Origin of the sequence: Acinetobacter corruptisaponis, from assembly GCF_030053775.1 — a bacterium.
Lineage (GTDB): Bacteria > Pseudomonadota > Gammaproteobacteria > Pseudomonadales > Moraxellaceae > Acinetobacter > Acinetobacter corruptisaponis.
The window spans coordinates 2,593,699-2,651,369 of sequence record NZ_CP125669.1 but is presented as its reverse complement, the minus strand read 5'-3'; the positions used below and the strand labels follow the sequence as shown (position 1 = coordinate 2,651,369).

At 39.1% G+C, this 57,671-nt stretch carries 48 protein-coding genes and 3 pseudogenes (2 of these 51 only partly in view); 13 read left to right on the top strand and 38 right to left on the bottom strand.

Annotated features, from left to right (window positions below; genetic code table 11):
* From QLH32_RS12610 to ispH, 6 genes are all read right to left on the bottom strand, one after another.
* Positions 1–1,843, bottom strand: the beginning of a protein-coding gene (locus tag QLH32_RS12610; protein WP_283266497.1) for a PilC/PilY family type IV pilus protein. The gene continues 2,198 nt to the left of window position 1, outside the view; 1,843 of the gene's 4,041 nt are visible here — the first part of the coding sequence; the start codon lies at positions 1,841–1,843; its stop codon lies beyond the left edge, outside the window.
* Positions 1,844–1,857: 14 nt separating this feature from the next.
* Positions 1,858–2,658, bottom strand: a complete 801-nt coding sequence (locus tag QLH32_RS12605) for a pilus assembly protein (protein WP_283266496.1) — start codon at positions 2,656–2,658, stop codon at positions 1,858–1,860.
* Entirely contained in the window at positions 2,658–3,644 is a 987-nt protein-coding gene (locus QLH32_RS12600; protein WP_283266495.1) for a PilW family protein, read from the bottom strand. The genes QLH32_RS12605 and QLH32_RS12600 overlap by 1 nt, the downstream gene beginning before the upstream one ends.
* Positions 3,645–3,646: 2 nt before the next feature.
* Positions 3,647–4,213, bottom strand: a complete 567-nt coding sequence (gene pilV, locus QLH32_RS12595; protein WP_283266494.1) for a type IV pilus modification protein PilV — start codon at positions 4,211–4,213, stop codon at positions 3,647–3,649.
* Positions 4,214–4,747, bottom strand: a complete 534-nt coding sequence (locus QLH32_RS12590; RefSeq protein ID WP_283266493.1) for a pilus assembly FimT family protein — start codon at positions 4,745–4,747, stop codon at positions 4,214–4,216.
* Between the two features lie 140 nt (positions 4,748–4,887).
* Positions 4,888–5,838: a 4-hydroxy-3-methylbut-2-enyl diphosphate reductase gene (gene ispH / locus QLH32_RS12585; RefSeq protein WP_283266492.1), complete on the bottom strand. Its 951-nt coding sequence runs from the start codon at positions 5,836–5,838 to the stop codon at positions 4,888–4,890.
* Positions 5,839–5,940: 102 nt separating this feature from the next.
* On the opposite strand from ispH, the gene gmk reads away from it, so the two are divergent.
* From gmk to bfr, 6 genes are all read left to right on the top strand, one after another.
* Entirely contained in the window at positions 5,941–6,564 is a 624-nt protein-coding gene (gene gmk / locus QLH32_RS12580) for a guanylate kinase (protein WP_283266491.1), read from the top strand.
* Positions 6,565–6,649: 85 nt separating this feature from the next.
* Positions 6,650–6,928, top strand: coding sequence for a DNA-directed RNA polymerase subunit omega (gene rpoZ, locus QLH32_RS12575; RefSeq protein WP_004678747.1), 279 nt, complete (start codon positions 6,650–6,652; stop codon positions 6,926–6,928).
* Between the two features lie 206 nt (positions 6,929–7,134).
* Positions 7,135–9,243, top strand: coding sequence for a RelA/SpoT family protein (locus QLH32_RS12570; RefSeq protein ID WP_283266490.1), 2,109 nt, complete (start codon positions 7,135–7,137; stop codon positions 9,241–9,243).
* 164 nt (positions 9,244–9,407) lie between these two features.
* Complete coding sequence (locus tag QLH32_RS12565) at positions 9,408–9,791, top strand: RidA family protein (protein ID WP_283266489.1); 384 nt, start codon at positions 9,408–9,410, stop codon at positions 9,789–9,791.
* 219 nt (positions 9,792–10,010) lie between these two features.
* The gene (locus QLH32_RS12560; protein WP_004678751.1) at positions 10,011–10,205 is read left to right on the top strand and encodes a bacterioferritin-associated ferredoxin; all 195 of its coding nucleotides are present in this window, start codon (positions 10,011–10,013) and stop codon (positions 10,203–10,205) included.
* Positions 10,206–10,444: 239 nt separating this feature from the next.
* A complete protein-coding gene (gene bfr / locus QLH32_RS12555) occupies positions 10,445–10,909 on the top strand; it encodes a heteropolymeric bacterioferritin subunit Bfr (protein WP_004683390.1) in 465 nt (154 codons plus the stop codon).
* Positions 10,910–10,978: 69 nt separating this feature from the next.
* On the opposite strand, the gene QLH32_RS12550 is transcribed toward bfr, so the two are convergent.
* Positions 10,979–12,619, bottom strand: coding sequence for a PglL family O-oligosaccharyltransferase (locus tag QLH32_RS12550; protein ID WP_283266488.1), 1,641 nt, complete (start codon positions 12,617–12,619; stop codon positions 10,979–10,981).
* 352 nt (positions 12,620–12,971) lie between these two features.
* Between QLH32_RS12550 and tviB the strand changes: the two genes are divergently transcribed.
* Together tviB and QLH32_RS12540 are read left to right on the top strand one after the other, a co-directional pair.
* The gene (gene tviB, locus QLH32_RS12545) at positions 12,972–14,243 is read left to right on the top strand and encodes a Vi polysaccharide biosynthesis UDP-N-acetylglucosamine C-6 dehydrogenase TviB (RefSeq protein WP_283269337.1); all 1,272 of its coding nucleotides are present in this window, start codon (positions 12,972–12,974) and stop codon (positions 14,241–14,243) included.
* A gap of 8 nt (positions 14,244–14,251) precedes the next feature.
* Entirely contained in the window at positions 14,252–15,391 is a 1,140-nt protein-coding gene (locus QLH32_RS12540; protein WP_283266487.1) for a glycosyltransferase family 4 protein, read from the top strand.
* A 176-nt stretch (positions 15,392–15,567) separates the two neighbouring features.
* Here the strand turns inward: QLH32_RS12540 and QLH32_RS12535 are convergent.
* Positions 15,568–15,915 (bottom strand): annotated as a pseudogene (locus QLH32_RS12535) (helix-turn-helix domain-containing protein); the annotation flags it as partial.
* A gap of 205 nt (positions 15,916–16,120) precedes the next feature.
* On the opposite strand from QLH32_RS12535, the pseudogene QLH32_RS12530 reads away from it, so the two are divergent.
* The 3 genes and pseudogenes from QLH32_RS12530 to QLH32_RS12520 all read left to right on the top strand — a co-directional run.
* Positions 16,121–17,241: pseudogene (locus QLH32_RS12530) on the top strand (IS3 family transposase); the annotation flags it as partial.
* A gap of 21 nt (positions 17,242–17,262) precedes the next feature.
* A pseudogene (locus tag QLH32_RS12525) lies at positions 17,263–17,909 on the top strand (transposase).
* Positions 17,910–18,080 carry a dTDP-4-dehydrorhamnose 3,5-epimerase family protein gene (locus QLH32_RS12520; protein WP_283269336.1) on the top strand — a complete coding sequence of 57 codons (171 nt, stop codon included), beginning with the start codon at positions 17,910–17,912 and terminating at the stop codon, positions 18,078–18,080.
* On the opposite strand, the gene QLH32_RS12515 is transcribed toward QLH32_RS12520, so the two are convergent.
* The 15 genes from QLH32_RS12515 to QLH32_RS12445 all read right to left on the bottom strand — a co-directional run bounded on the left by QLH32_RS12515 (position 18,077) and on the right by QLH32_RS12445 (position 33,208).
* The gene (locus QLH32_RS12515; RefSeq protein ID WP_283266486.1) at positions 18,077–19,054 is read right to left on the bottom strand and encodes a glycosyltransferase family 2 protein; all 978 of its coding nucleotides are present in this window, start codon (positions 19,052–19,054) and stop codon (positions 18,077–18,079) included. The two genes, QLH32_RS12520 and QLH32_RS12515, sit on opposite strands and share 4 nt — an antisense overlap.
* Positions 19,051–20,166: a DegT/DnrJ/EryC1/StrS family aminotransferase gene (locus QLH32_RS12510; RefSeq protein WP_283266485.1), complete on the bottom strand. Its 1,116-nt coding sequence runs from the start codon at positions 20,164–20,166 to the stop codon at positions 19,051–19,053. The genes QLH32_RS12515 and QLH32_RS12510 overlap by 4 nt, the downstream gene beginning before the upstream one ends.
* Position 20,167: 1 nt before the next feature.
* Entirely contained in the window at positions 20,168–21,340 is a 1,173-nt protein-coding gene (locus QLH32_RS12505) for a formyltransferase family protein (RefSeq protein ID WP_283266484.1), read from the bottom strand.
* Positions 21,315–21,749 (bottom strand): sugar 3,4-ketoisomerase, encoded by a 435-nt coding sequence (locus QLH32_RS12500; RefSeq protein WP_283266483.1) that lies wholly within the window; start codon positions 21,747–21,749, stop codon positions 21,315–21,317. Before QLH32_RS12500 ends, QLH32_RS12505 begins: the two co-directional genes overlap by 26 nt.
* 703 nt (positions 21,750–22,452) lie before the next feature.
* Positions 22,453–23,493, bottom strand: coding sequence for a glycosyltransferase (locus QLH32_RS12495; RefSeq protein ID WP_283266482.1), 1,041 nt, complete (start codon positions 23,491–23,493; stop codon positions 22,453–22,455).
* Positions 23,494–23,569: 76 nt separating this feature from the next.
* The gene (locus QLH32_RS12490; protein WP_283266481.1) at positions 23,570–24,469 is read right to left on the bottom strand and encodes a rhamnosyltransferase; all 900 of its coding nucleotides are present in this window, start codon (positions 24,467–24,469) and stop codon (positions 23,570–23,572) included.
* A 25-nt stretch (positions 24,470–24,494) separates the two neighbouring features.
* Positions 24,495–26,213, bottom strand: a complete 1,719-nt coding sequence (locus tag QLH32_RS12485) for an ABC transporter ATP-binding protein (protein ID WP_349307077.1) — start codon at positions 26,211–26,213, stop codon at positions 24,495–24,497.
* Positions 26,214–26,215: 2 nt separating this feature from the next.
* Positions 26,216–26,938, bottom strand: a complete 723-nt coding sequence (locus QLH32_RS12480; protein ID WP_283266480.1) for a class I SAM-dependent methyltransferase — start codon at positions 26,936–26,938, stop codon at positions 26,216–26,218.
* A gap of 1 nt (position 26,939) precedes the next feature.
* Complete coding sequence (locus tag QLH32_RS12475) at positions 26,940–27,791, bottom strand: glycosyltransferase family 2 protein (RefSeq protein WP_283266479.1); 852 nt, start codon at positions 27,789–27,791, stop codon at positions 26,940–26,942.
* A gap of 10 nt (positions 27,792–27,801) precedes the next feature.
* Positions 27,802–28,149: a pilin gene (locus QLH32_RS12470; RefSeq protein WP_349307076.1), complete on the bottom strand. Its 348-nt coding sequence runs from the start codon at positions 28,147–28,149 to the stop codon at positions 27,802–27,804.
* Positions 28,150–28,247: 98 nt separating this feature from the next.
* The gene (locus QLH32_RS12465) at positions 28,248–30,086 is read right to left on the bottom strand and encodes a hypothetical protein (protein ID WP_283266477.1); all 1,839 of its coding nucleotides are present in this window, start codon (positions 30,084–30,086) and stop codon (positions 28,248–28,250) included.
* A gap of 128 nt (positions 30,087–30,214) precedes the next feature.
* Complete coding sequence (locus tag QLH32_RS12460; RefSeq protein ID WP_432442317.1) at positions 30,215–30,574, bottom strand: pilin; 360 nt, start codon at positions 30,572–30,574, stop codon at positions 30,215–30,217.
* 409 nt (positions 30,575–30,983) lie between these two features.
* Entirely contained in the window at positions 30,984–31,544 is a 561-nt protein-coding gene (locus QLH32_RS12455) for a TPM domain-containing protein (protein WP_283266475.1), read from the bottom strand.
* Positions 31,538–32,530 carry a TPM domain-containing protein gene (locus tag QLH32_RS12450; protein ID WP_432442316.1) on the bottom strand — a complete coding sequence of 331 codons (993 nt, stop codon included), beginning with the start codon at positions 32,528–32,530 and terminating at the stop codon, positions 31,538–31,540. Before QLH32_RS12450 ends, QLH32_RS12455 begins: the two co-directional genes overlap by 7 nt.
* Positions 32,531–32,617: 87 nt before the next feature.
* Positions 32,618–33,208, bottom strand: a complete 591-nt coding sequence (locus QLH32_RS12445) for a LemA family protein (protein ID WP_279958691.1) — start codon at positions 33,206–33,208, stop codon at positions 32,618–32,620.
* A gap of 184 nt (positions 33,209–33,392) precedes the next feature.
* Here QLH32_RS12445 and QLH32_RS12440 point away from each other — a divergent pair, with 184 nt between their 5' ends.
* Positions 33,393–33,866 (top strand): BLUF domain-containing protein, encoded by a 474-nt coding sequence (locus tag QLH32_RS12440; RefSeq protein WP_283266473.1) that lies wholly within the window; start codon positions 33,393–33,395, stop codon positions 33,864–33,866.
* Between the two features lie 951 nt (positions 33,867–34,817).
* Here the strand turns inward: QLH32_RS12440 and QLH32_RS12435 are convergent.
* The 11 genes from QLH32_RS12435 to QLH32_RS12385 all read right to left on the bottom strand — a co-directional run bounded on the left by QLH32_RS12435 (position 34,818) and on the right by QLH32_RS12385 (position 50,055).
* The gene (locus QLH32_RS12435) at positions 34,818–35,708 is read right to left on the bottom strand and encodes a metal-dependent hydrolase (protein WP_283266472.1); all 891 of its coding nucleotides are present in this window, start codon (positions 35,706–35,708) and stop codon (positions 34,818–34,820) included.
* 171 nt (positions 35,709–35,879) lie between these two features.
* Positions 35,880–37,301: an FAD-dependent oxidoreductase gene (locus tag QLH32_RS12430; RefSeq protein WP_267980785.1), complete on the bottom strand. Its 1,422-nt coding sequence runs from the start codon at positions 37,299–37,301 to the stop codon at positions 35,880–35,882.
* Between the two features lie 71 nt (positions 37,302–37,372).
* Complete coding sequence (gene gltB, locus QLH32_RS12425) at positions 37,373–41,851, bottom strand: glutamate synthase large subunit (RefSeq protein WP_283266471.1); 4,479 nt, start codon at positions 41,849–41,851, stop codon at positions 37,373–37,375.
* A 464-nt stretch (positions 41,852–42,315) separates the two neighbouring features.
* Positions 42,316–43,194 (bottom strand): hypothetical protein, encoded by an 879-nt coding sequence (locus QLH32_RS12420; protein WP_283266470.1) that lies wholly within the window; start codon positions 43,192–43,194, stop codon positions 42,316–42,318.
* A gap of 19 nt (positions 43,195–43,213) precedes the next feature.
* On the bottom strand, positions 43,214–44,296 hold the full coding sequence (aroB, locus tag QLH32_RS12415) for a 3-dehydroquinate synthase (protein WP_283266469.1): 1,083 nt from the start codon (positions 44,294–44,296) through the stop codon (positions 43,214–43,216).
* 21 nt (positions 44,297–44,317) lie between these two features.
* Positions 44,318–44,878, bottom strand: a complete 561-nt coding sequence (gene aroK / locus QLH32_RS12410) for a shikimate kinase AroK (protein WP_283266468.1) — start codon at positions 44,876–44,878, stop codon at positions 44,318–44,320.
* Positions 44,879–44,897: 19 nt separating this feature from the next.
* A complete protein-coding gene (locus QLH32_RS12405; RefSeq protein ID WP_283269333.1) occupies positions 44,898–47,036 on the bottom strand; it encodes a type IV pilus secretin PilQ in 2,139 nt (712 codons plus the stop codon).
* 61 nt (positions 47,037–47,097) lie between these two features.
* On the bottom strand, positions 47,098–47,625 hold the full coding sequence (locus QLH32_RS12400; RefSeq protein WP_283266467.1) for a pilus assembly protein PilP: 528 nt from the start codon (positions 47,623–47,625) through the stop codon (positions 47,098–47,100).
* Positions 47,625–48,368 carry a type IV pilus inner membrane component PilO gene (locus QLH32_RS12395; RefSeq protein ID WP_283266466.1) on the bottom strand — a complete coding sequence of 248 codons (744 nt, stop codon included), beginning with the start codon at positions 48,366–48,368 and terminating at the stop codon, positions 47,625–47,627. The genes QLH32_RS12400 and QLH32_RS12395 overlap by 1 nt, the downstream gene beginning before the upstream one ends.
* Entirely contained in the window at positions 48,365–48,997 is a 633-nt protein-coding gene (locus QLH32_RS12390) for a PilN domain-containing protein (RefSeq protein ID WP_283266465.1), read from the bottom strand. The genes QLH32_RS12395 and QLH32_RS12390 overlap by 4 nt, the downstream gene beginning before the upstream one ends.
* Positions 48,997–50,055: a pilus assembly protein PilM gene (locus tag QLH32_RS12385; protein ID WP_283266464.1), complete on the bottom strand. Its 1,059-nt coding sequence runs from the start codon at positions 50,053–50,055 to the stop codon at positions 48,997–48,999. Before QLH32_RS12385 ends, QLH32_RS12390 begins: the two co-directional genes overlap by 1 nt.
* A gap of 162 nt (positions 50,056–50,217) precedes the next feature.
* On the opposite strand from QLH32_RS12385, the gene ponA reads away from it, so the two are divergent.
* Positions 50,218–52,809: a penicillin-binding protein PBP1a gene (gene ponA, locus QLH32_RS12380; RefSeq protein ID WP_283266463.1), complete on the top strand. Its 2,592-nt coding sequence runs from the start codon at positions 50,218–50,220 to the stop codon at positions 52,807–52,809.
* 13 nt (positions 52,810–52,822) lie between these two features.
* On the opposite strand, the gene QLH32_RS12375 is transcribed toward ponA, so the two are convergent.
* The 4 genes in view from QLH32_RS12375 to QLH32_RS12360 are tightly spaced (at most 59 nt apart) and all read right to left on the bottom strand, a layout consistent with a single transcriptional unit that may run on beyond the window.
* A complete protein-coding gene (locus QLH32_RS12375) occupies positions 52,823–53,641 on the bottom strand; it encodes a putative RNA methyltransferase (RefSeq protein WP_283266462.1) in 819 nt (272 codons plus the stop codon).
* Between the two features lie 59 nt (positions 53,642–53,700).
* Positions 53,701–54,819 (bottom strand): phospho-N-acetylmuramoyl-pentapeptide-transferase, encoded by a 1,119-nt coding sequence (gene mraY / locus QLH32_RS12370; RefSeq protein WP_283266461.1) that lies wholly within the window; start codon positions 54,817–54,819, stop codon positions 53,701–53,703.
* Positions 54,820–56,229, bottom strand: coding sequence for a UDP-N-acetylmuramoyl-tripeptide--D-alanyl-D-alanine ligase (locus tag QLH32_RS12365; protein ID WP_283266460.1), 1,410 nt, complete (start codon positions 56,227–56,229; stop codon positions 54,820–54,822).
* A 22-nt stretch (positions 56,230–56,251) separates the two neighbouring features.
* Positions 56,252–57,671: the 3' portion of a UDP-N-acetylmuramoyl-L-alanyl-D-glutamate--2,6-diaminopimelate ligase gene (locus QLH32_RS12360; protein ID WP_283266459.1), read on the bottom strand. 80 nt of this gene lie beyond the right edge of the window; 1,420 of the gene's 1,500 nt are visible here — the last part of the coding sequence; the start codon falls outside the window, past its right edge — the gene reads right to left on this strand; it ends in the stop codon at positions 56,252–56,254.

The window sequence follows — 57,671 nt, the reverse complement described above, 5'->3', positions numbered from 1 at the left end:
TGACTTTTAAATCTGGACGTGGATCAAATTGTGGGAAATAACCCCAAGGCTGAATATTTTGCGTATCTAAATTATCTACGGGAATTGTCACAGAACCTGTTGTTACTGGAGGAATATATTTCTGTAACTTTTTCAAAAATCTTTTTACACTATCAACAACATCTGCTGAACTTTGTCCAGGATACCAACCACCCTGCCCAACATCTCCCCATTTTTTTGCATTCAAAATATCAGAATCTGTACTGGTATCATTACCAAAATCTTTACCGAAGCCCACAACTGCTGTTTTTATTAAAACTCCTGCTGGATTTTTAGTTGTGTCCAGTAAAGCTTTAGCATAGTTGCCAATACAATCCCAAGAATTAGTTTTATCATATAAATAATTCGTGGAACAATTAAAACTAGTTCCTTTTGTACCTAATGTGCTTTTCATAAAATCCGTGTAATTACCAGAGTTACCCGAATAATTTGGTTCCCCATCAGTTAAAAAGTAAATCCCTTGAGTATTACATTGTTTCGTACTCGTCACTCGACTTGGTGCTAAATATTTATTTCCATCCTGAATTGCTGTTTTGCCATTTGAATCAGCAAAACCAGTACTTACTAGATTTTTAGTGGTTGACCCCATCATATAAGCAGCCGCTTCAGCATAAGCGAAAGCCGTAGGTGTATTATTATTCGCCTGTAGACTAATCACAGCATCAATCATTCTTTGTCGATGCGTACGATAAACAGTGCCGAGATATAGAGTTGTTCGGGTATAAGAAGCATCTCTTTGTTGTGCTGTTATGCCTGTTTGTTTTACCGTTGCCGTACGTTGAAGATTTCTAGTACAATTTTGTGAACTCGTTGTACAACTTCCTGTAGTTGGTGATCTGTCTAGATATGTAATTTCATAATTATTTGTATTTTCGGCATCTGAATTTACTGCCCCATATTGTGTTGCCGTATCACTTGGTGGGGCAGCAGACGCTCCTGTTGGAGCTGTATCTGTAGTACGTTCCCACGTAGAACAATTATTACTCGTATCCCATACTTTACAGATTTCACGAACTGTTGTGGTTGTTTGCACACTGGAGTTCCAACTACTATCCGTATAACCTGACCACCCACTTGTTCCACTCGGGTTTACTGGGTCAGGTGTCCAATTTCCATTATTTGTCCAATTTGTTACAGTAGAAACACTACACCATTTTGATCCACCAGTCTTTGTGCCATCTGTAGACGTACAGTTTTGAGTTCTTGTTCCTTTTTGGGCTAAGGTCTGAGCAGTATCCTTTGTTCTTGTTCTTGTTCTTGTTCTATCATCTACCCATTGGATAGTCTCTACCGTTCTATATAACTGCCCACTTCCAATATCAACATTATCACTTAAAGGGCGAGCCTCTAGTTTAATGCGGCCATTTGTACCACCGAACTCAGACAATCCCACTGCCAAATTATCAGGCAATCTTGTTGTATCTGTATCACCTTGTAATAATTTTAACATTCCATCCTTTAAACGTGTAATACGATCAGGATATTTTATTGACCCACTACTATCTCCCTTACACCACTGGCGACGATAAGGAGTGACACCTGCTATAGCAGATTCAACGGCGAAATCTCGTCCAAAATCTGTGGCGCCACTTGGTAAATCACAACCATATCCAGATTGAGTATTAAAATAACGACTCATACTCCCAGATACATCCAACATAAACATAATTGTAGTTTCTGAAGTTTGTGGGGCTTTATACAGTTCTGTATCACTTGCCTGAGTGGATACTGCCACACTGGTTGCCATCGTCATTGCAGCCGCTTGACAGGCAACGACTAATTTTTTTAGCTTCATATTTTTCATTGCTTTATCCTCAATTAGCTTTTAGTCGCATAACTTACGACTGCATAATCCATGACTTGCTGACTATACGGCACACCCATTTTTTCAAAACAGTCAGTTACTGTCTCCGTATCTGAATATTGTGTAGATTTTTCATTAGTGTAATCTTTAAAGCATTTATTGATTTCTGTTGTATTTGAAGACCATGAACTGCCCCCTGTGGCCATACCAGGAATAATTGTTGTGACGACAACACGTATAGGTTGAATATCATCCAGTTGTACAGTTGTAGTATCTGTCCCTATTGGATAAAACTTAAAGGGAACATCACTGTTCACACTACTTTTCTTAACAGCTATTTGTGAAATCATGACATCTCGACCACTACTAAAATCATTTGATGTATATTGACAAAAGCCTGTAACACCCAACTCATCGCTCTTAATTTGAGCAATTTTTTTAGTATTATCATCAGGATCAGTAACTTCTTCCCAAGAAACAATACTGGCATTTCTTAAATCAAATATATTTTTTTGTGTTTTGGGACGATAACAAAAAACCAATTCTTTATTTAAAAAGTTATCAGACTTAACCATACCCAGCATTCCTAAAGAACTGAGGTTTTTTTGCAAAATAGCATTGTTTTTATTATCCTGTTCCATAGCAAAAAATACCGCATCTGCTGTTTGCTGCATAAGGTTTCGAGCTTGACTATTGGTTGCAATATTCAGCCCTACAATACTTTGTTTTACTGCAAATGTACCAATGATGGTCATCAACAATAATACAAAAAGTACAGTTACGAGTGTTGCACCTTGTTGTTTGGAAATATGCATTACAAACTCTCCATTAGCCCATAGCCATTACGCAATGCGACGGTTTGTGTGATCACTTCCCGGACATATCTATTCGCCTTAGCATCATCTTTTAATGACACTTTCTGATCCAAGATTTGAAATGCATCAGGAACATTTTGGTTATTTGGAACAGTTTCTACACCACGCATCAATATTCCTAGCTGCAAAGACATAATGCGGGCTCGGGGATTTGCATCTTTCACTAAAGTATTGGTCGCACCCATATAGTCTTTAATTGATACATATTTAAACTCATCTTTTATATTATCTTTTATACCCAACAAGATATGAAAATGGTCAACACGACGCATAATCACTTCACCATTACCACCATAATTACTTATTGCTGTTGGTAAATCAGCTGTTGCAAGTAAGGTTTCATAACGACCAGCATCACAAACCAATGCCAAATCATCCCCATCTTTTCTCAGGAAATAACGCTGTACAATAAAAACTCCTTTATCTATTTCATCCTGAGTAATACCTCGCCCCTCACAATCCAGTGCACCCTCTATAACCGCCTTATACTGAATTACCAATTGATCACTTTTATATTCTTTAATATTACTAAGACCTAGCCAACTGGTTTGACTATCCCCTTGAGTGAGTAAGGTAATCTTTGTTGTGTTTTCATCTGTTAAATGAAATGGCAGATTTGCTGATTGTGTTTTTTGATCATCTTCGGATAATGAAGAATAGCTTTTTAAGCCAGTTAAGACGATACCACTATATAAATTACGATCATTGATAATGGCTAAATTCGCGTCTAGATTTGCCATACGAATATCTTTCGTAATGTAATTCAATCCGAAATTTCCATTATCCTGTAATTCAGATAAAGTTTTCTGTAGATTATAATTAATAGACCCAGACACAAATAATTGGAAACCAGCAGCAATAATTATTAAACCCAAAACCAGTGTTACCATCAATTCAATCAGAGTCATACCAGCTTGTTTTTTCATTTTCAGTATGCCTCCATTACAATGCATTTCGAATCTGAACGATAATTTCCATTTTGACTACAATCGTTATCATTAGAACCATCTTTTGGATTAGTGTTATCCCATGCAACATAAACACAATAACGATTTCGCTGTATTCCTGTACCCGCGCACTGACTTAAACCAACTTTCATTCCCATTTGATAAGCTTTATAAAGTACTTGTTTTGCATCTTCTTTTGCAAAGTTTTCACTATTACATGCAACTGCTGTTCCAAAACAAGTGGAATAATTATATGTACTTAAGCTTTCATTCCCTGTAAAAGCCTCAACATATGCTTTATAAATTTTCTTATCTCCATTTGCATCAGGGGCACTTTCGATATCCTTAGTCAAACCCTCCTGATTCGCCCTAATGCGTTCCGCAATATCTTTAGCCAATCCCATTGCCTGAACACGCTTAGAAGCTTCAATAGATGAGTTCAATGCTCTCACCTGCAATAGAGCAAATCCCAGAATACCAATGGCCAATAATAAAAGTGCAACAAGCACCTCAACTAGCCCCATACCTTGTTGATGCTTAGCCTGCATTTATGAACACTCCTGCCCCTGCCTAGATTGTTTTTTTGCTGTTATTTTTCCTAAAGGTGTAATTTCCACATAGTTCGTTATATTTCCATTTGAAATTACAACTTCAATTGCTGAAAGTGTTACATCTTCTCGTTTATCATTACCATCATCATCTTTAAATCCACGAGAAAGCTGAGCAGTACCATCTACTGAGAAAACTAATTTATCAACACCAGCAACAGGGGTACCCTCCCATTTACTACTTGCACATGTAAATTTTATATACCCTAGCGTTTGCCCCTCTATAACTGACCAGTACAATGTTTGAGTTGTAGACTGCCCAATCTGCCCCAAATTCACAGTGATTCTCTGTCTATGTAAAACAGCATCATAACGAGCCTGAAGTAGGGTTTTTTCCAAATCTTTAGTCGTATAGTCTGTTTTCTGTTTTTCCCTTACAGACTGAATACGTGGTGTAGCAATGGAGGTAACAATTGCTAAAACAATCATTGTCACTATCAACTCGATTAAGGTGAATCCCCGATTTTTCCCCATCGCCCGCACCCAACTCTTTTAAAATTCCTTACTCTATATTAAATTTATTTTTTACAGAACCAATACAAAGCAGATAAGAATCATAAAAAAACGGATGGAGTGTCATCCATCCGTTTTAAGTTCACATTTTTCTATACAAATTAGGCTTGTATCACCTGTATTCGTAACTCTTTAGGTAGGCTAAAAGTAATATTTTCCTCTCGCCCTTGAAGCTCTTGCGGAGGAGTCGCACCCCAATCCTGTAAACGCTGAATGACCTGTTTAATTAAAATTTCAGGTGCGGATGCACCAGCTGTCACACCAATTTTACTGTCTGGCTTAAACCAATCTTTTTCAAGTTCATCTGCATTATCGACCAAATAAGCTGATTTACCCATACGTTCAGCCAGTTCACGCAAACGGTTGGAATTGGATGAGTTTGGTGAACCCACGACCAATACGACATCACATTTCTCCGCCAAGTCACGTACCGCGTCCTGACGATTCTGTGTTGCATAGCAGATATCATCTTTACGTGGTCCCTGAATCTTTGGAAACTTGGTTCTTAGGGCATCAATCACCTTTGCCGTGTCATCAATTGACAGTGTAGTCTGGGTTACGAATGCCACTTTGTCAGGGTGACTCACCATTAAGGCCTCAACATCCTGCTCATCCTCAACCAGATAGATCTCTCCACCTCTGGACTTATCGTATTGCCCCATCGTTCCTTCAACTTCAGGATGCCCTTCATGCCCGATCAGAATGGCTTCGGTGCCCTCACGCGCGTACTTGGTCACTTCAATATGAACCTTGGTGACAAGTGGGCAGGTTGCATCAAACACTTTTAAGCCACGGCGATCCGCCTCCTGCTGTACAGCCTTGGAAACACCATGTGCACTAAAGATGACAATGGAATCATCAGGAACCTGATCAAGCTCATCTACAAAAACAGCACCACGCTGACGTAGGTCATCCACCACAAACTTGTTGTGCACCACTTCATGGCGTACATAAATTGGTGGATTAAAACATTCCAATGCTCGATTGACGATGGCAATCGCACGGTCAACACCAGCACAAAAACCTCGTGGATTGGCGAGTACAATTTCCATAACATCCTCTCTCATCATCTGAATATTTATGCCAAACTATTTCGTTTCATGGCACGCTACACTACAATAGCCAAGATATTTTATCATATCAGGAAAAATATCATGTCGGGTCTATTGTTTGTCGTTTCTGCGGCCTCAGGAACAGGCAAAACCTCCTTGGTTAAAGCCCTACTCGATCGTGTCAGCAACTTGCATGTTTCTGTCTCACACACCACACGAAGCCAACGCCCTGGTGAACTTGATGGCGTTCACTATCATTTTACCAACAAAGACCATTTTTTAGCCCAGGTTGAACAGGGCGGTTTTATTGAGTTCGCCGAAGTATTCGGAAATTATTACGGTACATCTCAGGCTAAGGTAAAAGAACAATTACAACAAGGCCACGATGTATTACTCGAAATTGACTGGCAGGGCGCTGAACAGGTACGTCGACTTTTTCCTGAATCCAAGCAAATTTTTATCCTCCCTCCGACCCAGTATGATTTAAGACAACGTCTTTCCAATCGTGGAACAGACTCAGTTGAAGTAATTGAACACCGCCTGAGCTGTGCAGTGGAAGATATGCGTCATTTTGCAAATTTTGATTACGTGATTATCAATGACGATTTTAACAAGGCCGTTCATGATTTGGAGGCGATCATCACAGCCAACCGCTTAGTCACCTTGCAGCAAAGCGCTCGCCACCAACAACTCATCGCAAACTTGATTACACTTAATCGCGACTGACTTTAATCAGGAATGGCTTGAGTCTTGCATAAAAGCCTTTTATACTACTCAGTCTTTCAAATGTGATGTTCAGACGAGACAACTTATGGCACGTGTAACCGTTGAAGATTGTTTAGACCATGTAGATAACCGCTTTGAGTTGGTACTGGTGGCGAGTAAACGTGCACGTCAATTGGCACGTCAAGGTATCGAACCAACTGTAGAATGGGATAATGACAAACCAACCGTGGTTGCATTACGTGAAATTGCAGTGGGTCATGTCACTAAAGAGATTCTAAAACAACGCGACCAAGACTATCAGACTTCAAACCTTGATATGGTATTGTCTACAAATTCATTAAATTTAGAAGGCTTCACTTTCTAAAACGAATTTGCTTTGCATAAAGCCCACTGTGAATACACTGGGCTTTTTTGTTTTGGAAAAAAACTGCTTTATATATTGATAAAAGCAATATGCTTCATTGGAAAAATTTACGAGTTTTTATAATGAACAAATTGACAAGTTTAGTAATATGCTTTTCATTAGAGACTAGTGTCATTTTATTCTAATTCATATCAAAAAGGTGTTTTATGCCAGGCGAAGAGGTCAGCCAAGCCAAGCAACAACTTAAAGTGATTATTGATGCCTATCTTAAGGATAGTGATGTTCAACACGTGCTTGCTGCCTGTGATTTTGCCGATTTAGCGCATAGTGGCATCACCCGTAAAAGTGGAGAACCCTACGTTCTGCATCCGATTGCTGTCAGCTGTATTCTGGCACATATGCGTCTTGATGCGGATACACTCATGGCAGCCTTGTTACATGATGTGATTGAAGACACGGAGTTCTCCAAGGAAGAAATTAGCCAGAAGTTCGGCATTGTAGTTGCGGAACTAGTTGATGGTGTGACCAAGCTCAGCCATTCCAGTGACAAGGAATATAACAAGGCTGCCTCTTTCCGAAAAATTCTGCAGGCCACCTTACAGGATCCACGTGTCATTATTATTAAACTCGCTGACCGTTATCATAATATGACTACATTGGGTGCGTTGCGCCCAGACAAGCGTGCGCGGATTGCACAGGAAACCTTTGATATTTTTGTACCTATGGCCCGCCTTGTCGGTATGAATGAAATGGCGGACAACCTGGAACATCTGTGTTATCAAAATCTTGATCTGGATATGTTTAATAATGTGCAAACCGCATTGTTAGAAACCAAACCTAAACGCTGTGAATATCAGGCGGTATGGGAACAGAAACTGACTGACTTGTTAAAAAGCCATGACCTCAAAGGCCGTATTAAAAAGAAAAATAATAATATTGAACTGTTACGCCACTTTGTAAAAAATGAGATTGACCTAAACGAACTTAGTCATAGCCATGCGTTTGAAATTATTTTACAAAGCATTGCAGATTGTGATCGTCTGGTAGATGCGCTTAAAGACAACTTTCAGGTTCTACAATATAAAGACCATATTCGCCGCCCCCTACCTGGTGGCAACCAGTCATTAATGATCAAACTGAAAGGTGAAAAAACCACACTTTCATTGACCATCCAGACTGAACTGATGCGTAAGGCTGCCCGCTTTGGGGTGGTACTGGGGGAAAATGCACCCCAGGCCTGCCGTTCAGCCATTCAAGCCTCCATGCAGAATCTTAACACCCTGATTGATAGTGACTGCGCCAAAACCACATTTAGCGATTTGCTTGACTATCTGCATCAGGAAAAAATCTGGGTATACACGCCACATGGGCAATTGCATGAACTGCCTCAAGGTGCGACTGTGGTGGACTTTGCCTATTCCGCAAGCCTGTTCTTGGGTAACCATGCGGTAGGTGCTAAGGTTGATGGTGAAATTCGCCCCCTTTCCACCCCACTGCATAGTGGTCAGGTCATCGAAATTATTACAGATGTACTGGCAACCCCAAACCCTGACTGGCTGAGCTTCATTAATACCCAGAAAGCACGTCGTGCCTTGCAAAACATGCTAAGAGAACAGGATATTGACGAACAACGTCTGGTTGGTCAACAGGCGCTCAATCGTGCGTTAAAATTGTTTCATCGCTCAATTGATGACCTTTCGCAAACTGACTGGATTAACGTTTTAGAATGGCGGCATTTGGGCAGTAAAGACACCCTATTCGAACAAATTGCGGTGGGCGACCTATTGCCCCAACTCGTCGCAAACCATCTGTTTGCACAGGATTACCATTCCCAGCACCATGAGACATCTGATCGCCTGATCCTAGGTACAGAAGGGGTTGATGTCAAATACGCGCACTGCTGCAATCCCGTGTTGGGTGATCCCATTCAGGGACATTTATCTCGACGTGGCTTAATCGTGCATCGCTCGCGCTGTCGTAATTTACTGCATGAACAACATCTGCATCCAGAAAATATCATGCCACTACATTGGCAGGGTGAAGAAGTGGATGATGTACGTTTCAGTGCCTATCTCTGCATCCATATGATCATGAATGATGAACAGATTTCAGAGTTGATCTACCAATGTCGTAAAGCCAAAATCGGGGTGGAAACAGTCGATTCCCATGATCAAAAAACCTACGTGAATATCGTGGTCAGCAACCGTAAACAGATTGCTCAAATCATCCGTGATCTGCGTATGCACTTTGGCTTTCCACGCATTGAGCGCCTAAATATGCCAATTGTGCAGGCTGACGTTGCCAAAGTCGGCTAAGGTATTTTGAGGCAAACATATACTAGAAAAATATTAAAGCTGATTTGCCAAAAATAAAAATTTAAAAACAATAACGACTACACAGTATTCAGCAGTTTCGCACCTATACTTTTGTGTTAAAGTCACAGGGTTGCAAGATAGAAAAAATGACATAGGAGAGCTTAATGTCACGTCAAGTTATTCATACTGAACACGCCCCTGCTGCTATTGGAACATATTCTCAGGCAATTCTGGTTGGCAATACGCTCTACCTTTCAGGACAGATTGGTTTAGACCCGTACAGTATGGAACTTGTAGAAGGGATTGAAGCCCAGATTCGCCGAGTATTTGACAATCTTAAGGCAGTTTGTACTGCCGCTGGTGGGAGCTTGGCAGATATTGCCAAACTGAATATTTTCCTGACCGACCTTTCCCATTTTCAACTTGTAAACCAGATCATGGGTGAATATTTTGCTCAACCCTATCCAGCCCGCGCTGCACTTGGTGTGGCAAGCCTACCAAAAGGAGCATTGGTGGAAATGGATGGTATTGTTATTATTAATCAATAAATTAAAAAAAGTTTAATATCCAACTTAAAATATCTTAGTCCTAAATTATGCATCACTCTTGCGTGAAAATCCGAGCAGCACTCGGATTTCCGCTCAGGTGATATTTTTTTATTCAAATTCCCAATGATAATATTTCTCTTGTTAGAATGAAATTCATTGACAAACGATAATAATTATTAATAATATCAATTATCGCATTTATATTTGTGGATCACTCCCATGTATGTTTGTTTATGCCGTGGAATCACAGATCAGGATATCAAGGATGCCGTTGCAAATGGCGCTGAAAGTTATCGTGAAATTCGTGATTTACTCGACTTAGGCACCTGCTGTGGTCGCTGTGCTCCAGAAGCTCGCGCCATCATCAGTGATGAGCTTGCTGAAATTGCCGCACGTATTTCTGTTGCTGCATAACCTCTTTTTTTAACTATATTTAACCTATTATTTTACGACTCCACCGCTTCCTGTAGAACTTTAACCATTCTTCATCAAAGCGGTTTTTTTATAAAAATCATAATAATATCAGGATGTTTTTGATTGTGATTTTCATTTGCCGTTCCATAAACTACTCGCCAGATCATTATTTGTTGATTAAAATCATATAAATTGCCTTAGTTGCTAGGGCATCACTTGGTGTTTTTGGAGTAAGGGCAATGAAAGGCAATCGTGAGGTCATTAATCAACTAAATCAGGTGCTTTATCACCATTTGACTGCAATCAACCAATATTTTTTACATTCCCGCATGTTTAACGACTGGGGAATCTCACAACTGGGTTCAGCTGAATATAAAGAGTCCATTCGCCAAATGAAGCATGCGGACAAGATTATTGAACGTATCTTGTTTTTAGAGGGATTACCGAATTTACAGCACCTCGGCAAACTCTATATCGGCCAGCATACCGAGGAAGTCCTGAATTGTGATATTCGCAAGGTTAAGGAGAATATAGCTGCAATTAAACAGGCAGTTGAACTTGCAGAAGCTCAACAGGACTATGTAACCCGTGACTTGGTACAGGAAATCCTAGAGAAAGAAGAAGAATATTGGGATTGGCTTGATACTCAACTCGACCTCATTGAAAATGTGGGTATTGAAAACTATATCCAAAGCCAGATTTAAACAATCAATTTCAGGCTGAAACCAAGGTAATCTTTGGTTTCAGCCGAGCATAGAGCCAAGTAAAGGTTATTATTTTAAATTATGATTTAATTCAACAATGTCAACCAACCCTATATTCTCTCCATACAACTGTTGCAATATAAAAAGCTGTTGCTCTGCTTCAGCCATCTTTTGGTTGTAAACCAATAACTGGGCATATTTTTTTAGGTTATATGGCGTTGCCTTGTTCTTAACCATATCCCCCCACTGCATTAAATCCTGATCCGACATAGATACCGTTGGTTTTAATGCAATCCAAACTAGGCGTTGTTGGAATTGAGTCAGTAATAAAATACGTGAACTCCCCATAATTTCTGCTGTAGGTTGCTGTCCTTTGAATAGCAATTGGCTATTTTCCTGAAAAACCTTATAGTCCCTCCAGATTATGAATAGCAAAATAAGTGAAAGTACCCAGCAACTACGAATCACATTTTTATGAAGTGTGATAGCTTTTAAGTTAGGTGTTTGAGCCTGAATCAATCCCAACAGAAAGCCCATAGGTAATAAGAAATAGGCATAACGCTGTGGAAATTCAAGCATTGCATGGATCAGGATGGCACTCACCATCAGCATCGCGCTAATTGAAGTAGTGTCTTTCGTATTTTTATTAAGCCAAAGCAGCCATACTGCCATATAGCCAATAATCAAAAGTCCCAGTGGAATTCCATTCCAAATTAAGATGTCCAGTAACACATTATGTCCACTGGTTACCCATTCATGTGATGGATGTAGGTGGAAGATCGCCATTTGTGCAACACTGGTTTGATTCCAGCCATATCCCCACCCAGGCTGTTCTTTTAATGCCAAAAGCATTTGAGTCCAGATTTCGAAGCGCAGATAGCCCGAACTTGCTCGCTCTACAATGCTATCAGCCTCAATGACGGCCGTTCCAGTAGAACTTTCAATCGCATGGGTAAAGACAGGGATCCCCCACGCTGCAATGACGAAAAAAGTGCAACACCATAACGATAATTTTAAAATATTCAAACGTGGGGTCTGTCTAAACTGTTTGTAAATCCAATAGATAAAAATAAATAAACATACTACCCATGACGTTCGGGATTGACTCAATGCAATTGCAAACAGGATGACTAAACTTGCAGAAGCAAGCAACCATACGGAAGCCTTTTGTTTCTCATATAAATATAAAGCCCCCATTAACCCCATCACTAAAAAAGTCGCCATATTATTGGGTTGACCAAAATTGGCATAAGGACGATTGCCTTTAAGCTCCATAATGCCATATACACTTGATTCAAGTCCCAGCCATTGCACCATCGCCATCAGGCTAGTAACACTCGCAATAATAAGTAACAGCCAACAAGCCCTTTGCATCAACTGTTCACGAGCACTTGGTTGTAACGATAGGTTATACCCCATCACCACCATAGCCCCAAAACCCAATAGATATACTGTACTCAATAAGGCAACACTAAAATCAGAAACTAGACTACAACTCCATTGCAATAAGGGAACAAATGCAACTGGCAATATATAAAGTTGTAATTTGGGTATCTGAATATTTTGATTGAGAAAGAGTGAAAATAAAGCTAACACAGCTCCGAAAGTTGCCAACTCACTGGAAAATGTCACCCAAGGATAGGTATGGAAAGGAGATAGCCATGCAAAGCTAAGTAAGAGGCTAGCGAGAATGAGGTATAGAGATGGCATAGGGTATATGTAAAAGGTACTTTGACATATCATACAGTAAAGCGCTTTTATCATCTAAACAGAGATAGAGAAATTCTAATATGACTCCCAACTAAACTTCCCATTATAAATTTATTAGAACACACAATAAAATTATTAAGTAATTACAACGGGATACATCATTATGAACAAATAAAAATGTTAGGCTAATTTATTAATTCAGATAAAATAAATAATTTCTAAAATTTAAGTTCTTTTACATTGATAGACGTATTAGAATACAAAAATACAACCTTGACTCTTATCCAAGATGCAAAATAACCTTAACAATCAAACTATTTCTCATATTTACTCAGAAATTAATAAAAAGATAATGACCAATGATTTAAAGATTGGAATTATTGGATTAGGTTATGTAGGCTTACCTCTAGCTTTGGCTTTTAGTAAACAATTTCAAGTAATTGGGTATGATATAAATTTCAAACGGGTGGCTGAACTGGCTAACCAACAAGATTCCACACTCGAAATAGAACAAGATCAACTCAATGATTTAGCTAAAATTAAGATTAGCTCGAATGCTGATGACTTATCAGAGTGTCAATGTTTTATTGTTACTGTCCCAACACCGATCGATCATTTTAAACAACCAGACCTAAGTCCATTAATTGAAGCATCGAAAACTATTGCAAAGTATCTTAAACAAGGTGATATCGTCGTTTATGAGTCTACAGTCTATCCAGGAGCAACTGAAGAAATTTGCGTTCCAATATTAGAAGAAAATTCACACTGGCAATTTAATCAAGACTTCTTTGTTGGTTATAGTCCAGAACGTATCAATCCAGGCGATAAAACCAAGAATGTTACCACTATTCAAAAAGTCACCTCAGGATCAACGCCTGAAATAGCAGAACTGATTAACCAGATTTATTTAAAAATCATTACAGCAGGAACCTATAAAGCATCTTCTATAAAAGTTGCAGAAGCCGCAAAAGTTATTGAGAACACTCAACGTGATGTGAATATTGCCCTTATCAATGAACTTGCACTTATTTTTAACAAACTTGATATAGATACCGAAGAAGTTCTAAAGGCTGCTGCGACAAAATGGAATTTTTTACCATTTCGTCCAGGGCTGGTCGGTGGTCATTGTATTAGTGTTGATCCCTACTATCTCACTCATAAAGCACAGTCTATTGGTTTACATCCAGAAATAATCTTAGCTGCCCGAAGACTGAATGACCGTATGGGAGAGTATGTTGCAACCCAACTTATCAAGGAAATGGTCAAACAGAAAATTCAGGTTGTAGGAGCAAACATTCTTGTAATGGGGTTATCTTTTAAAGAGAATTGTACCGATATTCGTAACACCAAGATCATTGATCTTATCCAAGCACTCAAGGAATATAACTTAAATCTGGATGTATACGATCCCTGGGTAAATCCATTAGAAGTGATTAAGGAATATGGTTTAGAGCCAATTCAAACACCTAAGACCTCTCATTATGATGCTATTGTTCTTGCAATTGGACATCAACAATTTAAAGATATGGGATATGAAGAAATTAGTAAGTTAGGCAGAGATGAATTTGTTTTGTATGATTTAAAATATATTTTATCATCTCATCAGTCAGATTTAAGGCTGTAAAATGTATTATGAAACCTAAAATTTTAATTATTACACGCAATCTTCCCCCATTGATTGGTGGAATGGAACGTTTAAACTGGCATATTGTAGATGAACTTTCCAAAGATCATCAAGTACTCTTACTCAGTCATCATCAGGCCAGACAAGTAGTTCCTTCTAAAATTATATTCTATGGTGTTAATTTAAATCCTCTCCCCTTTTTTTTAATATTAGCATTTTTTAAGACTTTTTGGATATGTCTAAAACAACGCCCAGATATTCTATTTGCTGGTAGTGGCTTAACTGCACCAATCGCTGTTTTTTGGGCAAAATTTTTTCGTAAAAAAAGTATTGTTTATATTCATGGTCTAGATATAGGTACAGACCATTTATTCTATAATTGGTTATGGGTTCCTTTTATTAGTCATGCGAATAAAATTATTGCCAATAGTTCACCAACTTATGATATTTGTATAAAAAAAAGAATTAAAAAGGAAAAAATTTCTATTATCCATCCAGGTGTCAGTTATCCAGCTCCCCAAAGAAATGAGGATTTATTACAAAAATTAAAAGATCGCTATCAGTTACATGACAAAAAAATTCTTATTTCTGTTGGTCGTTTAACTCAAAGAAAAGGATTAAATGAATTTATAGACTTAAGCTTTACTGAAATTGTAAAAAAGATTTCCAATACCGTATTAGTTGTTATTGGCGACACTCCTAAACAATCATTAAATAAAAATCTACAATCTAAAGAACTCATATTATCTACAGCAAAAAATCATAAAGTTGAAAATAATATTATATTTATAGGCAATGTTAATGATGATGAAATTTTATCAAATTTTTATTATTTAGCCGACTTACATATTTTCCCTGTTAAATATATTCCTGATGACCCTGAAGGTTTTGGCATGGTTACTATTGAGGCTGCTGCTCACGGTACGCCTACGATTGCTTTCGCTACAGGTGGTATTATTGATGCTGTACAAAATGGGAAAACTGGTTATTTAATTGAAAATCAGGATTATAAATATTTAACGGATACTATAATTCAATTTTTACACGATCAAATTTCTATTGATAAGATACAGTGCAAAAATTTTGCAGAACAATTTTCATGGCATCATCTATTAGAGAAATTTAATAAAATTTTAGAGCAGATATGATATAAAATTTTCAAAGAAAAGACGTGTAGTTTTTATGAGAAAAATGAAAAACTTAATTATAGGCGGTGATGGGGTACTAACTCAAACCAGATCTGACAGTTACCGATATTTGATCTAGGCTGTCAGGTTAAATTTGAGCTAAATTCTTTTCAGCCCAAATGTGTTTTCCATCAAGTTAAGTTATGACGAAGCCAGATAGAACGCACACCACTGCCAGATACAAAGATACCAACCTGTTGTAGTTGATTGCTGGTGCGATGTTGACCATAAGCTGGATACGCTATTGCATAATCAATAACAGTTTGTTCTGTTTGCTCATCTACACGATTCTTGAGATTGGGAGTTCTACGACTCCGATTGATTAAGGCATCAACATTACCTGTGCTGGCGAGTTCTTGATAGCGGTAAAAGGTATTTCTGGAAACACCCATCACTTTGCAGGCTTTCGATACATTCTGAAGTTCTTCAGTCAGATTGAGCGGGCCGACTTTATGTTTAATAATTTGATTGTTGGTATGCAACATTAGAAGTTACCTTTATTGATTGAGATTCGACACCTTTAATCAAAATCGGTAACTTCTTCTTTTTCAAGACCTGTGTCAAATCAGGTCGGAACTAATACAATTCAATTGATCTACTTTTTAATTTATTTTTCCATGTTTGTATGAATAGTTACCAATTTTATAGACACCTTAAAGTTAGATAAAATGACTAATAAACGAGGTGCTTATGAGCAGTAAAAGATACCCAGAAGAATTCAAAATTGAAGCAGTCAAACAAGTGACAGAGAAAGGTCATAGCGTTGCTGATGTTACTACACGATTAGGAACCACCACCCATAGTTTGTATGCATGGATTAAACGCTATGATCCGCAACAGCCCAAAGCGATTACAGAAGCTAATGCTTCACTCGCTGAACTTGCCAAACTGCGTAAAGAATTACAACGTGTCACTGAAGAGCGAGATATCTTAAAAAAGGCCGCGGTATACTTCGCAAGCCAGTCTCAATGAGGTATGCCTTTATTCAGGACAATCAGCATATATGGCCTGTTCGTCGTTTATGTTCGACTTTGGCAGTTCATCATAGTGGGTATTATGCTTGGCTGAAGCAACCCATGAGTAAAACGGCTAAACAACGGCAACAGCTCACAGGGGTGATTAAACAATTTTGGCTAGAATCAGGTGGAATTTACGGTTATCGCAAGATTCACTGTGATTTAAAAGATATTGGTGAACACTGTGGAATTAATCGTGTCTATCGTCTGATGAAAGCCAATGGGCTTAAATCACAGCGAGGCTATCGTAGACCACGATCACCTGCTGGAACACCTGCTATTGTTGCTGCAAATACTTTGGATCGACAATTTAATCCAACTCAGCCTAATCAGCTGTGGGTGACTGACATTACCTATATCCGTACTCATAAAGGATGGATATATCTAGCAGTTGTGATTGACCTATTTTCACGTCTTGTTGTTAGCTGGCCGATGAAATCCAGAATCACAACAGATCTGGTGTTAGATGCATTACTGATGGCTTTGTGGCGAAGGAATCCAAAGAACAAGGTACTGATCCATTCTGACCAAGGCAGCCAATACACTAGTCATGAATGGCAGACCTTTCTGAAGCATCATAATCTTGAAAGCAGTATGAGCAGACGAGGCAACTGTTATGATAATGCTGTTGCAGAAAGCTTCTTTCAGTTGTTAAAGCGAGAACGTATTAAAAAGAAAATTTATACAACTAGGTCTGAAGCGAGAACTGATATCTTTGAATATATTGAGATGTTCTACAATTCAAAACGCAGACATGGTTCTAATGGTCAACGTTCTCCATTAGAGTATGAAAAGCCCATTTCAATCGGGCTATGCGTGTCTAAATTTTTGGTGGCTATTCACTTTAAAGCTTTTTTCCAACTTCTATGTCAATGTGAAAGCAGGTTGTTTAAAGAGTTACCTTGTTATAAAAATATACTTACTCTTATCAATCAACATCAGCTTGCGATTCATGCTTTGCATTATGCGTTAAATCAGCATAAGGAAGATTCATATCTATGGATTGATTCGACACCTTTACCTGTATGTAAAAATAAAAGAATTCCTAAAGAACATCATGCTTTAGATGATATTGCTTCTCGTGGTAAAAGTTCTATGGGGTGGTTTTATGGTTGTAAATTACACCTGTTGATGGATCATCAGCAAGAGTCTATGGTGATCGGGGATATATCAGCCAAGCACTAAAAGAGACTCTTAAAGAGCAAGGCATTGATTTAATTACCTATCCTAGAAAGAATATGAAAGTTATGCTATTACCATTTTCTGATGAATTTCACTTACGCCAACGAAAAAGAATTGAAACGTTAATAGGTTTACTGAAAGAAAAATACCATTTGGTCACAGGAAAACATCGTTCAATTGCGGGTTTCTTATCAGGTGTATTTTCTTCTTTATGTGCTTATCAACTTTGTCAGAAGAATAAGCCTCAAATTCATGTGGTTAATTCTTTGGCTTATCCGTAACTGAGGTTATATAAAACAACAAATTACTATAATAAAGAAAGTGAGCAGTCAATTGTTTGGAATGATCCAGAGTTGGGGATCGATTGGAAAACAGTCGAATTATCACTGAAGCAACTACTTATCAGTGATAAAAATCTACAGGCTCAATCATTAAATAATCTGTTAATTTAGCGTAGACCTTTTCTTACCCATCTAAACCAAACTCGAAGAAAGTAGATCATGAATGAAACCGATATAGCACAGTATAACTGCTGAAAGAAATTCCCCTCCTCTGTAAGCAGTTTTTTTTGTATTTCGCTACGATAAATTTCATCTTGTATTAGTGTAATAATATTTTGAGGTGCTTGGATATGCTTACTATCTATAAGGCGTTGTTTTAAGACAGGAATTTTTATTTTCAACTCACTCAAAAGTTTTCCTTTAAAAATTTGAGGGTCTTTATTATCTTGAGCTTCTTGTTTACCTGCACCAGAAATACCAACACCTAAACGGTAATTCACTAATGGTTTGTCGATATAAACCAAGCCATTGAGTAAGGCACTACGATACGCAAGCACTAAATCTTCATAAGCACCTAATTGTTGAATATCTCCAAATCGATCAAATAAACTTTTATGCCATGCATGTGTTGCACCAATTAATAATGAACTACTTAATGCATATACATCTAATTTCTTGGGTAAGTCGTGAATTGGTGGTATCCAAATGTCTAAAACCTCACCTTCTGGTGACATTTTATATACCGAAGAATGAATAGATGTGGGCTGTTGCTCTGCTTGACGATAGGCTTCCACAATCTCACTTACCCGATTAGCTAAGGAAATATCATCGCCAGCTGCAACAATCAGTAACTCTCCTGTAGCTAACTGATGAATTAAATTGATATGAGGGATTAGTCCCATATTGTGTGGATTGCGATTTAAGCGCAAGACATGTGTGCCCGTATAGTTTTTCGCAATTTTAGACATTATCTGGAATGTATTATCTCTAGAACAATCATCAGAAAAAATAATTTCCAGATGTCCTTGATAGTCCTGAGCTAAAACAGCCTCACAAGCTTTTTGTACATATTTTTCTTGATTATATGCAAATAGAAAAATCGTGATAGACGGAGCTTCTCTATGATATATAACAGTTTGATTCATTGAAATGCCTGTATCGTCTGAATAATATATTCAATATCTGTTTGTTTTAAATGCAATCCAATAGGCAAACTCAATACATTTTGATGCATTCTTTCTGTGATTGGATAACTATGTTGATTCCATTCTTTATAAGCTTGTTGCTGATGTGGTGGAATGGGATAATGAACTAATATCTGAATACCATGTTTGTTGAGATGATCTTGTAATAGTTCTCGATGTTCAGTTTGGATCACGAATAAATGCCAAACATGAGCATTATAGGCTTTAGCATTAATATTTTCTAATGGTAATTGAATTAAAGAATTTTTAATTCCACTTAAATACATCTGTGCAACTTTACGTCTGTATGCAATTTCTTTATTTAGATGTCGCAATTTAATAGTTAAGATCGCTGCCTGAATCTCATCTAAACGACTATTTACACCTTGATACAGATTTTCGTATTTTCGATATGAACCATAATTACGTAAAGCGATTAGAGTATGAGCTAACTCTTCATCGTTAGTCGTGATTGCACCTGCATCTCCTAAAGCCCCCAAGTTTTTCCCTGGGTAAAAACTAAAACCAGATGCATCTCCCCAATTTCCTGCTTTTCTGCCATTAAGCTCTGCTCCATGTGCTTGTGCAGAATCCTCAAGGACAAGTAAATTCTCTTGTTGAGCAATTTCTAAAATACTTGGCATATCGGCAAGTTGCCCATACAAATGTACTACTAAAATCACTCTAGTTTTATTTGTAATCACATTTTTAATTTTTTTCGGATCAATATTAAATGTTTGCGGATCTGGTTCAACCAATACAGGAATTAATTGATTGGCACTAATCGCAAGAATACTAGCAATATAGGTATTTGCAGGGACAATTACCTCATCACCATCTTTGAGTTTTCCAAGTTCTTTCCATGCCCTCAAAGTCAGTGTTAAGGCATCCAAACCATTTGCAACACCTACTGCAAACTGTGCTCCGCAGTAGGTTGCAAAATCTTGTTCAAATTGTTCAAGTTCTTTCCCATCAATATACCAACCTGAATCAATAACACGAGCGCAAGCCTCCATTAGTTCAGCTCGATATTTTTGATTTATCTTTTGTAAATTTAAAAATGATATAGTCATGTTAAATCCCTAAATATTTCATATTATTTTTACCAAGATATTCAATCACACTTTTACCATAAAAGTCTTGATGCGAAATTTCTGCACCTTGATCTAAAACAAATTTCAATACATCATAGTTTTTTGTTTTATCACATAAATAAGCTGCATACATTAATACTGATCGACCACAATAATCTATATCATTTATATTAGCATTCATTTCTAATAGCTTTTCTATATGACTAATTCTTCCAGACAATGTTGCTATGAGAATTGGAGAGATACCTTTTCCATTTCTATCATGCACACCACACATGCCTTTAATTAAATTTTCAATTTCATTTTTTTTACAAAATTTAATATTTTCTAAATTTCTATCAATATTATCAAAATACAACCTAATATCATAATCAATCGTTGCTATATCAAAATAAAAATCACTTTCTCTTAATATTGTTCCATATTTTTTATTACTTTTTTCATCTAAAATATCAACTTCAACAATTTTTTTATTAAATACTTTAGGTAATTGATAAACTCTAAAGCTATAAGCATAGATCTGTCTTTGTACCTCCCATGCTGTTGCATTAAGGTTGATCTTCAAGTTAATAAAATCAATAGAATCTTTAGAAAAATATGAAGACTCTTCTTTTTTTTGAACAATCTCATTAAAGTTATTATTAATAATATTATTAAAATTATGAGATAATAAGTTTTGGGACTCTCTTATATACTTAGCATATAAATCTTGTGAACGATCAGTTTTTTTTATATTAAATATAGTTTGATCTAAAATATTTCCTGTATCTATACCAGAATCAACTCTATGCAAAGTCACACCTCCACAATTTTCATTAAACAATATAGGAAAAATAGAAGTATACATTCCTTTATATTTAGGTAAATTTGAAAAATGTATATTATATATTTTATCAATATCAAGAAATTCATTTTTTATAATACTGTCATACTCTAAAGAAATTAAAACATCTAAATCTCTAGGATCTACATTACCTAAAGGAGATAACTCTACATTTAACTCTAATGCTCTTTTTACAAAAGATTTTTGCCATGAATCTATGCCATTATCAGTTTTATTTGGAATAGCAATAATTTCACTATGACCATAATATTTAGTAAAAATTTCTAATGCATAAATTGCAATATTATTTTTTCCAGCAATTGCTATCATTTTCTCTCACATTTTCTTTAAAATTTTCATAATCTCTAATGTAATCTGTTTCATTATAAACATCATCAGCAAGAACTAACAATACACAATCTATAGAAAAATTAAACATTTCACGCCAAACTAATCCTTCAATATACAACCCTTCTTGTGGTGTATTTAAAAATATAGTTTGTTTACTTTTACCATCATCCAACAAGATTTGACATGACCCACTAACACAGATCAAAACCTGCTTGAGTATTTTATGAGCATGAAATCCTCTTCTAACCTTTTTCTTTGTATCAAAAATATAATAAATCCTTTTGATTTCAAAAGGAATATTCTTTAGATTCTCTATTGCAACAAGAGAACCACGTTCATCACCTCTCACATCAAATGAGATAAGGTAAGGTTTTTGATAATTTTCCATGTTAGTTTATATTGTATCCGTTAACCGTATAGTAATATACATTATTTTTTTCAGAATAGGGAAATTCCATTAAAGTCAATTAAATAAATTTTCTCAACATCAGCCTCCAACAGAAAATTCTATAGGGGTATTCTAAAAAGCAAGTTGATAGTTTTTGCTCTAAACGTATAATCCTAATTGTATAATAAAAACCTAAGTTAAAGGTTTTTAGATGATAAAGAAAAATCATGTAAAAATAATAATTTTCCATTCTTCCATCTTATAATACTAATGACTACCCTCACCTACCATATAGAACTTTCCCAATAATTACTCACTAATTTTTCAAAGGGATAGATAAGTATTCCAATTGATCCTTTGAGCTATGGCTACCTCTTGTTTATCCCTAACAATCAAAACAACAATTTCTTTACTCGCTCATTCTAAACTATTGTAAACAATGTTTAATACTTATTTCTAATAAATATCTAAAATGTCATAGCATCAGCAGAAGTGTTAATTAATAGGTCAGTGGTAATCTAGATAGCTTAATTGGGGACACCAGTGAATATCGGGCATAGTTTTTATAGCGATTATTGTTCATCTTGGTATTAATTTCATTCTTCTTGATACTTACACTATGTCAATGAAAGAAATTCAACTGAATTTAGTTTCACTGCCTCCTTTTATAACATCAATTACTTTTTGAGACACTACCAACACCCTATTTACTAAACACTTTAAAATAGCCTAAATAGAAATACACTTTTTCTAAAAGTTTCATTTTAAAAATAAACCTAATTAAATTATAGAAATAATAACCAAGCAGTATAAATACATAGTACATTATAGAAATATTATTTAACTCGGCATTTTTTTTCTCCCTTATAAGCAAACTAAATCTCATAAACATAATTGACAATATTAAAAAATTAGCCTGAGAAAATCTATATAATACATAATACTTATATCTCAATTTCTCATTATTAAAACATGTAAAAAAATCCAATAAAAATTTATTTAACATTAAATTAGATTTTAAAACCAACTCTGGCTTACTATTATTTAATACACTTTTATAAATAACGCTTGTTTGATGTCTTCTGAAAAAATTCAATTCCTTATTTGAGAAGAAAATATTTCCTTTCGATAATAACTTAACCCAAAGATACCAATCTCCAGTATAACGCAATAATGGCAACCCACCACCTACTTCATTATAAGTTTTTTTTCTAAAAATCACAGCACTTGCATTAGGAATAACATTTCTATATAACATATAAGTCTCAATAAATTCCTCCCCATTCATAATAAAAGCCTCAGAGAAAATATTTTTCTCACCAAATACTTTAGTCCATTCATACCAGCTCCCATTAATCACCCTATGTTCATCTATCTGCAGAGACTGACAATATGCTAAGACTACATCTGGATTTTTATCTAGAACAAGAACTAAAGACTCAAGTAAGTTTTCCTTTGCAATATCATCAGACTCCGCTATCCAGATATATTTTCCTTTTGCTAAACTTACCCCATAATTCCATTGTGAAAATGTAGAACCTGTATTAGTCTTATTAATAATAAATTGTGAAACTTTAGGATGATACTTGTATTTTTCCAATACTTTAATACTTTGATCAGTGGAACAATCATCCATTATTATTAGTTCAAAATCTTGAAATGTTTGTGCTAATATACTTTCAATTCTTTCCTCTAAATATTTTTCATGATTATAATTTGGCAAAATCACACTAACACAAGTCATATAATCCTCCATTCAAATAAATATAATTTCTTAATTCAATAAATCATACACACAAAATTAAATGTACTACTAAAAACTACATTCCATCTTTAATACCTTTAAACATGCTCATCAATTGCTGTTTTCTATTACGATCAAATACTATATAAACCAAGATTGTAAAAATCAACTTTATAATTGACCAAAATTTCCATGTTACTGGTACATAACCATACCATAACATACTTATATTATTACGAAACAAATAATAATGCCTTAATGGAGATCTATAAGGTAAAAATTTCCAGCCAAGCAACCAGAAACTTAGGCTACGCTCTCCCATTCTATGCTCAAAAACAGCTTCTGGTACTCCAAAAAGTTTATAACCACAATTGATAACCCTAAAAGACCACTCTGTATCAATATGATCAATAAAAAAATCTCCTTTTAGACCACCAATCTTCTTAAATAAATCCAATCTCATAAAAGTTCCACTACCATTAATGCTAGAACATTCAAGAGGCGTAAGATTTAAATTTTCAGGAAAATACCTTTTCCACATTCCTCTATTTATAATATGAAAACCATATTGTAATCCTGTTTGAATATCTACTAGCTGTGGACCAACACAACCGACTGGCATACCTTCTTTTTCTAATTTACAGAATGCTTTTTTTAATAATTCAATAGAATTTCCCAATGGAATAGAATCTTGGTCTAATAACAAAATAAAATCAATATCAACATTCTGATGAGATATAAAATCTATAGCCATATTAATTGCAGCAGCTAACCCCACATTTTCACTATTTTTAATTAAATAAGTAAAAGGTCTACTTTCAATCATATCCTCTATCTTAGCTAATTCATCATAATTTGAATTATTATCAAAAATAATCCACATATAATCACGTAGCTCAGCTATCTGCTGATTTAATAACTGAAGATCAGGATGATACGTAACTGTTATAGCAGCAATCTTATTATTCCTAGCCATGTCCATAAGACCTAAATTTTGTATATCATTGCAAATAAACAATAAAATCACAGTTCTTCACTGCACTTTCCCTATGTGCAATAATGATCATTGTTTTTTTACCACTCAAGCTTTGGATTGCCTCATTCACTGCATGTTCAGTTTCTGTATCTAGTGCACTTGTTGCCTCATCCATAAATAGAACTTGTGGATTTCTATACAATGCACGAGCAATTCCAATCCTTTGTCTTTGTCCTCCTGAAAGCATAACGCCTCGCTCTCCCACTACTGTGCTATAACCTTGTGGTAATTGTTGCACAATAAAATCATGAATTTGCGCCTGTTTCGCTACATTCTCAATCTGTAGCATATCTATTTCTGATCTAGGTACACCAAAGGCAATATTTTCAGCAACTGTTTTATCTGCTAAATAAATACTTTGTGGTACATATCCTACTATTTTCCACCAAAGATATATATTTTGTTCTGTCAATTTAATATCATCAATCCACACATCACCAATTTGAGGACGTAACAAACCCAGCATAATATCCATCAATGTGCTTTTTCCACTACCACTTTTCCCTACGATGCCAATGCTATTATTCTTATTAATACTCAAGCTAAAATTTTGCAATACAGGCTGATCCAACCTTTCAGGATAGGCAAATTTTATATTATTTATCCAAATTTTACGATTAAAGCCTAGACCTTGCTCTTGGAGCAGCATAGCTCTATTATGAGCTTCTAACTCAAATTCAGGTTTCAAAAGATTAAGTATATGCTGAGCAAATTTAATTTGTGTAATTGCACGATATATATTCTGTGCTGCAGGTAACATCCTATATGCCGCAAAGCCATACAGCCCCAAAATAGGTAAAATATGAGATACATCTTTACCAGATATCACTAAAATAATTGCAAGAATAATTAAGCAACCATAACCAACTGATTCAATAATATAGAGCGGAATTTGCCCCAATGTATCTCGTGTTGCAATATGCTGAGCAAAAACACGAGAGTATGACTCAAAATTATCTAAATATCCTTGTTTTGCATCATTAATAATTACATCTTTAATACCATTTAATGCTTCTTGGCAGGATTGATATCGCTCACTATTCGCTTCTATGAAGCTTGCACCAATATAATCTAATTTCTTACGAACTAAATAATAAATAATGAAATAGAATGTACTCAATACACATGCCGTCAGAATTGCTATAATAGGGTTATAAAGTAACAAAATACCAACCATTGCAAATACGACTAAACCATATGAGATTAAGTTTAATGCAGGCAGAATCATTACACCAATTAACTGATCAACTTCCGATAAAATATTCTTAATAAGAGTCGAGCTATTTCGTCCAATAAAAAATTCATAATTTTGCTGTAAATATATTTTTAACAAACGAGTAGAAAAATAATGTCGTTGTAAACTTGCAAATCGATTTAAAGTATATTGTGTCAGAATTTTAAAAAATGTAGAAAAGAAAACCACAACTAAAGATATAAATCCCAAATACATGATAAATCGTTGTGAACTTGGGCTTGATAATAAATAATATATTTTTTGTAAAATTGAATTATTTCCAACTATATTGGGGTTTGATAATACAGCTAAAAAGGGCATGATAGATACAACTCCAGCTGCCTCCATCAATGCCATAACCATAACCAATATAAGCACTAATAATAATTTACGCTTATCAAGAGGAGTTAATATTTTCCAGAGTTGTAGTAAAGTCTTAAGCACATTCATTCCTATTCATTTTTCATTGTATAGATTAAAGTTGGAATAATGCCTAATAATATTTTTAAAATAAAATCTGGAATAAACAAAAATATAAAATATAAAAATCTATTACTTTCTCTTTCATCTTGCAGTATAATTCTAAGTGCTAAAATTGTTTGATTCTTATAAGAGAATCTTACTCTATTAAATAAATTCTCAAGTTGCTTTTTTTCCAATGGTTCACAATCATAAAAATCAATACTTCTCATTCTTTTAAGATACCTTGAACGATGTTTCTTCGGTAACCAACTTAAAAAAATTAACTGATAATGAGGTTCAACTAACATCCATCTATTCGGCACAGCCAAATAAGCGATCCCACCCTTTTTCAAGACACGTTTTATTTCACAAAGATGATGAAACTGTTCTTCATCTTCACCAACATGTTCTATCACATGATTAGTAATCACAATATCGAAGCTTTCATCTTTAAATGGTAAAGCTGTCCCATCAATCAGCTGAAATTGGTAGCTTTCTTTAAATACACGACTATCAATTATATCAACAGCTTGCACATTAAACTGCATATCTTGTTCAGCAAAATATGCCGCAATCCCTCCACTCCCTGTACCAATTTCAAGAATTGAATCCTGTTGCTGGAATTTTCTTACAGACATAATAACCTTCTGAATTTTAGCTGCTTTATTCTTTCGGTTATCTGCAAAAACATGGGGTTTTCTAATATGCTGCATATTAACTTTCATCTTTATACATTAGGGCTGTAATTTGTTCTGAAATAAGACCCATTAGAAAAATCATAACACTACCTGTATAGAGCAAAGCACTCATATTTGTAAAACGACCAAACTCATATAATGTATAACCATACCAGCCTGTTGCCATTAAAAATAAAACAACAGATATTGGTAAAAACATTTTTAATGGCGAGAAAAGTGTGGCTATCTTAAAAATAATTAAAAAAAATCGAATGCCATCTTTCATTGGATTGATATGGCTTTTACCAATCCGCTTTGCAGCATGAATAGGCACATAGGCAACGGAATAGCCCGCCCTAAAGAAAGCCATTGTACTTGTAGTAGGATAAGAAAAACCATTAGGCAATAAATATAAAAATTCTCTAAATTTTTCTGCTCTTACTGCTCTAAAGCCAGAGGTTAAATCCTCTACAAGATGTTCAGTCATATAAGTCGCTAAATTATTATAAAGCTTGTTCGCAACACCACGACCAACACTTGCCTGAGATCCTTTCTGTCTTGCCCCCACAACTAGATCGTAGCCTTGCTCAATTTTTTCAAGCAGCCTAGGAATATCTTGTGGGTCATGCTGTCCATCAGCATCCATAAATATAATGATTTCACCTGTCGCTGCTCTTGCGCCTGTCTTAATCGCCGCTCCATTTCCTTTTGAATAGGGATGAGAAACCACTTTTGCTCCAGCTTTTTCTGCAGCTTCCTTTGTATCATCCATTGAGCCATCATTAACAACAATAATTTCATTAATAATAGATAATAGTTTAATTTTCTCAATTGTCTGCCCAATTGCAGCAGATTCATTTTTAGCGGGTAGAACAATCGATATAAGCATTTTTCTAGACTCAAGGAACTAACTGACAGGCTCCAGTTCCAACATTACATTCAGTATCCTGATGCAATGATGCATTACCTCGTAATTGTGCTGTAAATGTGACCAAACCATGCGTACGATAATCAGTCACAGTAGGAGTAACACCATTGGCACAAGCAGAAGAAACATAGGTAGGAGCAACCATATTATCAGCAAAATTTGCCACGACAGAGTTTATATACGTTTTGGCTTCCGCGAGACAAGCACTATTTGCGGAACGTTGCATATAATCACGATACGCAGGCAAAGCTACTGCAACAAGAATACCAATAATTGCCACCACAATCATTAACTCTATTAAAGTAAAACCTTTTTGCATGATCATAACTCCATTTATTTATCAATATTTAGAACGATATCGATAACCAAGCAACTATTATACCAATCATAAAAACCGACAAAATTGAGCATAATATGCTAAAAATTAGACTCACCATTTTTCTCAGATTTGTGCTTTCTTATCTCCTGTAACTCATTTACCCACTCCTTATATCCACCAGCAGTCAACCCATCCAATAGTGCTTTCACCGTTGGCTCATCTACAGTTGACACGTCGACAAATTTCCTAAAAAATACAATTGCATGATCACGACGCTTGCTATTATAGACTTTATTAGCAGCTTCAAAATACCATAAATCATCCACATTTTCTTTTTTTTCAATAACATCCATTGATTCAAGCAATCTGTTTTCATCAATATCATAACCTTTCATAAAGTTATCTAACAAAGCATCCAATGACTGTTTATTCACACGTTTATCTGATGTAGCACGCAAACTATCCTGATAACGTTGCCAATCTCGTGTTTCTGTCGTACCTAAAATAGATTTATATATAATAATATTTGCAGTTAATGAAGGTGAGCTAACATGCTGAAGTGCTTGCTCTGTGACAGAAATTGCTGAAGTTAAATACTGAGGATTCTTGGTAAAATTATACCGATCAAAATAAGCTGCCGCATACTGAGTCCATGCTCGCACAGATGCTGGTGACAATTTTGTCAGTTTTTGCCCAAGTCGTGCAGCATCTCCCCAAATATAGGTCTGATACAGAGTACTTGTTCCCAACAACAATATAATAGCTGCAAATACACCATATATTACTTGTTGTTTAAGTTTTAAGCGCTGGAAAATCAATAAGATCAAATCACTTAACGCAAGAATAGCACCTATCATTGGAAAATGATTACGATGTTCAAAAACTAATTCTAATAGAATGATATTACTGGAAATAAGATGGCCTGCAAAAAACAATAACACACCAAATGCAAATAAAGGGCGGATATGTCGCCAACACCAAGCCCACACAATCAAAACTGCAATGATAAATAAAGACGGTAAGGTCGTCCAAGGCTGCAACAAACTACGTGAAACAGGATAATCCTCATAGATAAAAGGCAAACGGTCAGACAAGGGGAAAATAATCTGCCCCAAATACATCATCAAAACTCGACCCTGAGTGAGTAGACGCTCTCCACTATTAAAATCTCGTCCTGAACAAATATTCCAACAACCATATTTAGGTATAATCACAAAACAATAAGCGACGATCCCTAGAACCACAAAAAGACTATAGCCCTGCTTTAAACCTCTCGTTACAACAGCTTGTCCAGCCTGAAAACGCAATACGGTTAACTCTAATAATAATGTGAATACAGGCAATAACACTGCATCATCCTTACAAATCAAAGCAAGGAACCAAAATACAATAACCCCTATACCTTGAATGCGACCTCGTCCTCCAGCAATCTGATTTTGTCGCATCAACAGATACGTCCAAAGCGACAACACAACAAATAAAGTCGCCATAGTTTGCATACGTTGTACAATATATAAAACCGAGGAAACCTGTAACGGATGAACCGCCCATAGTAGAGTGAGGATCAAAGCCCCCCATGCTGCATGTTGTGGAGTCCATTTTGCAAGTAATAATAATTGTCTAAAGAAAAAAGCCAGAAAAAATGTTGTAATCGCATGAATAAAGATATTCGTCGCTTTAAACGCACCTGCATCCATACTGCCTGTACGCCAATAATCAAAAGCAAAGCTTGCCATCGGCAAGGCTCGGGTCCCATCACCATCATGAAAGCTTAGCCCAGCATAAATTAAATTATCAATATTTAATTCGTGAATATAAAGAACATAATTTGAAAGAATATTAATACCATCATCCAATAAAAACCCCCCATTCAACCCAGGTAAAAATAAAATAATAACAAATAGTACAATCACAAGAGTTGTAAGGGTAAAACGCATTTAAATATCCCTAAATAAAATCTTATAAAAACTGGAATCTATAGCTAAAATAAAGCAATTTATTACTTTAAACAGAAATAAAAAAAGCACTCTAAAGTGCTTTTTATAAAATTACATATAAACTATAATTATGGTGCTAGATTACAACTACCAGTAGCACCATTACAAATCGTATTTTTCAATATAGCAGCATTACCACGAGTTTGCGGAATGAAAGTAACGTTAGTACCGCCCGTATATGCAGTACGAGCACTAGCCCCCGTAACAGCACTACTAGCCAAACAAGCAGAATAGCGAGGGTTAGATGGCGTACGTAAATCAGCAGAGTCTGCTACGGCTGTACCCATATATGCTTTTGCCTCACCTAAACATGCACTGTTTGCAGAACGTTGCATATAGTCACGATAAGCAGGTAGTGCGATCGCAGCCAAAATACCAATGATCGCTACAACGATCATCAATTCGATAAGAGTAAAACCCTTTTGCATTGATTTCATAACATTTCTCCAATGTATAAATTTTTATAAGCCTTTCGAGCTACTTTGTATTTAGCATGTTCTATGCCAATCCTTAGCTTAGCCAATTTTAACGCAAAAAAACAGAGACTTAAAGAATATTCTATTTGCTCACATATAAACCAATACTGACATAAGAAGAAATAAAATGACAAAAAATGTCAACTTTCGCTTTTTATCTTTAAAGTAGTAGCGAATCAATCTTGATTATTTTCGAATTGTTTTAAAAATGAGCGAAATAAATCACAAAAAAAATCTTTATAAAGCTAAAAATTTAATCAACCGTTTATCGGAATAAAGAAAGCATCCTTTCAATGGAACTTTAAATATACAGATCAGTATATTTACAATTCATTCCAAAAACAATAACAAAGAAATCAATTTATTTCAGTATAATAGGCTCATTAGGTAGTTCATTTTGATCTTGTAGATCAGTTTTTACATAGTATTGATCCAATACTTGCCCAATTTCATTCACACCATTAGTCACAGCTCGCAAGTATTCTTTCTGGACTAAGGTAACGATGATGTTTTGGCAAATTTTATTCCACGTCTCGGTTTGTGTCGCATGTTTTAAGCCACGATCAATCACGATTTCAACTTTGCGCTCACAAAGGTTTAAGTAAAGTAATACACCACTATTGAGTTCGGTATCCCATACCCCCAACTCAGCGAAAAGTTGTTGAGCACGTAAACGTGTATTTTGATGATAGGCTTGTGAACAAGGAATATGCCCCTCTATCACTACCTGAATTTCACCGACATGACCTTTTTCAGCCTGTTGCACAGCGTTGGCTATGTGCATTCTATCTTGCTTATTGAAATAACGATGCGTGGAAGATATATAAAGGAAGTGTTTAAACCAACGCTTTAAACTTGGTTGAACATGCTCATCCAGTTTAGGCTGGGTAATAATCTGTGTTGTATCTGTCTTTGTTACCATGAGCCTGATGCTCCTCCCCCACCAAAACTGCCGCCACCACTATAACCACCTCCGCTGCCACCACCAAAGCCTCCTCCACCGCCCCCTCGTCCACCACCTGACAAAAAGGCTTGAAAAATAAGCTGTGCCAATGAAGTAATCAGTAGAAAGAAAATTCCGATACCTAATAACAGGCTCATCACAAGACCAGCACCATTGACCAGTCCCGCAACAGTTGCTGCCACAGCGGCAGTGGAAGCACTTAAACGATTACCCACAATAAATGAACCTACAACACCAGCAATCAGGATAAAGAGTGCCATAGTCAATGTGTTGTCTTTAGCTTGCTGCTCATGTAATGCTTGGTCATGCCGATCCTTAAGTTCTTGTGCAGCCTGTTGGGCAATTTCAGGGTCAAGGTTTACAATACGGCTAATTTCATCCAGTCCAGCTGAAATTCCCTGTGCATATAGTCCCTGTTTAAATGAAGGCGTAATTTGGTTGCGAATAATACGGCTGAGCACCACATCAGGTAAAACACCTTCTAAACCATAGCCCGTCAATATCTGAATTTTACGGTCATTCACCGCAATTGTCATCAGCAAGCCATTATCACGTTTTGCTGAGCCAAGCTGCCATTTTTCACCTGTGCGCAAGGCAAAATCAAAAATCGCTTCCTGACCTGTGGTGGGTACAATAATGACACCAATTTGAGCTTTACCCTGTTGATAAAGCGCTAGAATTTTTTGATTGAGTTGCTGTATTTCAGCCTCGTTCAATATCTTAGCCTGATCAATCACAGGTTGGTTTAAAGTGGGTAAACCACGTATAGATTCCCCATCTGCCATATCATTGGCAACTGTAGGTAGTACAGGAGGCTGTTCTGTGGTTGTCGATGACTTATTTTGTTGCTGCTGTTGCTGAATAATTTTTCCAGCAACCACTAGATCACCTTGATCTGTCGCAGTGGCGATCTCAGCCCAGGTTGTATGTTGAAAACAAAGCATCGCAAAAATGATGGCTAAAATATATTTTAATTTTTGCTTTAACTTGATCAACATACGCCCCTCCTAAGCCGAAAACAATTTCAACGATTAATTAAATGAAACTGTTGGCGCCTGTTGTGCAGATGAGTCTGCCTTAAAATTTTCTTTGGTTTTCATCCCAATTACTTTTGCAGTCATCACTTGCGGGAACTGGCGGACATAGGCATTGTAGTCCTGAACCGTTGTAATATAACGGTTACGTGCCACAGCAATACGGTTTTCCGTTCCTTCGAGCTGGGCTTGCAAATCACGGAACTGTTCATTGGCTTTTAGATCAGGATAGTTTTCAGAAACTGCAATCAAACGTGATAAGGCACCCGTCAACTGGCTCTGTGCCTGTTGATATTTTTCAAACAGCGCTGGATCCTCCAGCACTTCCTTATCCACTTTTAAACCTGCAACATTGGAACGCGCCTGCGTGACCTCTGTAAGCACCTGCTCTTCATGTTTGGCATAACCTTTCACTACATTGACCAAATTAGGCACAAGGTCAGCACGGCGTTGATACTGGTTTTGTACTTCAGACCAGGAAGCATTCACTGCCTCATCTTTCACCTGCAAGGTGTTATAGCCACAGCCTGTGAACAATAAGGTGCTTGCCAATACAGTTGCGAGCGCAGTTTGTTTGATCACTTTCATAAAAAATTTATCCTCAAGTTCTTCTTTATATTTGTGCATAAAATCATTGTAATAATATTTTTTGTTTGCTGTGTAACATTTATTTGTTGAAATCTTTATATCATTGCATAGAGTCATCTGAAAACTTACTATTTCCCTTTCATATTAGTCTATAATAATTTTTTGTTTTTCAGAGCATTAGTGAATGATCATCCGTTTGTGCTATGTAAGTCAACGAGATCAAAATCGAGAAAATCTATTGGAGGAATTACAGGATATTCTCATCACAGCACGTAATTTTAATGCTCAGCATGATATCTGTGGTGTGCTTTATTATGCCGACCATAGGTTTTTTCAATGTCTGGAAGGAGAGAAAAGTATCATTGAAACACTTTTTACAAGTATCCAGACTGATGAACGACATTATCAGGTTATACATCTACAAACAGAAAATATTGAACAACGTCATTTTAGAGAATGGTCAATGAAATATGTACGACGCAATTCAATCCTAAAAGCATTCTTAAAAGAACAAAATGACCAACAGTCTTCTCCTGATCAGTTAGATTCAGAAAGCTTAACCAAATGCTTAAATGCATTAATAAAAGCGACTCAAAATAAAGTACAGCCAAAGAGAAAAATTGGTTTTAAGTATAGGGGGGTCAACCCTTTAATATAGAAATTAATTTTCCATTCAATAGAATTTTATTTAGCTTTAGTAATTTAAATTGATACGTCAAATTGCTGTTTTATTCATAAAACCCATACCTATTACCCTATTCCCACATAAATAAACCTTAATTTTCAGTAAATTCATAATGTTAAAGTAATGTACACTTTTGTAAAAACCAATTTAAAAACAAAACAGCAAAAAACAACCATAAATAAATGATATATAAAAACTTTTTGTAATAAACTAAATTGTTAATTTTGTTTATTTTTTATACAAATGTAAGCCATTTCCTACAATCATGTAAGTTATTTCTTATTTTCGCTTTCATCTTCTTTTTTATAATGGAAAAACTCAGCAAGAAAGCGTTACTTATTGAATTCAATTAGAATATCTATAAAAAAACTGGCTTTCACGACCCTGTTTTTAGGTTTTTACAAACTCAATAAGTAACAGTAGCGAATAACAAAGATGAGTACCCTGTTCTTTCTACAGCGCGGAAAGAACAGGGTAATATTTTTAATGTTCAATTAGAGTGAGAGTAGAGTATGTATATATTGAAAGATGTACTGGTGTTTTCCATATCAGCGATTGCTTTATGCCTTTTTATTATTTTTTTCAACCATATTGGAATTCCTCCCATTTTTAATCTATGTCTTTCAGCATTTATATATGGTGTCTTTTGTGCTTATTGCTTTTATAACACCAAATTCATTCTTTCATTACTTAGTATTTTCTACATCAGTATTCTTTTTATGAGTTTAGATTCAAAAGTAATTTTGATGTTTTTAATTACTCTCACCAGTTATTTAAATATAAAAGCTATAATTAACTACTTGTTAAAAGTATATCAAAATAAAATGTTAAACAACAAAATCTCAGTATTCATGGAAACAGAAAGATAAATATCTAAAAAAACTGAGCTATTTTATATATAAAATAGCTCTTACCCAATCAATATCAACTATAGAGTCTTGAAGCTGTTTCCTCCTGAAAAGAGATCATGCCATACTCATCGGCCATTCGTGCTTTCCAGTAATTCACCAATTTCGTATAGTCATGCTTTGCAGGATGAAAATCAGCCTGATAATAAGAAAGGTATTCTGGGATCAATTGAACCAACATCTTAGCTAATAAATAGATTCCAAACAGGTTTCCACCAACTTTGGGCAAACTTTCCCATTTATCCTGCCAAATCAATCGGGTGGTGGCATAAAATGTTAAGCTCGCAAACCCTGTTGTTACACTACGCATGAGCAGGCGGCGAATACGATCATCACCATAAATTTCCTGATACACATCGAATGCAACAGAACGATGCTCAATTTCCTCAATCGCATGCCAAACCCAGAGTTTCATTGCATCATCATCCAGCGTGCTCAAGACTTCTGGATGTTTAAGCACATATCCTCCCAACATGGCAGTAAAATGCTCAAAGGCACAGGTTAAGGCCAACTGTAATTTAGGGTGGATATTCCGAAGTGCATGATCACGCTTTGCCAGCCATGCCTGAAAGCGGTCCAGATTGTAATCATCACGACGCCATGCATCATTAAACTCGGTATGGGCCTTGGAATGCATCGCCTCCTGCCCAATAAAGGCAGCAATTTGCGCTTGTAACTGTGGGTCTCTTACTTTATCACGCACATTGCGAACACTGTTGACAAAATACTGTTCACCAATTGGAAAGGTTGAAGAAAGTGCGGTTAAAAGATGTGACATTAACGGTGAGTTGGCAAAATAATGCCGTTTTATCTTTTTAGGGTTGAACTGTAGCCGTCGTACCGTAATCCCCAATGCCTTGGGGCGATTTAAATAGGTTTTTTCCATATTCGTATTTGCAAGAGCCATCGTTGTTGCCTGCATGATTTCCTAGTCCATCTTCGAGTATTGCGCCAGAAAAACCTCAGCGACAGGGCGAAAAAGCTTATAAGGTTTGCCAAAACTACCAAAAAGATGAAGTGAAAAAGATAAAGCCTGCATAAGCAGGCTTTATTGAAATACGACTTATAGAATGTTTAATTAGACACCAAGATAATCCAAGATTCCTTCAGCAGCTTGGCGACCTTCCCAGATTGCAGTCACAACCAGATCAGAACCACGCACCATATCTCCACCTGCGAAGATTTTTGGGTTAGATGTCTGGAACTTGAACTCTTGCTGTTCAGCCGCAACCACACGACCTGAACCATCCAAGCCAACATTCGCTGAACCAAACCAGTCTGCTGGACTTGGACGGAAACCAAAGGCAAGTAACACCGCATCTGCTGGTAATACTTCCTCAGAACCTGGAATTGGCTCAGGACTACGACGGCCACGACTATCAGGTTCACCCATCTGTGTCGTCACCACTTTCACACCAGTCACTTTGCCATTCTCGCCAACAATCTCGATCGGTTGACGGTTGAACAGGAATTTTACACCCTCTTCATAGGCATTCTTCACTTCACGAGCAGAACCTGGCATGTTGCTTTCATCGCGACGGTAAGCACAGGTCACATCATGCGCACCTTGACGAAGTGAGGTACGGTTACAGTCCATTGCTGTATCACCACCACCAAGAACAATCACCTTTTTACCATCGACACTGATGTACTCACTTGGATCTTTTTCCCAACCTTGGCAACGATTCACGTTGGCAATCAGGAAATCCAATGCATCGTAAACACCGTTGAGGTCTTCACCTGGAAAGCCACCTTTCATGTAGGTGTAGGTTCCCATACCCATAAATACGGCATCGTATTCAGCAAGCAGTTGTTCAATCGTGACATCCACACCAATTTCAGTATTTAAACGAAACTCAATGCCCATCCCCGTGAAAATTTCACGGCGACGCTTCATCACGTCTTTTTCCATTTTAAATTCTGGAATACCAAATGTGAGCAGACCACCAATTTCAGGGCGCTTATCAAATACCACTGGTTTCACACCACCACGGGCAAGAATATCCGCACAGCCTAAACCTGCTGGACCTGCACCAATAATCGCAACCTTTTTATCTGTCCATTTCACGCCAGACATATCTGGACGCCAGCCTAAAGCAAAGGCAGTATCATTGATATATTTTTCAGCATTACCAATGGTCACTGCACCAAAACCATCATTTAAGGTACAAGCGCCTTCACACAAACGGTCTTGCGGACAAACACGACCACAGACTTCTGGCAAAGTATTGGTTTGATGGCAAAGTTCAGCCGCTTGGAAGATTTGACCTTCAGCAATCAGTTTCAACCAGTTTGGAATGTAGTTATGTACTGGACATTTCCATTCACAATACGGGTTACCACACCCTAAACAGCGGTGGGTCTGATTTGACGCCACTTCCGCAGTAAAAGGTTTATAAATTTCCACAAACTCTGCTTTGCGGACAGTAATATCTTTTTTCTCTGGGTCCTGACGAGGTACATCCAGAAATTGAAAGTCATTATTGAGGCGTTCTGCCATGTCTCTCTCCGTGGGTAGGCGCAGTGATGTCATTCATCTCTGCACCTGCCTATGTCGTTGCAGTCGTGGAATTATTGTGGATCAGCTTGGGTTGTTTTCAAAAGCGTTTGCAAATTAGCAGCTTTTGGTTTCACAAGCCAGAACTTACGACTATAGAAGTCAAATTCATTACGGATTTTGTATGCCCAAGCACTACCTGTTTCCTTGATATGTTCATCAAGAATACGCAACAGGTTTTCTTTATGGTCTTCCATCGACTCCGTAGAGATACGATTCAGGTCAATCAACTCGTGGTTATAGTAATCGACAAAGTCATTATCAAGGTCAAGCACGTAAGCAAAACCACCTGTCATACCTGCACCGAAGTTATGTCCAACTTTACCAAGCACAGTCACCACGCCACCTGTCATATATTCACAGCAATGGTCGCCTGCACCTTCAATCACGGCAAATGCACCTGAGTTACGCACCGCAAAACGCTCGCCTGCTGTACCTGCTGCAAAGACCTTACCGCCTGTTGCACCATATAAACAGGTGTTACCAATAATCGCAGTATTTTGCGTTTGGAACGGTGAACCTTTCGGTGGGAAGATCGATACACGACCGCCTGCCATACCTTTACCAACATAGTCGTTGGCATCACCTTCAAGCTTGATATGCAAACCGCCTGCATTCCAAACACCCAGTGATTGACCAGCTGTACCGACAAGGTTCATTACAACAGGGCTGCCTTCCATGCCTAAGTTGCCATAACGACGTGCGATTTCACCAGAGATACGAGCACCGATTGAACGGTCACAGTTGCCTACAGTAAAGTTAAATGAACCGCCTGTACCTGCTTCAATCGCTGGTAACATCTCAGCCACCATTTTCTCAGCCAAGACACCTTTATCAAATGGTGCATTGCCTTGAACTTGGCAATATTGCGCCTTGCCTTCAGCCGATGGATGAGACGTTAACAATGCACTTAAATCAAGGTGTGCATGTTTATCAGTTTCACCAGGTAAAACTTCAAGTAAGTCCACACGACCAATCAAGTCTTTGAGTGATGCAACACCCAATGCAGCCAGCCATTCACGGGTTTCTTCTGCAATAAACTTGAAGAAGTTGATCAGCATTTCTGGCTCGCCAATATAATGCTCTTGACGTAAATGATCCTGTTGGGTTGCAACACCTGTCGCACAGTTGTTCAAGTGACAGATACGCAGATATTTACAACCGAGGGCGATCATTGGAGTAGAACCAAAACCGAAGCTTTCCGCACCTAAAATCGCTGCCTTAATCACGTCTAAACCAGTTTTCAGACCACCATCAGTTTGGACACGGACTTTGCCACGTAAGTCATTCACACGCAACGCTTGATGCGCTTCACTCAGACCTAACTCCCATGGAGAACCCGCGTGGTGAATTGAAGAAAGTGGAGATGCAGCCGTACCACCGTCATAACCAGAAATGGTAATGAAGTCAGCGTATGCTTTTGCCACACCCGCAGCAATCGTACCTACACCTGGCTCAGACACCAGTTTCACTGACACCATCGCTTGAGGATTGACTTGTTTTAAGTCAAAGATCAATTGCGATAAATCTTCAATCGAATAAATATCATGGTGTGGTGGTGGAGAAATCAGCGTCACACCTGGTACTGAGTAACGTAAACGTGCAATCAGGCCATTTACTTTACCACCTGGTAACTGACCACCCTCACCTGGTTTTGCGCCCTGTGCCACTTTAATCTGCAACACTTCAGCAGAAGTTAAATAGGCAGGCGTAACACCAAAACGACCCGATGCAATCTGCTTGATTTTCGAGTTACGGATGGTGCCATAACGTGCAGGGTCTTCACCGCCTTCACCTGAGTTCGAACGACCACCAATGGTATTCATGGCAATCGCAATCGCTTCATGCGCTTCAGGTGACAATGCACCCAAAGACATGCCCGCAGAGTCAAAGCGTGGCAGAATCTCTTCAATCGTTTCAACCTGATCAATCGCAATTGAATCGGTTGTTTTTAACTTGAACAAGTCACGAATCGTTGCCACTGGACGGTTATTCACCAGTTCAGCATATTCTTTAAAGTCTTGATATTGACCAGAACGTACCGCTCTATGCAATGCATTGATTACATCTGGGTTAAAGGCATGATATTCCTTACCAAATACAAATTTAAGCAAACCACCCTGATCAATTGGTTTACGATTTGACCAAGCTGTGCTTGCCAATTTTTTCTGGTCATTTTCCAGGTCAGCAAAGGTTGCACCCTGAATACGGCTTGGTACACCAAGGAAGCATTTATCAACTACCTCAGAAGAAAGACCAACCGCTTCAAACAACTGACCACCACGATAAGAGGCAACTGTTGAGATACCCATTTTAGAAAGAACTTTTAATAGACCTTTCTCAATGCCTTTACGGAAGTTTGCTTGCGCATGGATTGGGTCACCCAATAGCTCACCTTTTGCAACCAAGTCATTGATCACATCATAAGCCAGGTAAGGGTAAACCGCTGTTGCGCCAAAGCCGAGCAATACTGCAAATTGGTGCGGATCACGGGCAAAACCAGTCTCAACTAGAATGTTCGCATCTGTGCGTAAACCAGTTTTAATTAAGTGGTGATGCACGGCACCTGTTGCCAATGCTGAATTCGCAGGTAAGAAGCCTTCACGGAAATTCTTATCTGTTAATACAATCAGTGTTTTTCCATCACGTACTGCCTGAGCTGCTTCTTCACAAATACGCGCAATTGCTGCCTGCAACCCTTCAGCTTCAGCATAGTTCAGGTCAATATCAACAACGCCATAGCCTTCGCGCTCTTTTTCGACATCACGAAGCTGCTGCATTTTTGAGTTTGATAATACAGGGCTTGAAATGATGATACGGTCTGCATGCTCTGGACCTTGCTCAAACACATTCTGTTCACGGCCCAAGCAAGTTTCCAGTGACATTACAATCGATTCACGCAATGGATCGATTGGCGGATTGGTCACCTGCGCAAACTGTTGACGAAAATAGTCAGACACATGACGTACTTGACGGGACAATACTGCCATTGGGGTATCATCACCCATTGAGCCGACTGCTTCCTGACCACTTTCTGCGATTGGACGTAACAGTTGATCGCGCTCTTCAAATGTCACCATAAACATTTTTTGCGCGGCTTTTAGCTTGTCACCTGTTAGCCCCTGATCAAGCAACTGCTCTTCAAGCTGTGGATTGGCTTGTAAACGAATCGCATGATCACGCAACCATTCACGGTATGGGCGCATGTTCTTAAGATGATTGCTAACATCTTTGGTATCCAGCACTTTGCCAGTCAATGTATCAACAACCAAAATTTGACCAGGACCAACACGACCTTTAGACACCACGTCTTCTGGCTCATAGCCCCATACACCGATTTCAGATGCAAGCGTAATGTAGTCATTTTTAGTGATGACCCAACGCGCTGGACGCAAGCCATTACGGTCAAGCATACAGATGGCATGACGACCGTCCTGAATCACCAGACCTGCTGGGCCATCCCAAGCTTCCATGTGCTTAGAGTTAAATTCATAGAATGCACGTAAATCCGCATCCAAGGTTTCAACGTTTTGCCATGCTGGTGGAACAAGCATACGTAGCGCACGGAATAGATCCATGCCACCACCCACAAGAATTTCAAGCATGTTGTCCAAGCTTGATGAATCCGAACCAGTACGGTTTACGATCGGATTAAGCTCAGTTAAACCTGGCAATAATGGATTTTCAAATTTAGGGGTACGTGCCAATGCCCAGTTACGGTTGGCAGTAATGGTGTTAATCTCACCATTATGCGCAAGGTAGCGGAATGGTTGTGCCAATGGCCAACGCGGCAAGGTATTGGTTGAGAAACGCTGGTGGAACACCACAATGTGTGAAGTCAAACGTGCATCAGCCAGGTCGGTATAAAAGTCAGCAATTGCTGCTGGCATCATCAAGCCTTTATAGCTGATGACTGTTGTCGCCAAAGTGGTGACATAGAACAAAGGATCATTTTGTAATTGTTGTTCAGCACGACGGCGTGCCAGGAAGAGTTTACGGTTAAACTCAACCTCAGTTAAGCCCATTGGGCAATTAACCAGAATTTGTTCAAATGCAGGCAACGATTGCAGTGCAATTTCACCTAGAGCATCATTATTTGTGGGTACAATACGCCATGCCGCAACAGTCAGGCCTTCAGCAGCAATTTCCTTATTTAGGATATTCTTGGCATTTTGCGCTAATGCAGGATCAATATTGAGAAATATTGTACCTGCTGCAAAAATCTCAGTGAGATTTGCACCTAATTTCTGTGCCTCATCACGAAAGAACTGTTTCGGCATTGCCAACAACAATCCGCATCCATCTCCCGTTTTACCATCTGCGGCAATACCACCACGGTGCGTCATGCAACTTAAACTGTGAATCGCGGTTTCGACCAGATGATGGCTTGATTCACCCTTCATATGGGCAATCAGACCAAAACCACAGTTATCCTTAAACTCATCAGGCTGATATAGACCTTGAGCGGGAGCTACAGTATTAGGCGATGGCATGTGCATAGCGTACCCTTCTTTCAACATGGCTCTTTCGAGCAACAAACAATCAATTCATTTTCTGCGATATTGTCGATTAACTCATTTAAAGTTCAATGCTTCGCAAAAACATTTTCACTGGCGGATTTGCAAATATACGCCTTTCTTATACAAGAATCAGCGTATTTCACTATATAAAGTGTTTTCAGTTATTACACTTTAACAAATACTTGTAAAGTATAAAAAACTTTCCATTTCACTCAATTAATGAATTTTTTAGCACAAAAAAGGGCAATGAGCAGACAAATTAGCACCACAAGAAAGCAAAAAATATGCCAAATAAATACACATTTACTAAATCATTAAAAAAATTAAAATAACTTTAAATTATAGAAACTAAGAACTAAAGGCCAAGAAATAAAATTGCACCAAAAAAAATCACAATGCCATAAAAAGAATCAACATTGTTTCATATTGGTGCAACATTAGTTGAATGGATCACTGATCTCTCTTCTCTGGGAATCTGAATTTTCTTTTAATTTTTCAGAACTGGAAGTGGGTTGAGGTGCAGACTGACTCTGTTTTACATTCACAACATTCCCCTGCGCATCACGTTGTGTCACTGTCGTTTTCACGATTGTCGTTGGATCACTTAATGTTCGCTCACCCCCAGCCAACACTGTTTTTTGTGATGTGTTGGCACCAATCAGCAGAGTTTCATCAACTTTCGGAAGAGCTACTGGTTTTAATTGAATCGCATATAACTGATTTGCAGCAGATTTTAATTCATCAGAACCCAAATCATTTACAAAATCAGCATAGGTTGATAGTTGCTGGGCTTTGGGATGAATAGATTCAGGCAAAACCAGATTCAATTGTGTAAATTGACGGTTTGCGTCTTCCGAATTCGAAAATACGCCATAAGCCAAAACATACTGCTCAGCCTGGTCCTGACCACTTAAACGGAAATAGATAAACTTTTTCCGATCAGCACGGTTTAACAGGAAGTTTTTCACAATCGCCTCATCTGAACTACGGAAAATTTCCATGGTCCATTGACGCTGATTTTCCTTAACAAACTTTGTGCCGCGAAATTCAGGCGCATGCTCATTAGACACCACCACCCGTGTGGTTAAATCCAATGGCTTTACTTCATCAGAAAGGGCTCCCAAATGGGCGGTCGCAGCAACTTTCTCTGGCTGAATCTGCACCTGTGCTTCAGTTTTAGCTGGCTGTTCGACCTCTACCAACGCTTTATTATCTGTAATCGCCCAAAAAACCAATGCGGCAATTAAACAAGCCAACGCAAAAACCAGCCAACTGTACTGTTGAATATTTTGCCAGATTGATCGTGACACAGCCATGCTTTTCCCAAATGTTTAATTATGCAGATTGATTCGCAAGAATGGATTGCTTCATGAGCTCAATATCAAAATCCTTGGTGATTACAGCCTGTCCCAATTTCTTAAGTAAAACCAAGCGCAACTGACCATTTAAGACTTTTTTATCATGTGACATATAAGCCAGAAACTCATCTAATGGAATTTTTGGACATGATATCGGTAAATTGGCACGTTGAATGATTTTTTTTGTACGTTGCACATCTTCAGCTGAAATCCAGCCCAGGCGATGGGACAAATCTGCCGCCATCACCATACCTGTTGCAACGGCCTCACCATGCAACCAGGTTCCATAGCCTAGATAAGACTCAATGGCATGGCCAAAGGTATGACCCAGATTTAATAAGGCCCGCTCACCCTGCTCTTTTTCATCATTGGCGACAATCCTAGCTTTATGGGCACATGAACGATATACCGCCTCCACCAACAGGTTGGCATCACGTCCTACCAATGCATCCATGTTCTGCTCCAACCAGACCAGAAAATCCACATCACCCAGCAAGGCATACTTAATCACTTCAGCTAACCCAGCAGACAATTCACGGTCAGGCAAGGTATCGAGTTGCGCCATATCTGCAAGCACGACTTGTGGTTGCTGAAAAGCACCCAGCATATTCTTACCCAAAGGATGGTTAATCCCCGTTTTACCCCCTACACTGGAGTCGACCTGTGATAATAATGTGGTTGGCACTTGCACAAAATTCACGCCACGCTGAAAACAGGCCGATGCAAAACCTGCCATATCACCGATCACACCACCACCCAAAGCCAATACGGTACAATCGCGGTTAAAGCCAGCTTCAAGTAAAGCATCAAAAATCAGGTTCAAATGCTGAATATCTTTATATTGCTCCCCGTCAGGTAATATACATTGCGCGACCTGTTTATCCAAAGCAGTCAGTGCATCCACATAATGCCGCATATATAAAGGGGCTACTGTTGCATTTGAAACCAACATCACTTGTCGACCATGCAAATAAGGTTCAAGCAATACCTTAGGATCTAAATGACTGCCAATAAAAATTGGATAACGACGCTCACCTAATTCAACATGTAATGTTTGCATATAATTAAACCACTAAGAAAATCATTGAACGGACTGGGATAAAATAATTTGGAGAATCCGTTGTGCTAAATCACGTGCAGCACCCTGATTTGTTTCAATAATATGATGCGCAACTTCACGGTATAAAGGATCACGTGCGGTCAATAAATCTCGTAGTTTTTGTTCTGGATTTTCGACTTGTAATAATGGACGATTTTTATCACGATAGGTTCGCTGTAGCTGCAGTTCTACAGGTGTATAAAGATAGACAACAATACCACGTTGTTTAAGAAATTCTCGATTTGCAGATTGGGTAACAGCACCACCACCAGTTGCTAAAACCAGTGCAGAGCGAGCTGTTAATTCATTTAACACATTGGTTTCACGTAGCCGGAATCCTACTTCCCCTTCTTTTTCAAAAATCCAGGGAATGGTAGCACCTGTTTTCCGTTCGATCTCATGATCGCTGTCAAGAAAATCTCGCCCTAATAACTCCGCCAAATGCCGACCAACTGTCGTTTTTCCTGCTCCCATTGGCCCTACCAAATAAATATTTGGTAGGGTTTCAAACGCTTTGCTTGGCAATGCGCCACCTATATTCATTGCAACTATTGAAAATATATTAATGATTTCTGGTCAAAGTGTCATTAACAATTCTCGGAGTTACAAAAATAAGCAGTTCACGTTTATTTTCAGTCTTGGAATCACGACGGAAGAGCCTACCTATATATGGCAAATCTCCTAAGAATGGTACTTTAGTTTGTGCATTTTGGTTCGTCTGTTCAAAAATCCCCCCTAACACCACTGTTTCACCATTATCTACCAAGATATTGGTATCTATCTGGTTTTTATTGATCATAAGTTGGCCTGTTGGTGTTGAACCACCCACTGAATCCTTGGCAATATTCAGCTTCATCATGACCTTACCTTCAGGGGTGATGCTTGGTGTGACATCCAGTGTCAAGGTTGCATCAATAAACTCAGTTTTCGGTACCGCATTTGCACCACTACCTGTGGAGGATGAATAAGGAATTTGTGTACCTGATGAAATTTTTGCAGGCTGTTTATCTGCAGTCATCACTTTTGGTGTTGAAATCACTTCACCATAGCCATCTGCCTGTACAGCCGAAAGCTCTAGATCAAGCATAAAATCAGACAAGCTAATTAAACCAAAGGCGATACGACTTGCCCCTGGGGTTACAGCACCCAAATCCACATTGAGATTATCTGGACGTTCAATCTCATACTTCCAACCACCTCTATCATCATCTTTCTCAGGTTTTCTAAGATTCCATAATGTCGTATCACTACCACCAACCAATAAGTCACTATTATTAGTAATACCCTGTGAAAGTACGCCCCATTTCACGCCCATTTCTTTAGTGAAATCAGTACTTGCACTGACAATACGTGCCTCAATCATGACTTGCTTAACTGAAACATCTAATAGATCTATCATTTTGCGAATTTGATCAATTTTCTGAGATGTATCATTAATAATTAAAGTATTTGTGCGAGGATCTATTGAAACAGTACCACGTGGGCTTAATAAACCACCAGTTAATGTATCATTACTAATATTTGTGCTAGATGAATTGCCATTATTATTCGTATTACTATTTTTACCTTGAGTAATCAATTTCTCAATATCAACCGCTTTTGCGTAACTTAATTGAATATATTCAGTTTGCAATGGAGCTAGTTTAACACTCTGTGCAATTGCTTTAGCTTCTTCTTCTTCTGCTTTAATCAACTCAGAAACAGGTGCAATCCAAATTACATTCCCATTACGGCGTTTATCCAGGTTTTTGGTTTTTAATACAATATCCAACGCTTGATCCCAAGGCACATCCTTTAAACGAAGAGTAATATTACCTTGCACAGTATCTGCCGCCACCATATTGATACCTGTAAAGTCTGCAAGCAACTGCAATACACGACGCACTTCGATATCCTGAAAATCTAAAGAAATTTTATTCCCGGTATAGGTCTGTGCCTTAGTTTTAAGTGGTGATTTATCTTCAGGGCGTTTTAAGCTGATAGTAAGCTTATTCTCTGCTTGATAAGCCATATACTCATAACTACCAGTAGATTGTATGGAAATTACACCATTACCTTTATCATTATACGCATCAACACTAGCCACAGGAGTAGCAAAATCATTTGTATTTAAACGACGAGCTAAATGTGTTGGAATTTTATTTCCCATCGTCCGGACTATAATCTTACTGCCTTGCTGCTGTACATCGACAGGCGTATTGTTCCCCAACAAATCAATAACAATTAAACCCTCTCCTTGATTTCCACGCTGAAAACCAATATTTGAAACGCCTTGTTGTGGCTGATGAGATATAGCTGGAACATTTATTGCAGATGACCGAGCCGAATTAATTTTGAGAACGAACGTATTGCCCTCTACACGAGTAGTAAACGCACCTGCATCTTTTAAATTTACGATCACACGCGAACGTTGATCATCTGCAGCAACTTCTATAGAGCTTGCCTCGCTAGTTGAGACAGGAATTGAGGTTTGCTTTAGACTTTGCTGTGCCTTATCAAAATCCAGGATTAGACGGGAAGGTTGTTCAAGCTGATATGCCTGTGGTTGGGGAGGCAAGCCATTAAACATGATACGGATTTCCGTACCTTGATCAGCTAAACTCATCGGTACAATATTGGTCATACTCACTTGTGCTGATGCAACCTGTATCATTGCGACGGCAACAGCACCCATAGAAAACTGACGGAATGCATGATTCATGGTCTTCGCTTCCCCAAATAAAGAATCTTTAAACTGTTTTTTCATTGTTATTCCCTTAATCTTACGGTGCTGGTCCAATTAAAACGAGTGTTCGAGGTCTTTCCACATAACCCTCTCGTCCATCTGGCACAATTTCCACTAAATCGATCTGAGTTGGGCTAATTTTAATAATGCGCCCTTGATTCATACCCAAATAACTACCCACTTGAACACGCTCAATTTGTCCATCAGGGGTTTGAATTAAGGCAATTGTATCATTGGCTTTGCCACGCATACTACCTTTCATATTAAGAGATTCTAAAGCATAACTTTCCAATGGTTGCGGCTGGCGATTGAAGTTTGGATAAACTCGTTTACCTGCCATAATCTTAAGCTCAGCAGCCAAAGAACTCGGCATAAATGGGCTTTTTAACTGATGCGCTGCATAATTAAACAGAGGTACAGGTGTAAATATAGGTGCAGGTTCAATTGGCAAAGGAGGCTGATTACGAATTTCCGACATTTGCTGATTTACCGCATCAATTCGTGAATCACACCCACCCAATCCACCAATAAGTATTAAAGCAAATAAAATCTTATAATGATTCATTAATGCTGCCCTCCTTGTTCAGGTGAAGCACTAGTAGAGTTTGCAGATCCCGAAGATACACTTGCGCCTACCTGATCATCAACACCTACATAACGATAGGTTTTTGCTTTTACTGTATAATTAATAGCTGGAATATCAGATTTCTTTTGAGTATCCTCTTTTGCTTCAACCGTAAAATCATGCAGAGTAACAATACGAGGTAGTGCAGCAATTCCTGTTACAAAAGCACCAAAAGCATGATAATCACCTGTAGCCTCAATACTAATTGGCTGTTCAATAAAAAACTCTTGCTTAACTTCACTCTCTAAACGAATATTTTTAAACTTCAAACCAGAGTTCACACCAGTCAAGTTAATGTCTTCAACTAAACTTGGAATTTCAGTTTCTTTTGGCAACTGCTCCAATTGCTGATTAAAATTTGCTTCCATTTCCTGCAATTGTGTTTGATATTGCTGTAAATTACGCAGTTTCGAGTCTTTTTCCCTAAATTCATTCAGTAGACTCTGCTCTTTTGCTTGCGCATTCGCAATTGCTTCCAACTGTGAGTTAATCACCACAAAATAACCAAGCGCAAGTACAGCTAGGAAAATAAAAATCCAACAGGTAATTTTAACAGATGCTGGCCAGCTACCGTAATTGTTCATATCCAATGTATTGAACTGTTGGAAAAACTGCTCTACGGTCATATTTTTTTTCTTTGCAGCAACCTCTTGATTCAGTTCATTTAATTCATCTTGACTCATTGTGCCGCTCCCGTTGCTGGTGCTGCCGTTGGACCAGCTTCCGCAGTTGTACCTATTTCACCCAAATCCACGGTGACCACAAAGCTTCCATAGTTTTCCTCAACGCGGGGAACAAGGGAAGTTGCTGTTTTATTTTTATTTTCATCTGCCGCCAAAAAAGAATTCATAAAGGCATTACGATACCAAGGTGATGCTTCGAGATTACGCAATAGTTCAGCTACTGTATTTGGACTTTCCGCTTTACCCTCAATGGTAAACTTATCGCCCAAACGCGTGAATTTGGTCAGATACATGGTTGGAGGTGTGACACGTACCAACTCATCAACTAATCGCACTGTAATTGGCCGTTGTCCTTGCAACCCCTGAATCAACTTCATACGCTCGATAATCGCATTGCGGCGCTCTTGCAAGCCATCCAACGATTTTAGTTGCGTATCCAAATTTTGGTTGGTACTCACAATCAATTGATTGGCCTGTTCCTGATCACCCAGTTTCTGATCAAAATACACCCAACCAGAAAAGACTGATGCAACACCTAATGCAGCAACCCCAACACAAAATGCAACAAACTTTTTCTTTCGCTGTTCTCTTAGCTCATCACGCCAAGGGAGTAGGTTAATCTTTGCCATTAATCAAAACTCCTCAATGCTAGACCACATGCCACCATCAATGAGGAAGCATCATTTTCAATTTTTTTAATGTCAATTTGGGGAGAAAAACCCATTTGTAAAAATGGATTGGCGATCGTGACACGATAACCTAGTTTTTGTTGTAACAATTTTGCCAGCCCTGGGATATTTGCATTTCCGCCCGCAAGCAAAATATGGTCAATTTCATTAAATTGAGAAGAGGAGAAAAAGAACTGAAGTGAACGGGCAGCCTGTTGAACCACTGCATCAAGAAATGGTTCTAGCACTTCAGTATCATAGTCATCTGGCAATGTTCTTTCTTTTTTCGCACGACCTGCCTCTTCGAAAGACAAACCGTAGCGACTCTGAACATCCTGGGTTAATTGACGTCCACCAAATACCTGTTCACGAGTATAGATAATCTTGCCTTTCTGCATGACAGACAAGGTCGTCATGGTATGACCAATATCCAGAACACCAACGGTATTTGCTCCCATTGGCAAGGTGTCAGCGAACACGCTAAAAGCACGTTCCATAGCATAGCTTTCGACATCAGCAACTTTCGCGGCTAGACCAGCAAGCTCTAAAACTTCAACACGGGTGTCCACGTTTTCAGTTCGTGTGGCCACCAAAAGCACATTGACACGATTCGGATTTGCCAGACGGTCTGGCAAAACCTCAAAATCAAGACTAACTTCATCTAAAGGGAATGGAATATATTGCTCAGCATCCATACGGATTTGAACTTCTCGCTCCTCATCCGACATATCGGCATCCATTTCAATGATCTTATGAATCACCATTGAGGTAGGCACGGCAATTGCCACATGAGTAGTGTGAGGGTTCGCAAGGTTGATGACTCTTTCAAGTGCATCACCCACTGCTTCTGGATTGAGAATGCTTTTCTCCACCACACTGTTTTCAGACAGTGGCATCACGGCATAACTTTCAACCCAATATCTACCGTTCTTTACAGAGAGCTCTAATAACTTAACAGTTGTCGAACTAATATCGACCCCTACTAACCCCTTACTTGGTTTACGATATAACCTGAGCACAGTTCTTTCCTATTTATTTTTTTATCCCCAAAAGTACAACTCACTAATCTGTTTTGGTCTTTAATTGATACGGATACAATATCTCATCTAACAATCCGTATGTCTAAAGGATATACTGACCACAATTAGTTTGCCATTCGCTCTTATTAAAACTTACTTATTATGAAAAAGCTATCCAGTTCTGGTATTGTTCGCCCATTTTTTTTGATCCTTATTATTATCTTAGTCTCACTTCCAATGGGATTTTATGGCATGTATCTCTATCTAGCACCCTCATTGCCAGATATGAGTTCATTAAAAAAGGCACCTTTATTAAAACCATTGCAAGTCTATACGGCGGATAACAAACTCATTGCTGAGTATGGTGGCAAACTCTCTATCCCTGTGAAATATGAAGATATTCCTCCCACCTTTATCCATGCTTTTCTGGCTGCTGAGGACTCCTCATTTTTTGAGCATAACGGTATTAGTTTCAAGGGCTTGGGGCGAGCTCTAACTGAATCCGTGACAGGTTCAGATGTGCAAACAGGCGGTTCAACCATTACCATGCAGGTGGCAAAAAACTATTATCTAAGTCCTGAAAGAACGCTGAGACGCAAACTCACCGAGGTGTTTCTAGCCCGAAAAATAGAGCAAAACCTGACCAAGCAGGAAATCTTAAGTTCCTATGTCAATAAAATCTTTCTGGGCAAAAATGCCTACGGCATCGCGGCGGCGGCAAGAATCTATTACAACAAAAATATTAATGAATTAACTACAGCACAAATGGCAATGATTGCGGGTTTGCCAAAAGCACCCTCCAAATACAATCCTGTGGTCAATCCAGAACGGGCGCTTGAGCGGAGAAACTGGATTCTTGGACGCATGCTGCAATTGGGTTATATCAATCAGGCCCAATACCAGAAAGCTGTTGCTGAACCAATTAATCTCAACATGATTGACCGTTCCGTAAGCAATGTCTTTCCTTATGTGGGGGAAATGGTACGGTCTGAGCTGGTTGAGCATTTTGGTGAGCAGGCAATTGATTCTGGCTACAAGGTCTATACCACCATTGACAGTAACCGCCAGCGTTATGCAGAAGAGGCTGTTCAAGAGGGTCTGGAAGCATATGACCGCCGTCATGGCTGGCGCGGTCCTGAAGCGCATGATAAACCACTCAACCAGTTTATGGCCTATGCCAACACTTATCCCGCAGAAGTGGTTAAGGTCACTAATAATTCCTTTGACGCATTAATGCAGGATGGTTCCACAGTTACGGTGAATTGGTCAGGCATGTCCTGGGTAAGACCCTATCGTAATGCCAACAGTGTTGGGGGTGGTCCCTCAAATGCCTCTCAAATTGTAAAAGTAAAAGATATCATTCGCCTGCGTCCAAATGAGAACAAGAGCGTCTGGTCTTTGGTTCAGGTGCCTAAAGTTCAGGGACAATTGATTGCCCTCAATCCAAATAACGGGGCAATTGAAGCGGTGGTTGGTGGTTATAACTTCTATCAGTCCAAGTTTAACCGTGCTGTACAGGGCTGGAGACAGCCTGGTTCAACCATTAAGCCTTTCGTTTATGCACTTGCAATAGAACGTGGCATGACCCCATACACCATGGTGAACGATAGTCCAATCACCATTGGCAAGTGGTCCCCTAAAAACTCTGATGGACGCTATCTTGGGATGATTCCACTCCGTCGTGCACTCTATTTATCACGAAATACCGTATCAGTCCGACTATTACAAAATGTGGGTATTGAGCGCGCACGCCAACTGTTTATGGATTTTGGTCTGGAGGAGGAACAAATTCCGCGTAACTACACCATTGCACTGGGAACCCCACAGGTACTGCCTGTACAAATGGCGACAGGTTATGCCACCTTTGCCAATGGTGGCTATCGAATCCAGCCCCATTTCATCAAGCGGATTGAAGATGCCTCTGGCAAGGTGATTTACGAAACCAAGCCTGAATATGCCTGCATTCCATGTATTAATAATCCAAATGCCTATAATGAACAACAACCTGATGAAACTCAAAAACAGGAAGATGGAGACGTTAAGGAAATCACCAATCAAACTCTGGATGGTGCAACTGCTGCTTCTGAAACCCAAATTACAGCTACAGACACTGATAAAGCAAGCAAAAACAACAGTGACTATCGTCAGGCACAACGTATTTTAAAATCAAGCTCAGCCTATGACATGGCGAATATCTTACGTGATGTGATTCAGCATGGTACGGGTCGCGCCGCACTCAAAATTGGTCGTGATGACCTGGGCGGTAAAACGGGAACCACCAATGATGCCAAGGATGCCTGGTTCGCTGGATTTAATGGAAAACTGGTCGCAATTGCCTGGGTTGGATTTGACCAGCCACGGACGCTGGGCCGCCGCGAATATGGTGGTGTCGCAGCCTTGCCAATCTGGACCAACTTTATGGCGAACTCACTCAAAGATACGCCATCTGCCTGGGTACATCTGGACAAGGAGGCAAAAGAGCCTATTTCCCGCGATAAACTACAGGTCCAGCAAAATGAGGATCAAAAGGAATATCGTGCCTCTCCACCGTTGGCACGTCCATTGTACCGTCCAGCACCACCAGTGCCTGATCGCTCAGCACAAAATGACTTTTCAGACCTACCTGATTCAGCCTCGGGTGAAGAGCAAATCATGGTGCCAACCCGAAAACAGCCACCAGCAATGGGTTCCACGCCACAGAATCCTCCCCCTCAACGGGATCGGATTGAAAACCTCATCAATGAAATTCAGTAAAAGAAACAGGCCATCAAATTGATGGCCTGTTTCTTTTCTGGAAAACATAAATTTGAAACGCGGCTGTCACTGCAAAGTGCCGTTCCTGCTCAATCGTTTTTCGTCGTTCTGGGTTGGCTTTATATGCATAAGGTGTCATGGCAATAAGGTTTCTTAATGCCTGCTGATCCAATGACAAGGGTGCTTCAACAAGCTGTTCATGTTTTAATTCAAACTCGGCATCCAGCTGTTCAACAAATTTCTGCGGCTCGTGCAGGTTGACCTGTTCGAACAATGCCTCACGCAATGCATAAAGATGTCTTGGTGCAGGCGTGGCAATGATTAGATAACCCTCATCTTTCAATACCCTTGTAATTTCCTGCTGAGGAATGGGACTAAATAGGCTGCTACAGACATCAATCGAACGATCTTGCACAGGTAATATTGCCCCTGTCCCTACCACCCAGACTACCCGTGAATTGAGTTTTGCTGCCCTTTGCACTGCGGTTTTGGCAATATCAACACCAACACAGTGTTTCGTACAAGGCTGCATGGCATTGGTATAATAGCCCTCACCACAGCCAATATCCAGAACCGCTTTTGGCTTGAGTTGTTGCAGCAACTCCACCATCATCTGCTGTAAGGGCTGATAAAAACCAGCCTGTAAAAATTCTCGGCGTGCCAGTACCGACTCTGGCGTATCCCCTGGTGTTTTACTGTGTTTATGCTGGACCACATGCAGATTGACATAGCCCTGTTTGGCCACATCATAATGATGCCCTTTTTCACACTGCCAAGAATTTGCGACCAAATTCAATGCTTGGCGACAAACAGGACACATCAATACACTCATCTATTTTCTCCAAACATAAAAAAAGCTGGTATTCACCAGCTTCTCTCTTGAATCATGGCTTAACGTAATTTTAACGTCATTAGTCCCAACACGACCAGGAAAATGGTAATAATCCAGAAACGGATCACCACCTGGGTTTCTTTCCAGCCCTGTTTTTCATAATGGTGATGCAAAGGCGCCATTAGGAATACACGCTTGTTGCGCATCCGTAAGGAACCAATTTGCAGGAACACCGAAACCGCTTCCATCACAAATACACCGCCCATAATCGCAAACACGATTTCCTGACGAACCATCACTGCAATCGTACCGAGCATCGCTCCCAGCGCCAAGGCACCAACATCACCCATAAAGATTTGTGCAGGATGGGCATTGTACCAAAGGAATGCCAGACCAGCACCCACCATGGCAGAACAAATCACCACCAATTCTGATGTATATTTCACATATGGAATATGTAGATAGTTGGCAAAACGGATGTCACCTGACAAATAGGCAAACACACCTAGACCTGCCGCAACCATCACAATCGGCATAATCGCCAGACCATCCAGACCATCGGTGAGATTCACCGCATTGGATGCCCCGTTAATCACCAGATAGGTAAAGCCAATAAATGCCAATCCTAATGGAACAGCCGAAAGTGGGATGGAAAGGTTTTTAAAGAAAGGGATCAGCAAATCCAGCATATTTGCAGTATGAACAGGATTATCCTGCTGTTTTGCAATGATGTATAAGGCAATACCTGCCCCTAATGAAGCAACTGAAGTCCAAAAGAATTTTTTGCGTGCAGGTAGACCAGCATTATCCTTATAACGAATCTTGATCCAGTCATCTGCCCAGCCTACAGCACCAAATACCACCATGACACCTAGAACAATCCAGACATAGGGATTGGATAAGTCCGCCCAAAGCAGAGTACTGATCCCAATCGACAGGAGAATCAGCACCCCACCCATGGTCGGCGTACCCATTTTCTTGGCATGGTTTTCAGGGGCAAATGAGCTGACTGCCTGACCATATTTTAGTGCCTGCAATTTGCGGATCATGATTGGGCCAAGCACCAAACCAATCGTCAAGGCAGTGAGGATGCTGAGTAGCGAACGCAGTGTTAAATAACGAATCACCTGAAATGAGCTTTCATAGCCCGCCAGATGTTCAAATAACCATAACAACATTTAAATTTTCTCCATCAAGTCAGCCATCAGCGTTTCCATATGGGTATAGCGCGACCCCTTGAACAGGAAACTGATCGGCTGTGCGGATTCGCCCAATCCGTATGTTTGGACTAAATTAACTAAAAATGGTAAAGCGTCTGCCTGTGTTGCAAATGCGTGTAACTTTTCTGAATGCGCCGACCCCTGCTGGGCTGCCGTGGCAAACTCACCCACCACGACCAAATGGTCTAACGGCAACGCCGACAGGTCATGGCCCAAGTCATGATGCTCCTGCCAACTGCTGTCACCCAGTTCGCCAATATCCCCCATCACCATGACTTTTAAGCCCTGCTGCTGCAACAATACCTGTGCTGCTGCACGCATTGAGGTTGGATTGGCATTATAGGTGTCATCAATAAATAAACAATGTTGCTGCTGAATGAAATTCAAACGGCCTTTCGCTCCCTGCGCCTGCTCCAGACCCTGGACAATATCATCAAGTTCGATACCAATCGCCAAGGCAAAAGCCGTTGCCGCCGCCGCATTCTGCACATTATGCGCCCCTGCAAATGGCAGGCTCACTGCTCGGCTACCTTGCGGCGTATGCAGGTTAAATTGTGCGGACTGTGGATTAAGCTGAATTTCGCTTGCATACACATCACCGCCCTCGCCAAAACTCAGAATGGGGTGATTATCTGCATTTTGGCGAATGGTGGCCGTGAAATCATCATGTGCAGGGACAACTGCGGTACCATTCGGCAAGATATGTGTGTAGATTTCTGACTTGGCACGGCAAATTCCATCACGTCCACCAAACTCACCCAAATGTGCTGTTCCAATATTCAGAATCCCAGCCACATGCGGTTGCACCAGATTTGAAGTGTAATCAATCTCACCCTGATGACTGGCTCCCAACTCCATCACTGCATACTGGTGTTCTGGACGCAGCTCCAGCAACATCATCGGCACACCCAAATCATTGTTTAGGTTACCCCGCGTAATCAGGGTGGGTGCTAAACGCGACAGGATACTGCCCAGCATTTCCTTGGTGGTGGTTTTGCCACTACTGCCTGTGAGGGCAATCACCTTGAGCTGCGGATTCTGCTGACGGCGATAGGCGCCAAGCTGCCCCAAGGCCACACGGGTATCTTTTACAATCAGTTGGGCAATATCCGCATCAACTGGCCGCTCGACAATGGCGATCTGGCAACCCTGTGTTGCCACTTGCTTTACAAAGTCATGCGCATCAAAACGCTCGCCCTTTAATGCAAGGAAAGCATCACCCTCTTCCGCATGACGTGAGTCAGTCAAAATTCGCTTAATTTCCCCTTGAGGGATCTTATGCTGATGCCATTCACCCTGAGTTGCCTGTTGAAGTTGCTCTGCGGTCCAGGGAGTGAGTGGAACGGTACTGGTGGTTGAGGTATGCATGATTTTTATTTACCTTTTGACCCTATTGTGCAGGATAAGCCGAATCTACAGAATGTGACTGTGCAGCAAGCGCTGACTGTACTTCCACCACATCATCAAACCAGTGACGGACCCCATCAATTTCCTGATAGTTCTCATGCCCCTTGCCTGCAATCACCACAATATCTCCTGCCTGTGCATGTGCCACCGCAAATTTAATCGCTTCACGACGGTCATGGATTTCATGCACAATATGATCAGCAAAATCAATTCCCTGTTTCATATCTGTAAAAATCTGTTTAGGATTTTCAGTACGCGGGTTGTCTGAAGTCAGCATCACAGGGTTGGCATGATCCAGTGCGGCCTGAGTCATGAGGGGGCGCTTGCCACGATCACGGTCACCGCCACAGCCAAATACTGCCCAAAGCTGTCCAGTGACATGCCGTTTTAAGGTGGTTAAAACCTGAATCAAGGCATCAGGGGTATGCGCATAATCGACAACAAATAAGCGGTCAGCATCCTGTATCACCTGCATCCGCCCTGGCGCACCCCTGAGCTGTGGTACAAACTGCACCAGATCAGCCAGGGCAAAACCTGCATATTCTGCTGCAATCAGGCTCGCCAATAGGTTTTCAACATTAAAATGTCCAAGCAGTGGACTTTGAACTGTATAACGACCTGCTGGGCTAATAAGCGTAAAACCCGCCCCACTCAAACGGTATTGCAAATCGGCAATATGATAATCGGCATTTGTTTGAGTCAGGGAATAAGTCAAAATTTTTGGCTGGGATGGATTGGCTTTGGCTGCATCCAGCATGAGACTGGAATGGGTATCATCCAGATTAATGATAACGGCTTTTAAGCTTGTAAACCTGAACAGCAAAGCCTTTGCCGCAGCATAGGCTTCAAGTGTGCCATGATAATCCAGATGGTCACGGCTTAAATTGCTATAAACCGCAATTTCAATCTCACAGCCATTTAAACGGCCTTGCTCCAGACCATGTGAACTAGCTTCAAGTGCAACAAAATTGGCACCCTGTTTGGCATAGTCATGCAATGCGTTCTGCAACTGCAAGGCATCTAAAGTGGTATGTGTTGATGGCGTAAGGTTTGGCAGAATGCCATTGCCTGTTGTTCCCATCACTGCACAACCTTGGTCCTGCGAGCTAATCAACTCGGCAATCAGGCGTGAAATGGTGGTTTTACCATTGGTGCCTGTGACTGCAATTCCACGCAGCGCTGTTACAGGATCGACTGCCTGTAAATATTGCTTCTGCCATTCACCCATTAAATAACGGACTTCGGGACAGACCCATTCATTTGCAAGACCTAGATCTGTTTCACTAATCACCGCCAATGCACCCGCATTCAAGGCATTCTCAGCAAGTAGACGTGTTTTTTCAGGTTGGCTATAACTGTTTAAGGCAATAAAGATTTGCCCTGCTTCAACCTTACGGCTATCC

Excerpts from the sequence above, each read along its gene's own strand:
- QLH32_RS12605 (WP_283266496.1), bottom strand. The coding sequence starts at position 2,658 with ATGCATATTTCCAAACAACAAGGTGCAACACTCGTAACTGTACTTTTT.
- QLH32_RS12600 (WP_283266495.1), bottom strand. The coding sequence starts at position 3,644 with ATGAAAAAACAAGCTGGTATGACTCTGATTGAATTGATGGTAACACTG.
- pilV (WP_283266494.1), bottom strand. The coding sequence starts at position 4,213 with ATGCAGGCTAAGCATCAACAAGGTATGGGGCTAGTTGAGGTGCTTGTT.
- QLH32_RS12590 (WP_283266493.1), bottom strand. The coding sequence starts at position 4,747 with ATGGGGAAAAATCGGGGATTCACCTTAATCGAGTTGATAGTGACAATG.
- ispH (WP_283266492.1), bottom strand. The coding sequence starts at position 5,838 with ATGGAAATTGTACTCGCCAATCCACGAGGTTTTTGTGCTGGTGTTGAC.
- gmk (WP_283266491.1), top strand. The coding sequence starts at position 5,941 with ATGTCGGGTCTATTGTTTGTCGTTTCTGCGGCCTCAGGAACAGGCAAA.
- rpoZ (WP_004678747.1), top strand. The coding sequence starts at position 6,650 with ATGGCACGTGTAACCGTTGAAGATTGTTTAGACCATGTAGATAACCGC.
- QLH32_RS12570 (WP_283266490.1), top strand. The coding sequence starts at position 7,135 with ATGCCAGGCGAAGAGGTCAGCCAAGCCAAGCAACAACTTAAAGTGATT.
- QLH32_RS12565 (WP_283266489.1), top strand. The coding sequence starts at position 9,408 with ATGTCACGTCAAGTTATTCATACTGAACACGCCCCTGCTGCTATTGGA.
- QLH32_RS12560 (WP_004678751.1), top strand. The coding sequence starts at position 10,011 with ATGTATGTTTGTTTATGCCGTGGAATCACAGATCAGGATATCAAGGAT.
- bfr (WP_004683390.1), top strand. The coding sequence starts at position 10,445 with ATGAAAGGCAATCGTGAGGTCATTAATCAACTAAATCAGGTGCTTTAT.
- QLH32_RS12550 (WP_283266488.1), bottom strand. The coding sequence starts at position 12,619 with ATGCCATCTCTATACCTCATTCTCGCTAGCCTCTTACTTAGCTTTGCA.
- tviB (WP_283269337.1), top strand. The coding sequence starts at position 12,972 with ATGACCAATGATTTAAAGATTGGAATTATTGGATTAGGTTATGTAGGC.
- QLH32_RS12540 (WP_283266487.1), top strand. The coding sequence starts at position 14,252 with ATGAAACCTAAAATTTTAATTATTACACGCAATCTTCCCCCATTGATT.
- QLH32_RS12515 (WP_283266486.1), bottom strand. The coding sequence starts at position 19,054 with ATGAATCAAACTGTTATATATCATAGAGAAGCTCCGTCTATCACGATT.
- QLH32_RS12510 (WP_283266485.1), bottom strand. The coding sequence starts at position 20,166 with ATGACTATATCATTTTTAAATTTACAAAAGATAAATCAAAAATATCGA.
- QLH32_RS12505 (WP_283266484.1), bottom strand. The coding sequence starts at position 21,340 with ATGATAGCAATTGCTGGAAAAAATAATATTGCAATTTATGCATTAGAA.
- QLH32_RS12500 (WP_283266483.1), bottom strand. The coding sequence starts at position 21,749 with ATGGAAAATTATCAAAAACCTTACCTTATCTCATTTGATGTGAGAGGT.
- QLH32_RS12495 (WP_283266482.1), bottom strand. The coding sequence starts at position 23,493 with ATGACTTGTGTTAGTGTGATTTTGCCAAATTATAATCATGAAAAATAT.
- QLH32_RS12490 (WP_283266481.1), bottom strand. The coding sequence starts at position 24,469 with ATGGCTAGGAATAATAAGATTGCTGCTATAACAGTTACGTATCATCCT.
- QLH32_RS12485 (WP_349307077.1), bottom strand. The coding sequence starts at position 26,213 with ATGAATGTGCTTAAGACTTTACTACAACTCTGGAAAATATTAACTCCT.
- QLH32_RS12480 (WP_283266480.1), bottom strand. The coding sequence starts at position 26,938 with ATGCAGCATATTAGAAAACCCCATGTTTTTGCAGATAACCGAAAGAAT.
- QLH32_RS12475 (WP_283266479.1), bottom strand. The coding sequence starts at position 27,791 with ATGCTTATATCGATTGTTCTACCCGCTAAAAATGAATCTGCTGCAATT.
- QLH32_RS12470 (WP_349307076.1), bottom strand. The coding sequence starts at position 28,149 with ATGCAAAAAGGTTTTACTTTAATAGAGTTAATGATTGTGGTGGCAATT.
- QLH32_RS12465 (WP_283266477.1), bottom strand. The coding sequence starts at position 30,086 with ATGCGTTTTACCCTTACAACTCTTGTGATTGTACTATTTGTTATTATT.
- QLH32_RS12460 (WP_432442317.1), bottom strand. The coding sequence starts at position 30,574 with ATGCAAAAGGGTTTTACTCTTATCGAATTGATGATCGTTGTAGCGATC.
- QLH32_RS12455 (WP_283266475.1), bottom strand. The coding sequence starts at position 31,544 with ATGGTAACAAAGACAGATACAACACAGATTATTACCCAGCCTAAACTG.
- QLH32_RS12450 (WP_432442316.1), bottom strand. The coding sequence starts at position 32,530 with ATGCTTTGTTTTCAACATACAACCTGGGCTGAGATCGCCACTGCGACA.
- QLH32_RS12445 (WP_279958691.1), bottom strand. The coding sequence starts at position 33,208 with ATGAAAGTGATCAAACAAACTGCGCTCGCAACTGTATTGGCAAGCACC.
- QLH32_RS12440 (WP_283266473.1), top strand. The coding sequence starts at position 33,393 with ATGATCATCCGTTTGTGCTATGTAAGTCAACGAGATCAAAATCGAGAA.
- QLH32_RS12435 (WP_283266472.1), bottom strand. The coding sequence starts at position 35,708 with ATGGCTCTTGCAAATACGAATATGGAAAAAACCTATTTAAATCGCCCC.
- QLH32_RS12430 (WP_267980785.1), bottom strand. The coding sequence starts at position 37,301 with ATGGCAGAACGCCTCAATAATGACTTTCAATTTCTGGATGTACCTCGT.
- gltB (WP_283266471.1), bottom strand. The coding sequence starts at position 41,851 with ATGCCATCGCCTAATACTGTAGCTCCCGCTCAAGGTCTATATCAGCCT.
- QLH32_RS12420 (WP_283266470.1), bottom strand. The coding sequence starts at position 43,194 with ATGGCTGTGTCACGATCAATCTGGCAAAATATTCAACAGTACAGTTGG.
- aroB (WP_283266469.1), bottom strand. The coding sequence starts at position 44,296 with ATGCAAACATTACATGTTGAATTAGGTGAGCGTCGTTATCCAATTTTT.
- aroK (WP_283266468.1), bottom strand. The coding sequence starts at position 44,878 with ATGAATATAGGTGGCGCATTGCCAAGCAAAGCGTTTGAAACCCTACCA.
- QLH32_RS12405 (WP_283269333.1), bottom strand. The coding sequence starts at position 47,036 with ATGAATCATGCATTCCGTCAGTTTTCTATGGGTGCTGTTGCCGTCGCA.
- QLH32_RS12400 (WP_283266467.1), bottom strand. The coding sequence starts at position 47,625 with ATGAATCATTATAAGATTTTATTTGCTTTAATACTTATTGGTGGATTG.
- QLH32_RS12395 (WP_283266466.1), bottom strand. The coding sequence starts at position 48,368 with ATGAGTCAAGATGAATTAAATGAACTGAATCAAGAGGTTGCTGCAAAG.
- QLH32_RS12390 (WP_283266465.1), bottom strand. The coding sequence starts at position 48,997 with ATGGCAAAGATTAACCTACTCCCTTGGCGTGATGAGCTAAGAGAACAG.
- ponA (WP_283266463.1), top strand. The coding sequence starts at position 50,218 with ATGAAAAAGCTATCCAGTTCTGGTATTGTTCGCCCATTTTTTTTGATC.
- QLH32_RS12375 (WP_283266462.1), bottom strand. The coding sequence starts at position 53,641 with ATGAGTGTATTGATGTGTCCTGTTTGTCGCCAAGCATTGAATTTGGTC.
- mraY (WP_283266461.1), bottom strand. The coding sequence starts at position 54,819 with ATGTTGTTATGGTTATTTGAACATCTGGCGGGCTATGAAAGCTCATTT.
- QLH32_RS12365 (WP_283266460.1), bottom strand. The coding sequence starts at position 56,229 with ATGCATACCTCAACCACCAGTACCGTTCCACTCACTCCCTGGACCGCA.